Origin of the sequence: Atopomonas hussainii (assembly GCF_900109735.1) — a bacterium.
GTDB lineage: Bacteria > Pseudomonadota > Gammaproteobacteria > Pseudomonadales > Pseudomonadaceae > Atopomonas > Atopomonas hussainii.
The window spans coordinates 1-55,304 of sequence record NZ_FOAS01000011.1; the positions used below are offsets into that span (position 1 = coordinate 1).

52 protein-coding genes and 6 tRNA genes are annotated in these 55,304 nt (G+C 58.0%); 36 read left to right on the forward strand and 22 right to left on the reverse strand.

Features of this window, described 5'->3' with window-relative positions; all coding sequences use genetic code 11:
• Positions 1-227: transposase (locus BMX80_RS11560; RefSeq protein WP_139214106.1), on the forward strand; the 227-nt coding region annotated here is incomplete at its 5' end.
• A 148-nt stretch (positions 228-375) separates the two neighbouring features.
• On the opposite strand, the gene BMX80_RS11565 is transcribed toward BMX80_RS11560, so the two are convergent.
• The 3 genes from BMX80_RS11565 to purM are packed head-to-tail and all read right to left on the reverse strand — an operon-like array spanning position 376 to position 2,818.
• Positions 376-1,095: a DUF3108 domain-containing protein gene (locus BMX80_RS11565; protein ID WP_074868635.1), complete on the reverse strand. Its 720-nt coding sequence runs from the start codon at positions 1,093-1,095 to the stop codon at positions 376-378.
• Positions 1,095-1,757 carry a phosphoribosylglycinamide formyltransferase gene (purN, locus tag BMX80_RS11570; RefSeq protein ID WP_074868638.1) on the reverse strand — a complete coding sequence of 221 codons (663 nt, stop codon included), beginning with the start codon at positions 1,755-1,757 and terminating at the stop codon, positions 1,095-1,097. Before purN ends, BMX80_RS11565 begins: the two co-directional genes overlap by 1 nt.
• Entirely contained in the window at positions 1,757-2,818 is a 1,062-nt protein-coding gene (gene purM / locus BMX80_RS11575) for a phosphoribosylformylglycinamidine cyclo-ligase (RefSeq protein WP_074868639.1), read from the reverse strand. Before purM ends, purN begins: the two co-directional genes overlap by 1 nt.
• 213 nt (positions 2,819-3,031) lie before the next feature.
• On the opposite strand from purM, the gene BMX80_RS11580 reads away from it, so the two are divergent.
• From BMX80_RS11580 to hda, 4 genes are read left to right on the forward strand one after another with little or no spacing between them, the layout of a single operon-like run.
• On the forward strand, positions 3,032-4,081 hold the full coding sequence (locus BMX80_RS11580; RefSeq protein WP_074868642.1) for a DUF2066 domain-containing protein: 1,050 nt from the start codon (positions 3,032-3,034) through the stop codon (positions 4,079-4,081).
• Between the two features lie 2 nt (positions 4,082-4,083).
• The gene (locus BMX80_RS11585) at positions 4,084-4,647 is read left to right on the forward strand and encodes a CDP-alcohol phosphatidyltransferase family protein (protein ID WP_083394318.1); all 564 of its coding nucleotides are present in this window, start codon (positions 4,084-4,086) and stop codon (positions 4,645-4,647) included.
• Positions 4,644-5,732 carry an AI-2E family transporter gene (locus BMX80_RS11590; protein WP_074868645.1) on the forward strand — a complete coding sequence of 363 codons (1,089 nt, stop codon included), beginning with the start codon at positions 4,644-4,646 and terminating at the stop codon, positions 5,730-5,732. Before BMX80_RS11585 ends, BMX80_RS11590 begins: the two co-directional genes overlap by 4 nt.
• Positions 5,732-6,436: a DnaA regulatory inactivator Hda gene (hda, locus tag BMX80_RS11595; protein ID WP_074868650.1), complete on the forward strand. Its 705-nt coding sequence runs from the start codon at positions 5,732-5,734 to the stop codon at positions 6,434-6,436. Before BMX80_RS11590 ends, hda begins: the two co-directional genes overlap by 1 nt.
• Positions 6,437-6,534: 98 nt before the next feature.
• On the opposite strand, the gene BMX80_RS11600 is transcribed toward hda, so the two are convergent.
• The 3 genes from BMX80_RS11600 to arsC are packed head-to-tail and all read right to left on the reverse strand — an operon-like array spanning position 6,535 to position 7,841.
• On the reverse strand, positions 6,535-6,894 hold the full coding sequence (locus BMX80_RS11600) for a DUF2069 domain-containing protein (RefSeq protein WP_074868653.1): 360 nt from the start codon (positions 6,892-6,894) through the stop codon (positions 6,535-6,537).
• 3 nt (positions 6,895-6,897) lie between these two features.
• On the reverse strand, positions 6,898-7,491 hold the full coding sequence (gene wrbA, locus BMX80_RS11605; protein ID WP_268875137.1) for an NAD(P)H:quinone oxidoreductase: 594 nt from the start codon (positions 7,489-7,491) through the stop codon (positions 6,898-6,900).
• Entirely contained in the window at positions 7,488-7,841 is a 354-nt protein-coding gene (arsC, locus tag BMX80_RS11610; RefSeq protein WP_071871242.1) for an arsenate reductase (glutaredoxin), read from the reverse strand. Before arsC ends, wrbA begins: the two co-directional genes overlap by 4 nt.
• 91 nt (positions 7,842-7,932) lie before the next feature.
• Between arsC and BMX80_RS11615 the strand changes: the two genes are divergently transcribed.
• The gene (locus tag BMX80_RS11615) at positions 7,933-9,162 is read left to right on the forward strand and encodes a YihY family inner membrane protein (protein WP_074868656.1); all 1,230 of its coding nucleotides are present in this window, start codon (positions 7,933-7,935) and stop codon (positions 9,160-9,162) included.
• A 128-nt stretch (positions 9,163-9,290) separates the two neighbouring features.
• Positions 9,291-9,494, forward strand: a complete 204-nt coding sequence (locus tag BMX80_RS11620) for a hypothetical protein (RefSeq protein ID WP_071871244.1) — start codon at positions 9,291-9,293, stop codon at positions 9,492-9,494.
• Between the two features lie 26 nt (positions 9,495-9,520).
• Here BMX80_RS11620 and BMX80_RS11625 read toward each other — a convergent pair whose 3' ends face one another.
• Both BMX80_RS11625 and BMX80_RS11630 read right to left on the reverse strand, forming a co-directional pair.
• A complete protein-coding gene (locus tag BMX80_RS11625) occupies positions 9,521-9,940 on the reverse strand; it encodes a hypothetical protein (RefSeq protein ID WP_074868659.1) in 420 nt (139 codons plus the stop codon).
• Positions 9,941-10,062: 122 nt separating this feature from the next.
• Positions 10,063-11,439: a PilZ domain-containing protein gene (locus BMX80_RS11630; protein ID WP_071871246.1), complete on the reverse strand. Its 1,377-nt coding sequence runs from the start codon at positions 11,437-11,439 to the stop codon at positions 10,063-10,065.
• A gap of 42 nt (positions 11,440-11,481) precedes the next feature.
• On the opposite strand from BMX80_RS11630, the gene BMX80_RS11635 reads away from it, so the two are divergent.
• Entirely contained in the window at positions 11,482-11,937 is a 456-nt protein-coding gene (locus BMX80_RS11635) for a TlpA family protein disulfide reductase (RefSeq protein ID WP_074868663.1), read from the forward strand.
• Here BMX80_RS11635 and BMX80_RS11640 read toward each other — a convergent pair.
• Together BMX80_RS11640 and BMX80_RS11645 are read right to left on the reverse strand one after the other, a co-directional pair.
• A complete protein-coding gene (locus BMX80_RS11640; RefSeq protein ID WP_083394322.1) occupies positions 11,934-12,863 on the reverse strand; it encodes a hypothetical protein in 930 nt (309 codons plus the stop codon). The two genes, BMX80_RS11635 and BMX80_RS11640, sit on opposite strands and share 4 nt — an antisense overlap.
• A gap of 5 nt (positions 12,864-12,868) precedes the next feature.
• Positions 12,869-14,584, reverse strand: a complete 1,716-nt coding sequence (locus BMX80_RS11645) for a proline--tRNA ligase (protein ID WP_074868667.1) — start codon at positions 14,582-14,584, stop codon at positions 12,869-12,871.
• A 123-nt stretch (positions 14,585-14,707) separates the two neighbouring features.
• On the opposite strand from BMX80_RS11645, the gene BMX80_RS11650 reads away from it, so the two are divergent.
• The 7 genes from BMX80_RS11650 (at position 14,708) to BMX80_RS11680 (ending at position 21,055) form a co-directional block, all read left to right on the forward strand.
• Positions 14,708-15,103, forward strand: a complete 396-nt coding sequence (locus BMX80_RS11650) for a PaaI family thioesterase (RefSeq protein WP_407922794.1) — start codon at positions 14,708-14,710, stop codon at positions 15,101-15,103.
• A gap of 74 nt (positions 15,104-15,177) precedes the next feature.
• Complete coding sequence (locus BMX80_RS11655; protein WP_083394319.1) at positions 15,178-15,936, forward strand: transporter substrate-binding domain-containing protein; 759 nt, start codon at positions 15,178-15,180, stop codon at positions 15,934-15,936.
• Between the two features lie 64 nt (positions 15,937-16,000).
• Entirely contained in the window at positions 16,001-16,753 is a 753-nt protein-coding gene (locus BMX80_RS11660) for an MgtC/SapB family protein (protein WP_071871251.1), read from the forward strand.
• Positions 16,754-16,818: 65 nt separating this feature from the next.
• Entirely contained in the window at positions 16,819-17,514 is a 696-nt protein-coding gene (gene creB, locus BMX80_RS11665; protein ID WP_074868669.1) for a two-component system response regulator CreB, read from the forward strand.
• Positions 17,514-18,944 carry a two-component system sensor histidine kinase CreC gene (gene creC / locus BMX80_RS11670; protein WP_074868671.1) on the forward strand — a complete coding sequence of 477 codons (1,431 nt, stop codon included), beginning with the start codon at positions 17,514-17,516 and terminating at the stop codon, positions 18,942-18,944. The genes creB and creC overlap by 1 nt, the downstream gene beginning before the upstream one ends.
• A gap of 146 nt (positions 18,945-19,090) precedes the next feature.
• Entirely contained in the window at positions 19,091-20,458 is a 1,368-nt protein-coding gene (gene creD / locus BMX80_RS11675; RefSeq protein WP_074868673.1) for a cell envelope integrity protein CreD, read from the forward strand.
• 183 nt (positions 20,459-20,641) lie between these two features.
• Positions 20,642-21,055, forward strand: coding sequence for a hypothetical protein (locus BMX80_RS11680; RefSeq protein WP_175474910.1), 414 nt, complete (start codon positions 20,642-20,644; stop codon positions 21,053-21,055).
• Between the two features lie 813 nt (positions 21,056-21,868).
• Here BMX80_RS11680 and BMX80_RS11685 read toward each other — a convergent pair.
• Both BMX80_RS11685 and BMX80_RS11690 read right to left on the reverse strand, forming a co-directional pair.
• Positions 21,869-22,663, reverse strand: coding sequence for a type IV pili methyl-accepting chemotaxis transducer N-terminal domain-containing protein (locus BMX80_RS11685; RefSeq protein WP_074868679.1), 795 nt, complete (start codon positions 22,661-22,663; stop codon positions 21,869-21,871).
• Positions 22,664-22,768: 105 nt separating this feature from the next.
• On the reverse strand, positions 22,769-24,013 hold the full coding sequence (locus BMX80_RS11690) for an alginate export family protein (protein ID WP_074868681.1): 1,245 nt from the start codon (positions 24,011-24,013) through the stop codon (positions 22,769-22,771).
• Positions 24,014-24,315: 302 nt separating this feature from the next.
• On the opposite strand from BMX80_RS11690, the gene BMX80_RS11695 reads away from it, so the two are divergent.
• The gene (locus tag BMX80_RS11695; RefSeq protein WP_074868685.1) at positions 24,316-25,098 is read left to right on the forward strand and encodes a PhzF family phenazine biosynthesis protein; all 783 of its coding nucleotides are present in this window, start codon (positions 24,316-24,318) and stop codon (positions 25,096-25,098) included.
• Between the two features lie 84 nt (positions 25,099-25,182).
• On the opposite strand, the gene BMX80_RS11700 is transcribed toward BMX80_RS11695, so the two are convergent.
• Together BMX80_RS11700 and plsB are read right to left on the reverse strand one after the other, a co-directional pair.
• Entirely contained in the window at positions 25,183-25,869 is a 687-nt protein-coding gene (locus BMX80_RS11700) for a DUF4197 domain-containing protein (protein WP_074868692.1), read from the reverse strand.
• Between the two features lie 90 nt (positions 25,870-25,959).
• A complete protein-coding gene (gene plsB / locus BMX80_RS11705; RefSeq protein ID WP_074868695.1) occupies positions 25,960-28,446 on the reverse strand; it encodes a glycerol-3-phosphate 1-O-acyltransferase PlsB in 2,487 nt (828 codons plus the stop codon).
• Positions 28,447-28,690: 244 nt separating this feature from the next.
• Between plsB and BMX80_RS11710 the strand changes: the two genes are divergently transcribed.
• From BMX80_RS11710 to BMX80_RS11730, 5 genes are all read left to right on the forward strand, one after another.
• A complete protein-coding gene (locus tag BMX80_RS11710; protein WP_074868698.1) occupies positions 28,691-29,614 on the forward strand; it encodes an ABC transporter ATP-binding protein in 924 nt (307 codons plus the stop codon).
• On the forward strand, positions 29,611-30,345 hold the full coding sequence (locus BMX80_RS11715; protein WP_071871262.1) for an ABC transporter permease subunit: 735 nt from the start codon (positions 29,611-29,613) through the stop codon (positions 30,343-30,345). The genes BMX80_RS11710 and BMX80_RS11715 overlap by 4 nt, the downstream gene beginning before the upstream one ends.
• An 11-nt stretch (positions 30,346-30,356) precedes the next feature.
• A complete protein-coding gene (locus BMX80_RS11720; protein ID WP_074868701.1) occupies positions 30,357-32,189 on the forward strand; it encodes a GldG family protein in 1,833 nt (610 codons plus the stop codon).
• Between the two features lie 10 nt (positions 32,190-32,199).
• Positions 32,200-33,195: a DUF4340 domain-containing protein gene (locus BMX80_RS11725; RefSeq protein ID WP_074868704.1), complete on the forward strand. Its 996-nt coding sequence runs from the start codon at positions 32,200-32,202 to the stop codon at positions 33,193-33,195.
• Positions 33,196-33,360: 165 nt separating this feature from the next.
• On the forward strand, positions 33,361-34,374 hold the full coding sequence (locus tag BMX80_RS11730; RefSeq protein ID WP_074868707.1) for a zinc-binding alcohol dehydrogenase family protein: 1,014 nt from the start codon (positions 33,361-33,363) through the stop codon (positions 34,372-34,374).
• 192 nt (positions 34,375-34,566) lie between these two features.
• On the opposite strand, the gene metH is transcribed toward BMX80_RS11730, so the two are convergent.
• On the reverse strand, positions 34,567-38,277 hold the full coding sequence (gene metH, locus BMX80_RS11735) for a methionine synthase (protein WP_074868710.1): 3,711 nt from the start codon (positions 38,275-38,277) through the stop codon (positions 34,567-34,569).
• Between the two features lie 210 nt (positions 38,278-38,487).
• Here metH and BMX80_RS11740 point away from each other — a divergent pair, with 210 nt between their 5' ends.
• From BMX80_RS11740 to BMX80_RS11760, 5 genes are all read left to right on the forward strand, one after another.
• A complete protein-coding gene (locus tag BMX80_RS11740; RefSeq protein ID WP_074868713.1) occupies positions 38,488-39,498 on the forward strand; it encodes a response regulator in 1,011 nt (336 codons plus the stop codon).
• A gap of 2 nt (positions 39,499-39,500) precedes the next feature.
• Positions 39,501-40,463, forward strand: coding sequence for a sensor domain-containing diguanylate cyclase (locus BMX80_RS11745; RefSeq protein WP_074868716.1), 963 nt, complete (start codon positions 39,501-39,503; stop codon positions 40,461-40,463).
• 90 nt (positions 40,464-40,553) lie between these two features.
• Complete coding sequence (gene nfuA, locus BMX80_RS11750) at positions 40,554-41,135, forward strand: Fe-S biogenesis protein NfuA (protein WP_074868719.1); 582 nt, start codon at positions 40,554-40,556, stop codon at positions 41,133-41,135.
• Between the two features lie 126 nt (positions 41,136-41,261).
• Positions 41,262-41,337: transfer RNA gene (locus tag BMX80_RS11755), tRNA-Val, on the forward strand.
• Positions 41,338-41,350: 13 nt separating this feature from the next.
• A tRNA-Asp gene (locus BMX80_RS11760) sits at positions 41,351-41,427 on the forward strand.
• A gap of 284 nt (positions 41,428-41,711) precedes the next feature.
• On the opposite strand, the gene BMX80_RS11765 is transcribed toward BMX80_RS11760, so the two are convergent.
• Complete coding sequence (locus BMX80_RS11765; protein WP_074868721.1) at positions 41,712-42,371, reverse strand: glutathione S-transferase family protein; 660 nt, start codon at positions 42,369-42,371, stop codon at positions 41,712-41,714.
• A gap of 146 nt (positions 42,372-42,517) precedes the next feature.
• Positions 42,518-43,276: a hypothetical protein gene (locus tag BMX80_RS11770; protein WP_074868723.1), complete on the reverse strand. Its 759-nt coding sequence runs from the start codon at positions 43,274-43,276 to the stop codon at positions 42,518-42,520.
• 199 nt (positions 43,277-43,475) lie between these two features.
• Here BMX80_RS11770 and BMX80_RS11775 point away from each other — a divergent pair.
• The 4 genes from BMX80_RS11775 to BMX80_RS11790 all read left to right on the forward strand — a co-directional run bounded on the left by BMX80_RS11775 (position 43,476) and on the right by BMX80_RS11790 (position 43,847).
• Positions 43,476-43,551: transfer RNA gene (locus tag BMX80_RS11775), tRNA-Glu, on the forward strand.
• Between the two features lies 1 nt (position 43,552).
• Positions 43,553-43,628: transfer RNA gene (locus BMX80_RS11780), tRNA-Gly, on the forward strand.
• Positions 43,629-43,693: 65 nt separating this feature from the next.
• Positions 43,694-43,769 (forward strand) — tRNA-Glu (locus BMX80_RS11785).
• 2 nt (positions 43,770-43,771) lie between these two features.
• A tRNA-Gly gene (locus tag BMX80_RS11790) sits at positions 43,772-43,847 on the forward strand.
• 100 nt (positions 43,848-43,947) lie between these two features.
• Here BMX80_RS11790 and BMX80_RS11795 read toward each other — a convergent pair.
• A complete protein-coding gene (locus BMX80_RS11795; protein ID WP_074868728.1) occupies positions 43,948-44,361 on the reverse strand; it encodes a PA2817 family protein in 414 nt (137 codons plus the stop codon).
• 274 nt (positions 44,362-44,635) lie between these two features.
• On the opposite strand from BMX80_RS11795, the gene BMX80_RS11800 reads away from it, so the two are divergent.
• The 5 genes from BMX80_RS11800 to queF all read left to right on the forward strand — a co-directional run bounded on the left by BMX80_RS11800 (position 44,636) and on the right by queF (position 49,629).
• Positions 44,636-46,177: an alanine/glycine:cation symporter family protein gene (locus BMX80_RS11800; RefSeq protein WP_074868731.1), complete on the forward strand. Its 1,542-nt coding sequence runs from the start codon at positions 44,636-44,638 to the stop codon at positions 46,175-46,177.
• A 158-nt stretch (positions 46,178-46,335) separates the two neighbouring features.
• Complete coding sequence (locus tag BMX80_RS11805; RefSeq protein ID WP_074868733.1) at positions 46,336-47,010, forward strand: transglutaminase-like domain-containing protein; 675 nt, start codon at positions 46,336-46,338, stop codon at positions 47,008-47,010.
• Positions 47,011-47,082: 72 nt separating this feature from the next.
• Complete coding sequence (locus BMX80_RS11810) at positions 47,083-48,015, forward strand: ABC transporter ATP-binding protein (protein ID WP_074868735.1); 933 nt, start codon at positions 47,083-47,085, stop codon at positions 48,013-48,015.
• Positions 48,012-48,791: an ABC transporter permease gene (locus BMX80_RS11815; RefSeq protein ID WP_071871277.1), complete on the forward strand. Its 780-nt coding sequence runs from the start codon at positions 48,012-48,014 to the stop codon at positions 48,789-48,791. Before BMX80_RS11810 ends, BMX80_RS11815 begins: the two co-directional genes overlap by 4 nt.
• 10 nt (positions 48,792-48,801) lie before the next feature.
• Complete coding sequence (queF, locus tag BMX80_RS11820) at positions 48,802-49,629, forward strand: NADPH-dependent 7-cyano-7-deazaguanine reductase QueF (RefSeq protein WP_074868738.1); 828 nt, start codon at positions 48,802-48,804, stop codon at positions 49,627-49,629.
• A gap of 53 nt (positions 49,630-49,682) precedes the next feature.
• Here queF and BMX80_RS11825 read toward each other — a convergent pair whose 3' ends face one another.
• Entirely contained in the window at positions 49,683-49,949 is a 267-nt protein-coding gene (locus BMX80_RS11825; protein ID WP_074868741.1) for a DUF4404 family protein, read from the reverse strand.
• A gap of 66 nt (positions 49,950-50,015) precedes the next feature.
• Positions 50,016-50,663, reverse strand: coding sequence for an HAD family phosphatase (locus tag BMX80_RS11830; protein ID WP_235821641.1), 648 nt, complete (start codon positions 50,661-50,663; stop codon positions 50,016-50,018).
• 141 nt (positions 50,664-50,804) lie between these two features.
• On the opposite strand from BMX80_RS11830, the gene BMX80_RS11835 reads away from it, so the two are divergent.
• On the forward strand, positions 50,805-52,172 hold the full coding sequence (locus tag BMX80_RS11835; RefSeq protein WP_074868749.1) for a choice-of-anchor I domain-containing protein: 1,368 nt from the start codon (positions 50,805-50,807) through the stop codon (positions 52,170-52,172).
• Between the two features lie 48 nt (positions 52,173-52,220).
• On the opposite strand, the gene BMX80_RS11840 is transcribed toward BMX80_RS11835, so the two are convergent.
• Both BMX80_RS11840 and BMX80_RS11845 read right to left on the reverse strand, forming a co-directional pair.
• Positions 52,221-52,817: an NADPH-dependent FMN reductase gene (locus tag BMX80_RS11840; RefSeq protein ID WP_074868752.1), complete on the reverse strand. Its 597-nt coding sequence runs from the start codon at positions 52,815-52,817 to the stop codon at positions 52,221-52,223.
• Between the two features lie 99 nt (positions 52,818-52,916).
• On the reverse strand, positions 52,917-55,061 hold the full coding sequence (locus BMX80_RS11845) for a methyl-accepting chemotaxis protein (protein WP_074868756.1): 2,145 nt from the start codon (positions 55,059-55,061) through the stop codon (positions 52,917-52,919).
• Positions 55,062-55,304: the final 243 nt, after the last annotated feature.

A 55,304-nucleotide genomic window follows, 5' to 3' on the forward strand; every position in this document is an offset into this window, starting at 1 on the left:
CTCCAGAAGGCCAGTTGCAAGAGCAAATAGAACGCCTGAAAGCCAAAGTGCGCGCCAAAGTCGAGCATCCCTTTCACGTGGTTAAAAATCTGTTTCATTACCGCAAAACGCGCTATCGCGGTCTGACGAAAAACACGGCGCAGCTGTTCAGCCTGTTTGGCTTCGCGAATTTGCTGCTATCCAAGCGACATTTGATGCGTGCTCACGGGATAAATCCGTCTTGCTGACGGGAAATGGCCTCTACGGAGGCTGCGCTAACGCCAAAAGGCGCTAGTCATGCGGGGAATCGAGCTGGTTTTCTGATTTTGCGCTGCGAATCGGCACTGGTGCTGGTGTGAGGCTTAATAAATCAGCGTTTCCTTAACTGCCTTTTTATTAGCTGTCTTTAGCGCCTTGCACTGGCTTGCCGTCGACTTCGGCTTCTTTGAGCATGATCTGGTATTCCTTGCCGTCTTCTTCTTTCTGGTGCAAGCGCACCAGCAAGTAGCTCCAGTCTTTGGCGAACCACAGCACAGTAGTGCGGCCGGATTTGGTTGGGTCGCGCACACGCTCGACTTTAATCGCGTCGAGCAGGCCGGCCTTAGTGCGGACTTTCTCTTCACCCAGCACGCGGAAGTCGTAAACGTCGATCTCGTCGCCGTCCACCACTTGGTAGCTCATGCTCTTTTTGCCGTCGGCGACGTCGTTACGCAGGGCCAGCTGGTAGCTGGATTTGTCTTGCAGGCCGCTTTTTAAGGTCAGTTTGACCGCTTCGCCACGGTCGCTGCCGGTGACTTGCTTGTTGGCCCAGTCAAAGTCGTGGCTGATCTCTTTGCTCTTGCCGAGGCCGCCGCGCTTAAAGCGGTATTGGTCTGGCTGAATTTGCTGGCCGTTCAAGTGAAACACGCTGCGTTCGGTCAGTTCGGCCACCAGCATGGAGGCGCGGAATTGGTATTCCCATTGGCCGGACTCCAGCTTAACTAAGCTGCGTTCGGCTGAGCCGCTCACGGGTAGTTGTTTCCAGTCGGCGGTGTAGCTGGCGGTAAAGGGCAGTAGCTCACTGGCGCTGGCCAGCAGCGGCAGGGCGGTGAGTAAGCTAATCAATAGCAGGCGCATCAGTGCATCTCTCCGTTACGCAAGGTTTTGCCTGTGGCGGGCAGCGCTTGCCCGTCGAGCAGTGGGCCGCTGGCGGCGAGGCTTAAACGGCCTTCGGCAAACCAGCGAGCGACTTGAGGATACAGCAGGTGTTCTTGCTGGTGCACACGCTGCGCCAGTGTTTCGGCGCTGTCGCCCGGCAGAATGTCGATTGCTGCACGGGCGATAACCGGCCCGCCATCTAGCTCGGCGGTGACAAAGTGCACGCTGCAGCCGTGTTCGCTATCGCCTTCATCCAGCGCGCGCTGATGGGTGTTTAAACCCTTGTGGCGCGGCAACAGCGATGGATGAATGTTCAGCAAGCGGCCTTGATAGTGCTCGACAAAGGTCGGCGTGAGGATGCGCATGAACCCAGCGAGGATGACCAAATCAGGCTGGTAGGCATCCATGGCGCTGATCATGGCGCGGTCGAAGGCTTCGCGGTCGGCGTAGGCTTTGTGATCGAGCACTAAGGTGTCGATACCGGCGTTTTGCGCGCGGATTAAACCGTAGGCATCGGCTTTGTTCGACAACACAGCGGCGATGTGCAAAGGCGCATCGCTGCTGTGCAGTTGGTCGATCAAGGCTTGCAGATTGCTGCCGGAGCCGGAAATCAGCACCAGCGCACGACAGGGCTGCGCCATTAGTGTTGCTTCAGGTTGTTCAGCTTAACCGCGGCTTCGCCGGCTTGCGCTTGGGCAATCTGGCCGATCACCCATGGCTGTTCGCCGTTGGCGCGCAGGCTGGCCAGTGCGGTGTCTACTTGGTCTTGCGCGACGCAAATCACCATGCCCACGCCGCAGTTGAGTACGCGGTGCATTTCGTGCTCGTCGACGTTGCCTTGTTCTTGCAGCCAGTCGAACACTACTGGGCGCGTCCAGCTGGCCACGTCGATCACCGCTTGGCTGTTTTCTGGCAGCACGCGCGGGATGTTATCCAGCAGGCCGCCGCCGGTGATGTGGGCCATGGCTTTCACCGCGCCGGTGTCTTTGATCAGCTGCAGCAGCGGCTTCACATAGATGCGCGTCGGGGCCATCAGCAGGTCGGTCAGCGGCTTGCCGTCGAGGCTGATGGTTTCGATATCGCTGCCGCTAACTTCGATGATCTTGCGGATCAGCGAGTAGCCGTTGGAGTGCGGGCCCGAAGACGGCAGGGCGATCAGTGCGTCGCCGGTCTGCACTTTGCTGCCGTCGATGATTTCGCTTTTTTCCACCACGCCCACGCAGAAGCCGGCTAGGTCGTAATCTTCGCCTTCATACATGCCGGGCATTTCGGCAGTCTCACCGCCTACCAGCGAGCAGCCAGCCAGTTCGCAGCCAGCGCCAATGCCGGTCACGACGGTGGCAGCGACGTCGACGTTCAGCTTGCCGGTGGCGTAGTAGTCGAGGAAGAACAGCGGCTCGGCGCCACACACGACTAAGTCATTCACGCACATGGCGACCAAGTCTTGGCCAATGCTGTCGTGCTTGTTCAGGTTCAGCGCCAAACGCAGTTTGGTGCCCACGCCGTCGGTGCCAGAGACCAGCACCGGCTGCTTGTAACCGGCAGGGATTTCACACAGGGCGCCGAAGCCGCCCAAGCCGCCCATCACTTCGGGGCGGGCAGTGCGCTTGGCGACACCTTTAATGCGCTCAACCAGGGCTTCGCCAGCATCGATGTCTACACCGGCGTCTTTGTAACTGATGGAGGGCTGCTTGTTGCTCATGAGTCCTGGCCTTGGCGGAAAATAGGGGGGAGAAAAAGAAAGGCGCACATTCTAGCAGGGCTGCCGCAGCGAGGACACCTTTGCCCCTTGCCGCTGGTGCGGTTGGCGCGCACGCCGGTGAGGCAAATCATGCCCATGTGGCGCGTGTCACTTGCTGTTACTGCGGTGCGCTTTTAAGGTATGCCAGCTTTATTTCGCCCAAGGACCCCGTCTATGTCCCGCCTGTTATGTGCGCTGCTGTTTTCTTTAGCCACTGCGTTAGCCTCGGCTGCGCCGGTGGAGAACCTCTACGACGTCTCTGAGCCGGTCGCCGGCCAGCAGGCAGAAGAGCGCACGGCGGCGCTTGGGCGTGCCTTGGCTACCTTAGTGCAGCGCCTGACCGGTAGTCGCGCCGCGCTGGATAATGCCGACATCCAAGCTGCGCTAAAAGCGCCGGAAGGTTTTGCTAACCAATACGGTTATCGCCAGCAGGGCGATGCGGTGAGCCTCGATGTGGCGTTTAATCCGTTGCTGGTCGATAACCTGCTGCGCCAAGCCGGGGTGCCGGTGTGGGGCGCAAGTCGCCCGGCGGTGCTGACCTGGTGGCTAAACCAAAATGCCGACGATACCTTCGCTTTAGTGGGCGATGGTCTTGAACAAGCGGCGAGCCTGCGCGAGGGCGCCCAACATGCCGGTTTACCGCTGCGTTTGCCTTTGGCAGATCTGGATGAGCAGCTGTTGGCCACCGCCGATGTGGTGGCCGGCCAGCCGCAAACGTTGGAAGTAGCCTCCACGCGTTACAACGCCGATGCGCGCTTGGCGGTGGTTAGCAAGCCTAATGGCGCCGGCGTGCAAGCCACTTGGCAGGCGTGGATGGGCGATTGGCAAGTGCAGGGCACGGCTGCCGGGGCGGATAACAGCGCCTTGGCCAAAGAGATCTATCAGCAACTGGCCGCACAGTTGGCTGGTCGCTTTGTCGCCAGTAGCGCCAGTCAGGGCGAGTTCATCTTGGTGGTGCATGGTGTCACTGAGCTAGGCCGCTATGCGCAGCTGGACCGTCTGCTCGAGCCCTTTGCACCGCGTTTGCTTAATGCCAATGCCGATCGCCTGACCTATCGCCTGCAAGCTAATCGCGAGCAATTGGCCGCGCAGCTTGGCTTGGCCGGTATCGTGGCGGCCCCGGAAATGGCCCCGCAGGTGCAGCCGGGCGTGGATGCCAATGGTCAGCCGGTATTGCCGGCGGCCGATAGCCTTGGCATGGCACAACACTACCGCTGGCCGTAAGCATGATGCAGCACTGGTTACGCCAGATCCCCAATGCGCTGACCGTAATGCGGGTCGTGCTGGTGCTGCCGATTGCTTGGCTACTGCTGGCTGAACGCTTCGGCCAAGCGCTGAGTTTGTTTTTTATCGCCGGTATTTCCGATGGGCTGGATGGCTTTCTGGCCCGGCGCTTTGGCTGGACCAGTCGCTTTGGCGCAGTGCTCGATCCATTGGCCGACAAACTGTTACTGGTCACCAGTTACCTGTGCTTGAGCGTGACCCAAGTATTGCCGTGGTGGCTGACTGTGCTGGTGCTGCTGCGCGATGCGCTGATCGTTAGCGGCGCTGTGGTCTATCGCTATTTGGTCGGCGCGCTGTCGATGGCGCCCAGCGTGCTGGGTAAGTGCTCCACCGTGCTGCAAATCTTACTGGTGCTGGTGGTGCTGATTGAGCTCAGCGTGTGGTCGGCGTTTGCTGATTACCGCAGTGCGCTGATTGTCTGTGTGGCGCTGCTCGCTGTGCTCAGCGGCGGGCATTATGTGTGGCAATGGACGCGACTGTATCGTGCAACGAGGATGAAAGCATGAGCACATCGAATCGCTGGTTGTGGCTGGCAGGTGGCGTGTTATTGGCGTGGTTGATCTATCTGCTGCAGCCGATTTTGACGCCTTTTTTGCTTGGCGTACTGATCGCCTATCTCGGTGACCCATTGGCTGACTGGCTAGAAAGCAAAGGCTTAGGCCGCACGTGGGCCGTGACCTTAGTGTTCGCGGTGTTCACCTTGCTGATGCTGTTGGCCTTACTGGTACTGCTGCCTTTGCTCGGTCGCCAGTTAGTGAAGTTGGCTGAATATGTACCGCTGGGCTTGGATTGGCTGCAAAACCAAGGCTTGCCGTGGGTGCAGGCGCAATTTGGCTTGCCAGAAGGTTTCTGGCAGCTGGATCAGTTGAAGAAGGTCTTGGCCGGGCATTTAGGCGATGCATCAGGCATCGCCAAAAACTTGCTGCTAGTGGTGGGTAACTCGGGCATGGCGCTGGCTTTGGCGCTGACTAACTTGGTGTTGGTGCCGGTGGTGAGTTTTTACCTGCTGCGCGACTGGGACATCGTCATGGCACGCCTGCGCACCTTGCTGCCGCGCCGCAATGAAGGTGTGATTGTTGGCCTGCTTGGTGAATGCCATGAGGTGATTGGCGCCTTCTTGCGCGGCCAGCTGCTGGTGATGTTAGCGCTGGGCACTGTGTATGCGCTGGGCTTGATGCTGTTGGGCCTCGACTTGGGGTTGCTCATCGGCATGCTCGCCGGTCTTGCCAGCATAGTGCCGTACATGGGCTTTGCAGTGGGCATCGTCGCCGCCTTAATTGCGGCGGTTTTCCAATTTGGGGCTGACCCACTGATGTTGGCCGGGGTGGCGGCGGTGTTTGGCGTGGGGCAAATGCTCGAGGGCATGGTGCTGACCCCGCTGTTGGTCGGCGATCGCATTGGTTTGCACCCGGTGGCGGTGATCTTCGCCATCATGGCTGGCGGCCAGCTGTTTGGCTTTGTCGGTATTTTGTTGGCCTTGCCGGTGGCTGCGGTGATTATGGTTTTGCTGCGCCATGTGCATGATTTATATAAACTTTCCGACCTTTACGGAGAGTCGACGGTCGCCCCGCCTACACAGCAAGACACCTGATGAAACCAGTACAGCTTCCCTTGGGGGTGCGTCTGCGTGATGACGCCACCTTCGCCAACTTTTACCCCGGTATTAACGCCGCAGCACAAGGCTACGTTGAGCGCCTGTGCGAGCCGGAAGCCGGCTGGGTGGAAAGCTTGGTGTACCTCTGGGGGCCGCTGGGGGTAGGGCGCAGTCATCTGTTACAAGCGGCGTGTCATCGCCTAGAGCAACAAGGCGCGGCGGCTTTGTACTTGCCCTTAGAAGAAGTCGCCGAGCTTGGCCCGGCCTTGTTAGAGGGCTTGGAGCAATTTGAACTGGTCTGCTTGGACGATGTGCAGCGGGTAGCGACCGACCCGCAGTGGCAAGAAGCGCTGTTCCATTTATTCAATCGTCTACGCGATAGCGGGCGGCGTTTGCTGCTTAGCGCCGATGCCGCGCCGCGTGAATTGCCGCTGACCTTGGCGGATTTGCGTTCACGTTTATCGCAAGCCTTGGTGTTTCAGCTGCATGAGCTGTCGGATGAAGACAAGCTGCGCGCCTTGCAGCTACGCGCCTTTCGCCGTGGCCTGCAAATGTCGGAAGAAGCCGGGCGGTTTATTCTCACCCGTAGCGGGCGCAGTATGAATGAGCTATTCGATGTGCTGGAGCGCCTGGATCAGGCCTCGCTGCAGGCGCAGCGCAAGCTGACTATTCCCTTCTTAAAAGAAGTGCTCGACTGGTAGCGAAAGCGCCGCTTAAACCGCTGCACAGCACCATCACTGCGTTGCGCGGTGCTGGAGTCGTTCGCTGGTTTAATCAACGCTTTCGATACGGCTAGCTTTTACAGCCCTAACTCACGACGTGCGCGTTGCATATCGGCGCGGGCATACAGCATGGCGGCGATAAATACCGCCGTGGTGATCGCTGCCTCGGCAGTGCCAAGCCACATATGCCCCGGCTCAAAGGCCTTAGTCACGCCCTGAATAAAGTACAGGTTGAGCACGAAGCACAGGCCTTGAAAGGCTTTGCGCCGGCCCATGAGCAGCCACGGTAAAAAGATCAGCAGCGGCACTAAATGCACGCTCAGTACCGCCAGCTTGCTGTTTATAGTGAGCTCAAGCGACAGCACCCAAGCGCTTAAAAAGGCCAATAACACGGCATACAGCGCAAGGCTGGCCCAATACCAAGGACGCGGGTTCATCAATTACTTCTCCAATTGCATGGCCAAACGGCCAACGCGCTCGCCCAAGGCTTTGCACAGGCGTTTTTCATGTTCATCCAAGGCGCGCTTGCCATCTTGCCCGGCAAAGTGACTGGCGCCGTAGGGCGTGCCGCCACCGCGGGTTTCCAGCAGCGCGCTTTCGCTGTAGGGCAAGCCGCAGATCAGCATGCCGTGGTGCAGTAGCGGTAACAGCATCGACAACAGCGTGCTCTCTTGGCCGCCATGCAAGCTGGCGGTGGAGGTAAACACCGCCGCCGGTTTACCCACCAATGCGCCAGACAGCCACAGGCTGCTGCTGCCGTCGATAAAGTGCTTCAGTGCGCTGGCCATATTGCCGAAGCGCGTTGGACTGCCGAGCACTAAACCGCTGCAATGTTGCAGGTCGTCTTGGCTGCAGTAGATAGCGCCATCGGCGGGAACTTCCGCGGCGCTGGCCTCGGTGTCTGGCGAAACATTAGGCACTGTGCGTAAGCGCGCTTCGATGCCGCTGGCCTCGACGCCACGGGCAATCAGACGGGCCATTTCGGCGGTGCTACCGTGGCGGCTGTAGTACAGCACCAGCACATAGGGCGTCACGCTAATAACTCCAGCACGCGCTCTGGCGGGCGGCCGACCACGGCGCGCTCACCGACCACCAAAATCGGCCGCTCGATGAGTTTTGGGTGGCTGGCCATGGCGGCTATCAGCTGCGCTTCGCTGAGCGAGGTGTCGGCCAAATTTAGCGCTTTGTAGTCGTCTTCGCCTTTGCGTAGCAGTTCGCGGGCGCTGAGGCCTAGTTTGTTCAGCAGCTCGGCAATGGCCTCGGCGTTTAGCGGCTCGTCGAGATAGCGAACGATCTGCGGTTGTAGGCCGCGTTGCTCAAGAATTTCTAATGCGCCACGGGACTTAGAACAGCGCGGGTTATGCAAAAGAATAAGGTCGCTCATGGTAAGGTCGCAGTCGTCGTCAGCTCAGAGGGCGACTATTCTAGCCGCAAGCGTGCGCCAAGACGAACGCCTAAGCCGCAGGGGAGAGCGAATGCAGCGAGCCAAAGATGCCTGGGATTTTGTGATTTTCTTGCTGACCCGCTTTGTCGAAGACAAGGCGCTAAACAGCGCTGCCGCCCTAACCTATACCACCTTGTTTGCGGTGGTGCCGATCATGACCGTGACCTTCACTATGTTGGCGGCGGTCCCGGCGTTTCAGGGTGCGGGCGAGCAAATCCAGAACTTTGTCTTTCAGAACTTTGTGCCGTCGGCCGGCAGTGTGGTGCAGGAGCACCTCAAGGGCTTTGCCGCGCAGGCGCGCAACCTCACTTGGGTGGGGGTGGCGGTGCTGGCGTTTACCGCCTTTATGATGCTGGTGACGATTGAGAAGGCCTTCAATGCCATCTGGCGGGTGCAGCAGCCGCGTCGTGGGGTGTCGAGCTTCTTGCTTTATTGGGCAATCTTAAGCCTTGGCCCGCTGCTGTTGGGCGCCGGTTTTGCCCTGAGCACCTATGTCACCTCGCTGTCGATTATGTCCGATGCCGAAGCCTTGCCAGGTGTGGCCACCTTGCTGCGTTTTGTGCCGTTTGTGCTTAGCGTGGGCGCGTTTACCTTACTGTACAGCGCGGTGCCCAATGCGCGGGTCAAGTTGGGCCGGGCAGTGGCGGGGGCTTTGGTCACCGCGCTGTTGTTTGAGGCTGCCAAGGCTGCATTTGGCTTGTACGTAAAAATGTTCCCCAGCTTTCAGCTGATCTATGGCGCGTTCGCTGCCTTTCCGGTGTTTTTGCTGTGGATTTACCTGTCGTGGGTCATCGTGCTGTTTGGCGCTGAACTGGTCTGCCATTTGAGCTCCAGCGGCGCTTGGCGGCGTTTGTCGTTGCCGCCGCTGTTGATCATGATGGGGGTATTGCGGGTCTTTCATGATGCGCAGCAGGCCGGCAAAACCGTGCGTTTAAAGCATGTGCAAAAAGCCGGGTGGCCGCTGCCGGAAGCCGATTGGGCCGATATGCTGGCGCTGCTGCAAAGTTTGGATCTGGTTTGCCGTACCAGCGATGGTGATTGGGTGCTGTCCCGCGATCTGGATCGCTTGAGTTTGTATGAGCTGGTGATTGCCTGCCCTTGGCCGTTGCCCACTACCGAGCAATTGCCTGAGAAGCTAAGCCAAGAGGCCGTCTGGTATCCAGCACTGCGCAGCGCGCTGTGTACCTTGCAGCAAGAGCGTGAAGCCCGCTTGTCGCCCAGTGTGGCCAGCTGGCTGGAGGCCGAGACAGTGGCGTCTTGATGTGGCAAAGTTTGTCACTGCCTGCCGCAAGCGGTGAGTACTGACGGGCAGAGGCGGCGTGCGGGGCAGATGACAGGGGAAGTGTGATCTGGCACGCATTTGGCTTTATCGGGAAAAGGAGTTTCCGAATGAGTGACGACATGCATTCCAACAACACGGTGGTGGCGCTCAATCAGCAAGACCCGCAAGGGGCGTTGGAGCGACTGAATCGATTGACCGGCCTAAGCTTTCACAGCGTGCCTGAGTCGTTGGTCAATAGCGCCGCGCACGACGCTGAGCAAGCCAATAACGAAAAAGGCGAGGTGTCGCCACCTCGCCCTTTGTGCGGATAACTGCGCTGACGCGCTAGCAGCTGTGCTTAGCTGGCTGCCCACAGCTGTGGCTGAGCCTGCTTGGCGCTTTCGGCCATCTCGACCGGCTGCACAAATAACTCTTCTACGAGCACTTTCTTCAGCTCGATTCCACTGCGCACTTGCACGCGCACGTTGCTGATCGACTTGCGCATCGGCAAGCGTGCAATACCCGAGAGCATCACCTTGCCCAGTGCATTGAGCTTGCCGTGGTCTACTTGTACTTCGCGCACTTGGCTGCCGTCTTGGTAGCTGACCAGCAGGCTGATTTGCAGCTCGGCAAGGCCGGGCATTTGTAGCCAGCTGGCAACGTTCAGTTCAATCAGCTTGCCCTCGTAAGGCGTCACAATCATTTTTGCGCTGCTGATCATGCGCTCAGGCACGTTGCCTAAGGTGTAAGCGCTTTGGGCTTGGGCGTTTTGGTTCATGGCCGAGTCTCACGCACGGTTAACGGTGTAGTGAGGCCAATGTATGGAATGAACGTCAGGAAAACTGTGCGCCACGGCGCGAAAGTGGTCGCAGAGGGTACTTGGATTGCTAAAAATGTGACCTAAAGCGTCAGTGGGTGACGTGAAACCCAACGTGTGGTGTGGCTAGGGGTCGCCAAATGGATGTTTTGGTGGTTCTTGCCTTCCAGCTCAATCAGCACATCTTCTTGCAGGGTGAATTCACCCGCGCCGAGCCAGAGGCTGTGTTCCCAGTTTTGCCCCGGCTGCGGGGTGCTTAGCAGTAGGGCGTGATGGGCGCGGGTTTCTGGTGTGCGGCGGATTAACGCCGGGCGCACCGAGCCTTTGAGGTAGCGCAGGCCAACGTGCAGAGTGCTGTCGTCCTGATGCCGCCATTGCACTAGGGTAAGTACGCGCAGCGAGCCACTTTGCATCCACACCAATTGACCCACCGGTAAATGCAGGCCGTTGGCGGTTAAGCGAATGCGCGCACCGCCTGGGCTGGTGTCGCATAGAACGCCCTCAAGGCTGGGCATGGAGCCTTGGGTGATCTGGCTGTAAATGGCGGTCAAGCCCATGATCAGGCTGCATGGCGCCTCGCGCTCGTGGCGCTCGTGCTCGCGTTGCTCGCTGTTTTGCCAGTGTTTGACGGCATGCTCGAGCAAGCGGTTTTGCTCTTCGCTGCGTAGCGGCGAGCTTTGTCGCGCCGCAACCAAGGCCGCTGCTAAGTTCAGTTGGCGCAGTGTTTGGTCTTCTGGATCGATTTCTTGCAGCTGTCGGGTTGGCCCTTTGCCGCCCATATCAATCCAAGGGCCACTGCGATTCAGCGGGTTGAACTGCTCAAGACGCGCTTGTCCGGCAAAGGGCGCTAAGGCAGTAAACAGCTCATGCAGCTCGTGGCTAGATAAGTGAAATGGGCTAGACAGTGCCAACAGCAAGGCTTGTTGGTAGGCGCCGCGCAAACTGCTCGCCGGTGTCGGGGCGAAGGGTACCGACAGTGGCTCGTCCAAACAGCCGTGATGTTCGGCTAAAAGGTAGATCAGGTGGCAGTCACGCCAGAGGTTTTCGTGCGGCTCTTGGTAGCGCTGTAAGTGGCGCAGAATGGCTTGCACCAGATACTGCATGATCATGAACAGGCACCAAGCTAAGTGCGCTTGCGAAGGCTGGCGGCCTTGCAGAATTTGCAGCAGTAGGCGCTTGTAGCCACTGGCTAGGTGTTCGCTCCAATCCAGCAGGGTTTCATTGGGTGGCCGGTCGACGAGCTGATGGCCGCGCTTGGCAAAGCGGTCGGTAAGGTTTTGCAGCAAACGCTGGCGTTCGAGCAAATTCAGTGGTGTTTGGTTCAGTTCGTGGGTGACTCGTGCCAGACTGCGGTCATCCTGCTCGGGCATGGCTTGCAGGTATTCGACCCATTCGTTGAGTGGGCGAGGGTTGTGCGGCAGTAGCTCCGGCACATCCAAGTGCAGGCTTTGCAGATTCATGCCCGGCCCTTAAACGCAGACTGACAGGCAAGTGAGATCAACATGCAGAAGCTATTCCTCGTGGCCGGATTATTGTGGCTATTGAGTGGCTGTTCGGGGGAGCAGGCAGTACTGACTAATGGTGACAAGGTAACGGTTCAGTTCGCTGATAGCCAGTGGCTAGTGGTGAATTATTGGGCGATTTGGTGTGCGCCTTGCCGTGAGGAAATCCCCCAGTTCAACGCGCTGGCTAAACAGTCGTCAGCCCTGACGGTGCTGGGGGTTAACTATGATGGCGAGCAGGGCGAGCGCTTGCAGGCGCAGATGCAGCAGTTAAAAGTGGGTTTCGCGGTGCTCCTGCAAGATCCCGCGCAGCGCTGGGGCATTGCGCGGCCACAGGTGCTGCCAACCACGCTGTTGATCGACCCGCAGGGAACGCTGCAGGCCACCTTAGTGGGCCCGCAAACGCTGGAGTCGTTGCAGGCCGCGTTAGCGCAGGCTGGCTTTACAGGCGATTAATGCGCCTGTTGCAAGGCTTGGATGAATTCTTCTTGCAGTTCGGGATCGTTCGCCGTGAGGGCGAGCAGGCTTTGCTCTAAATTGGCGGCTTCGCTGTCTAGCCCCAGTGCCTGCAGACGGCGCACGCGTTGCACCCATTCACTGACGTCGTCGTCTTCTAGATCATCAAAGATCAGCGCCTGAGCTTCGCTTAGGGTTTGCCGTAGCGAGCGGTCAAGCTGCAGCTCGGCGTGCGCTTCGGTGTCATCCAGCGGGTCTAACACGCTTAAGCGCAGTTGCTTGACGTTGCGTAAATCCAGATCGGCAAAGGGCGGCTGGAGTAAGTTCAGCGCCAGTTTGCCGTTGCTGTCGGTGAGTAGCTCGAAGCCTTCATGGCCGGGCACATCGACTCGCAGCGGGCGCTCTGCCCAAGGCAAGTTGAGGGTTTCTTCGCGCTGGTTGAGCTCTTTTTGCGTTAGGCGCTGCAGGCTCTGTTGTGCGCGGCTGTTGGACTCAACGTTCATCGCCGGGTTAAGGCCGTCGAACCCGTACTTCAGCCAGCCACGGGTTACCGAGGTGGGCAGACTGTCGAGGGTAATGACGTTCACCACGTTGGCGCTGAGCCCGGCGACGATAGCCACGGCGCCCAAAGGCACTTCGTACAGCTCGCGCCACGGCTGGTAGGGGGTGTAGCGCAGCAGGTAGCGGGTTTCTTCGATCTCAGTGACATCGAAGGTTTTGCTCTCGTGCACGCGGATATTGCGCTGCGGCAGAGCCAGTGGCTCGGTTTGTCCGGCTTCTAAGGTGAGCGAGTGGCTGATCAATTTGCGCTCGAAGCGCGACTCGACATCTTTACGCTGCGGTAATTGATTGGCGCAACCGACCAGCGTCACCAACAGGGTGACGCTTAACGCGGTTTGCAACGGACGAAAACGAGCCAAAAGCATCATGGTTAGCGCGCAATACGCTCCTTGAGTAGCGCCAGTAGGTCGGCGCGGGCAATGTTTTGCGCCTCGCTGTCACGGCGGTTTTTGTATTCCAGCAGACCTTCATTGAGGCCGCGCTCGCTGACCACGATACGGTGCGGAATGCCGATCAGCTCCATGTCGGCGAATTTAACGCCGGGGCTGGTCTTGCGGTCGCGGTCATCCAGCAGTACTTCATAACCGGCAGCAGTCAGTTCTTGGTAGAGCGCGTCGGTGGCTTCGCGTACGGCGTCGTTTTCGTACTTCAGCGGTACCAGAGCGATCTGGAAGGGCGCCAAAGCGTCGGTCCAGAGGATGCCGCGCTCGTCGTAGTTCTGCTCGATCGCCGCCGCCACCACGCGGGTGACGCCGATGCCGTAGCAGCCCATGGTCAGGGTGATTGGCTTGCCGCTTTCGCCCAGCACTTGGCAGTTCATGGCTTCGCTGTATTTAGTGCCGAGCTGGAAGATGTGCCCCACTTCGATGCCGCGCTTAATTTCCAGCGTGCCCTGGCCGTCTGGGCTTGGGTCGCCTTCCACTACGTCGCGCAGGTCAGCTACTTCTGGAACTGGCAGGTCACGCTCCCAGTTAATGCCGAAGTAGTGCTTGTCGTCGATATTGGCGCCGGCGCCGAAGTCGCTCATTAGCGCTACGCTACGGTCGATGATGCACGGGATCGGCAAGTTGACTGGGCCTAGCGAGCCTGGGCCAGCGCCAATCGCGGCGCGAATTTCTGCTTCGCTGGCAAACACCAGCGGGCTGGCCACTTGCGCCAAGTTAGCGGCTTTGATTTCGTTCAGGCTGTGGTCGCCGCGCACGATCAGGGCGATCAGTTGGCCTTTTTCAGCACCGTGCACCACCAGGGTTTTCACGGTTTTTTCGATGGCCAAGCCAAACTGTTCAACCAGTTCGTCGATGGTTTTCGCGTTGGGGGTATCCACCAAGCGCAGTTCTTCGGTGGCTGCGCCGCGCACGCTTTCTTGCGGCAGGGCTTCGGCTTTTTCGATGTTGGCGGCGTAATCCGAGCTAGTAGAGAAGGCGATATCGTCTTCGCCGGAATCGGCCAGTACGTGGAATTCATGCGAGCCAGTGCCACCAATCGAGCCGGTATCGGCCTGCACTGGGCGGAAGTTCAGGCCCAGACGGGTGAAGATGTTGCAGTAGGCCTGATGCATGCGGTCGTAGGTTTGCTGCAGCGACGCTTGATCGGCATGGAAGGAGTAGGCGTCCTTCATGATGAATTCGCGGCCACGCATCACGCCAAAGCGCGGGCGGATTTCGTCGCGGAACTTGGTCTGAATTTGGTACATGTTGATCGGCAGCTGCTTGTAGCTGTTCAGCTCGTTGCGTGCCAGATCGGTGATGACTTCTTCGTGGGTGGGGCCGGCGCAGAAGTCACGTTGGTGACGGTCTTTTAAGCGCAGCAGCTCGGGGCCGTATTGCTCCCAGCGGCCAGACTCTTGCCACAGCTCAGCCGGTTGCACGCTGGGCATCAGCACTTCGATAGCGCCGGCGGCGTTCATTTCTTCGCGCACCACGTTTTCTACTTTGCGCAGTACCCGCAGGCCCATGGGCAGCCAAGTGTAGAGGCCTGAGGCCAGTTTGCGGATCATCCCGGCGCGCAGCATCAGCTGGTGGCTGATCACCACGGCGTCGGAGGGGGTTTCCTTAAGGGTAGAAAGCAGGTACTGACTGGTACGCATGTTTGGCCGTTCTGTCGGTTGTCAGAGGAAAAAACAACGCGGCATTGTACGAGCATGCGCTACAGCCGTACAGGTTGCGCGGTCTGGAATAAGGAGAAGAGTGTGCCTGAGTTAACCGCCAGCATGGTGGAAGCCTTGATTCGTCATGGCGTGCCGATGGCCGAAGACATCGACTTAAAGGTCGACAGTATCGACGGTCATCATGCCCGCGCCCGCGTGCCGTTCAGCCCGCGCATGGTGCGCCCCGGCGGCACGTTATCGGGGCCGATTATCATGTCGCTGGCCGATGCGGCTATGTATGCGGTGATCTTAGGTGCCTTAGGCAAGGTCGAGATGGCGGTCACGTCGCACTTAAATATCAACTTTTTAGCGCGGCCAAAGCCCGAAGATTTAGTCGCTGACGCACGGATTATTAAGCTCGGTCGTCGCCAAGCGGTGTGTGAGGTGACACTGTTCTCCGCTTCTGATGAGGAAAGCCCTGTGGCGCATGTGACGGGTGCCTACGCGCTGCCGCTGTAAGCGGGAATCGTCAGGTTGGCAAAGATGCGCTAGGCTCGAAGGCGTCTCGTACACGAGTTATCAAGGACGACAGTATGTTCAGGTGGTTTAAACAAAGCCTGATAGTGGCGCTCAGCATGCTGGCTTTACCGCTGGCAGCGGAAACTTTGCAAGTGGGCTTTGGCCCGCATCGCCCACCCTATGTCTTTGAAAACCAAGCCAAGGGGCTGGAGTACGAGCTTTTTGTCGCAGCAGCGCATTCAGCGGGCTTTATCGTACAAGGGTATTTTGGCCCCGTGGCGCGGCTTAAAGTGATGCTCGAAGAACGCAAGCTCGACGCGCTGTCGTCGATGTTTTTCGAGCATGAGTTGGTCAGCCATTTCAGTGAGCCCTACGTAACCTATCGCGATATGGCCGTGGCCTTAGACAAGCGCGGCTTGCAGATTCGCAGCATTGCGGATTTGTCGAAGTATTCGATCAGCACCTTTAAGCATGCGAGCCGTATATTGGGGCCCGAGTTCTCGGCGATGGCGGCGAGTAATAAGGCCTACCGTGAAGAACTGCGCCAAGTAAATCGCAATAAGCTGCTCTACAGCGGACGTGTCGATGTGGTGGTTGCGGACCCGATGATTCTGCAGTTCTTCAACACCGAAGTGGCCCACAGTGTGGATATCCACCAGCCACTGCGCTGGTACGACGTATTTAAACCCGTGCATTATCAAGGCGCGTTTGCGCGTGACGTACAGCGCGATCGCTTCAATATCGGCTTAGCCGCGATCCGCGCTGATGGCACCTATGCCCGTATCGAAGCCAAATACCGCAAAACCCTCCCTAAGCAGCACGTAGGGCGCTGATTCGCCAGCAGATTTCTGCACGCCAGCCATACTCTCTATAGGCCGTTGCCGTTAGGGAGTTGCTATGCATCCGTTGTCACCCGAAATGCTCCTCGATTATTGGTCGCTGGATATGCTGCAGACCAATGTGCTGATTTTTTTGCACGTACTGGGCGCGCTTTTTTTAGGTTGTGTGGTGGGCTATGAGCGCGCTTATCGTGGTCGTGCCGCCGGCATGCGTACTTACGGTTTGGTCTGCATGGCTTCGGCAGCGTTGACGGTGCTGTCGGGCTTGTCCACCACTTGGTACGGCGGCCACGGGGTTACCACGCCGATGGGGGTTGACCCCACGCGGGTGATTCAGGGCGTGGTGACCGGCATCGGCTTTCTCGGTGCCGGGGTGATCATGAAAACCGGCCTGAATATCAGCGGGCTAACCACGGCAGCCTCGATTTGGGCCTCATCGGCGATTGGCGTGCTAGTAGGGGTGGGGTTTTACAGTGCAGCCGTGCTGATGACCTTGCTGGCAGCGGCCAGCATGATGGGTCTGGCGCGTTTGGAAACCCGCTTGCCGCAGCGTCCAGCGATTGGCTTACAGGTGTTGTTTGAGCCGCAGTTTGTGCCGAAAGAGGGCGAGATTCGGGCGTTCTTAATGGCCCACGGCTTTGATATGGCCATGGGCTCGGTGGCGGTGAGCTGCAAAGAATCCGCGATTGAATGGCGCTTTGTTGCCGTGGCGCATTGTCGCCGCTGCGGCACACCCATGATCGATCTGGCGCAAAACCTGCGTGAGCACCCCGGCGTGCATAGCTTTCACATTTCCCACGCGCGTAACTGAGTAGGGCTTGACCGCAGCCAGCAACCTCGCCAGCCTGCTGCACTCAGCAATCAGGATAGGTGCAGATGGCTAAGGTGTTGGTGGTCGAAGACGAGGCGGCAATTGCCGATACCTTGTTGTTCAGCTTGCGCAGCGAAGGGCATGAGGTGCAGTGGCTGCAACTGGCGCAAGCGGCGTTGCAGGCCCAGCAAGAATCGCCGGCGGATGTATGGCTGTTGGATGTCGGCCTGCCGGATATCGACGGCTTTGAAGCGTGTCGTCGCTTACGGCAGTTCTCCCAAGTGCCGGTGCTGTTTTTAACCGCTCGTGACAGCGAGATCGACCGCGTGGTGGGCTTTGAAATTGGTGCCGATGATTACGTCACTAAGCCTTTTAGCCCGCGCGAAGTAGCCGCGCGGGTGCGCGCCATTCTAAAGCGCACGCAGGTGCAAGAGCCGCTGGCAGAGCCAACCTCGGCACAGTCTTGCGGCGTGTTTGTGGTTGACCAAGCGCGGGCGCAAATCCGTTACCGCGAGCAAACCTTAGTGCTCACCAGTCATGAATGGCATCTGCTGCATACCTTATTGGCGCAACCTGAGCGGGTGTTCAGTCGCGAGCAGTTGCTCGATGCCATCGGCACGCCCAGTCACGCCGGTTATGAGCGTAACATCGACAGCCATATCAAAACCCTGCGCGGCAAATTACGCGCCGTGTATGCCGAGGGCGAGCCGATCCAAACCCACCGTGGCTTGGGTTACAGCTATCAGCCGGAGCGCGCCTAATGCGTTTAGGCATCCGCATTTTTCTGGTGTATTTCCTCTTTGTCGGGCTGGGCGGTTACTTTTTGCTAAATACCGTGAATGAAGAAATCCGCCCTGGCGTGCGCCAGAGCAGCGAAGAAACCTTAGTCGATACCGCCAACCTACTCGCCGAGTTGCTGCGCGATGACCTGAAACACGGTCGCTTGGCGCAAAGCCAGTTTGCCGAGTTGCTCACCCGGTATGGCCAGCGTGAACCCAATGCGACCATCTGGGGGATTAGCAAAAGCTCGGTGAGCCACCGCATTTACGTCACCGATGCGCAAGGGCGGGTGATTTTGGATTCCAGCGGACAAGCGGTGGGCGAAGACTACTCGCGCTGGAACGATGTCTATCTCACCTTGCGCGGCGAATACGGTGCGCGTTCCACCCGTGAGCTGGCCGATGATGCAGATTCTTCGGTGATGTATGTCGCCGCACCCATCAAAGACGGCAACGAGATCATCGGTGTGGTGTCGGTGGCCAAACCCAATCGCACCTTGCAGCCGTATATCGCGCGCACCGAGGCGCGCTTAACCGCATTGGCGGTGGGCCTGATTGTGCTGGGGCTGTTGGTTGGCGCGCTGCTGTCGTGGTGGCTGACCCGCTCGCTGCGTTTGTTGGGTGCCTATGCCGGCGCGGTCAGTCAGGGCGCTAAAGCGCAAGTGCCGCAGTTTCGCGGTGGCGAGCTGGCGCGTTTGGCCGAGGCGCTAGAGCAGATGCGCCGCGAGCTGGACGGCAAGCAATACGTTGAGCGTTACGTGCACACCTTAACCCACGAGCTGAAAAGCCCGTTGGCTGCCGTGCGCGCCGCCGGTGAGCTACTGCGCGAGCCGTTGAGCGAAGCCGAGCGCGAGCGTTTTGCCGATAACGTGGTGAGCGAAAGCCAGCGCATGCAACAGCTGATTGAGCGTTTGCTCAATCTGGCCGTGGTCGAGCAGCGCCAGGCTTTACAGCAGGTCAGCGAGATTTCCTTAAAAGCCTTGTGTGACGAGGTGCTCGCCGCACAGCACGCGCGCTTAAGCGAAGCGCAGCTCCACGTGGTGCTAGATGTGTCGGGCACCCTGAGTGTGCGTGGCGAACGCTGGCTGCTGGCGCAAGCGCTGCATAACCTGCTGGACAACGCCATCGACTTTGCCCCGCCCGAGAGTGCTTTGCACTGGTGGGCCGAGCAGCGCGACGGTCAGTTGGCACTCTCGTTGTTCAACCCCGCAGAACCGATTCCTGAATACGCCTTGAATCGTCTTAGCGAACGCTTCTATTCGCTGCCAAGGCCAGCCAGCGGGCGCAAAAGCAGCGGCTTGGGGCTGAACTTTGTGCAGGAAGTGCTGCACTTGCACGGCGGAAAACTGCACATCGCTAATGTCAGCACGCCGAGTGTGGGTGTGTGCGTCACGGTGTGTTTGCCGCTATAGCCTGACTAGCTGGCAGCGCGCCTAGGTGGCAGCAAGGCTTAGTCGCAGACGCCGGCACTCTCCACACAATCTCCACATTAGCCCCATACAGTGCCCACACGGGCAGCGCAGGCTAGCGACTCCAACCAATCACAGGGAGTCGCCGCATGACCCGTACCTTAGGCTTTAAAGTGCTCACTATTGTGGGCTTGGTGTTCTTTCTACTGATACCGCTGACCATGATCGATGGCTTAGTCAGTAGCCGGCAGTATTTGCGCGAAGGCGTCGAGCGCGATATCGCCCGCTCCAGCAGTTATGCCCAGCAGATCACCGGGCCCATCTTGGTGGTGCCCTTTGTGGAAATTAAACGCACGTGGCGGCAAGACCCGCAAACCGGCGAGCGCTATGAAGATGTCAAAGAGTTCAGCAAGCGGCTGTACTTCTTGCCCGAGCAACTGCAGCTGGACGGCCAGCTAGGCACCGAAGTGCGTCAGCGTGGCATCTACAAAATTCGCCAATATCAAAGCCTCAGCCACATCAGCGGCCAGTTTGTGTTGCCCAAGCGCTTGGGGCTCAAAGGCGAGGATGAGAACTACCGCCTCGGTACGCCGTTTATCGCCGTGGGTATTAGCGATATTCGCGGCATTGGCAACAAGATGACCGCCAACGTGAACAACCACCAGCGGGCATTTGCCCCGGGTACGCAGATAGGGTTTCTGCAAAATGGTGTACACGCCAAGTTAGGCAAGTTCAATTTGGGCGCCGCACAAAGCCTGCGCTTTGCCTTCGACCTGCAACTGCAAGGCACCAGCACTTTTGCTGTGGTGCCGGTTGGCGCCGATACCCAAGTCAAGCTGACCTCCGACTGGCCGCACCCTAGTTTTGTTGGCGAATACTTGCCGCGTGAACGCGAAATAAGCAGTCAAGGTTTTACCGCTGCGTGGCAAACCAGCTTCTTTGCCACCGATATGCAGCAAGCGTTGAATGACTGCCGCTTCAAGCAGAAATGCAGCGGGCTGAACGATCGAGCCATGAAGGTCAATTTGATCGACCCCGTGGATCAATACTTAAAAACCGAGCGCGCGATTAAATACGCCTTACTGTTTATCGGCCTGACATTCGCGGTGTTCTTCTTGTTCGAAGTGCTCAAACGCTTGGCCATTCACCCCGTGCAATACACCTTGGTCGGGTTGGCGTTAGCGTTCTTCTACCTGCTGTTGTTATCGCTGGCCGAACACATGAGCTTCGCGCGCGCCTACGCCTTGGCCGCAGCGGCCTGTGTGAGCTTGCTGGCGGTTTACACCCACAGCGTGCTGCGCGACTTCTGGCGGGCACTGAGCTTTAGCGCCTTACTCACTGGCCTCTACGGCATGCTCTACGTGCTACTCAGCGCCGAAGACTTCGCCCTGTTGATGGGCTCAGTACTGGTGTTTGGCCTGCTCGCCGCCTTCATGCTGCTCACCCGCAAACTCGACTGGTATGCCATTGGCCGCAACAACAACGCGGAGGTGGCTCATGAGTCAGCAGCGCAGTGAACGCCACGACTGGCACTGGCGGGCAGAGCGCTGCCAATTGAGGGATTGGTTGGCTAGTCAGCGGGTGTTTTGGATAGGGTGAGTGATGGTTTTGATTATTGGAGTCTAAGAGTTAGCAGCGAAGGGCTGGGATAGCCCTTCGCTGTATTTACTAAGTGGTGGGCGTGGTGTGGCGCTTTGGGTGTGGGTCGAAGTGGTAATGTTCCTTTAAATAATAGTTTGGGTTTTCTTGTGCGAATATTTAATTTGAAGTTGATGATTTTTATGGGGGCTTCATTGTTTTTTGGTTTTAAATTATTTCTGCTGATTGATGGTGCGTTTGATCGTGACGAGTGGGTGCGACCTGTTACTAATCAAGAAAGTGCTGGCTGTTATCGTGGTGCGATGGTTGAGGACCTGATTGCAAGGCATCTTTTCGTTGGTATGAGAAGGTCTGATGTGGTTGCCCTGCTGGGCCAGCCGGACTATAGGTCTGGAACTGGCGAATTGCAGTATGTACTGGGAATGTGTAGTGGGGTTGGTTTCGATTATGACTATCTAAATATTTATTTTGATGGTGCGGGTGGTTTTGTGAGTGCGAAGGTTTTTCAACATTGATGCTGGGTATGGGGTGGTGTGATCGGAAACTATAGGGCCGGGGGTATTTGGGCTTGCTATTGAAGTGAGATTTAAAGATCTGATTTCGCCTCCCGGCGACTTACTATTCTTTGCGAAAGAATAGTATGCACAAGAAACAGGCCCCCGCCATTGGCCCGGCTGCGCCGGGTTCCCTCGCTCCAGGTTTCTTCGGCTTTGGCATCCTGCGTCGCCCTAACTCCTGCATCCATGCAGTCGTCCAGAGGCCCAGCCCTATGGGCCATCCATGGCCCATAGGGCTTTGCGCGGCATCCATGCCGCTTAACCTCTTCCAGAAACCTTCCACTCGGCCTGCTGAAGGGGGCATTGGTGCAAGTCGATGGCTTGGCGGTTTGCAGGTTGAGCTACAAAAAATACTTAGCGAAGCCATCACTGATGGTGCGATTTGCACCAACCGCCCCTTTTATCCGGCTGAGTGCAGGCTGGCTGTAGTGGGGTAAGCCGCAGGGATGCGGCGCAAGCGGCGATGGGCCATGGAGGGCCCTTCGCCGTGGCCCCATGAAAGCCTGCCGGAGCGAAGGTATCCAGCGCAGCTGGACCGGATAGTGGGGCAAGCGCTTTTGGTTACTTTTGGCGCGACTGCCAAAAGTGACTCGCCCGGGAAGGGCGAAACAAATGGGTTCAGCAAGCTCAGTAATCAGCTTAACCCTGCCAATGGGTTGCTCACCGGTTGGTTGACCAAATGCATTTCACTCGATGCGATCGGTAATCAGCTTGGCTCAATATGTCAGAGATTCTTGCGGCATTTCGGGGTGGTTATCTCGCTGGTACCGGCTAGCCATTTCCAGCCATCACCCCTTCATACAGCCCGGTAATCTCATGCATTTTTTTCAGCAGTTGCTCGCTGGTGGTGAAGATCACCACCGGCACGTAACGCTGTTCGTCGGTGAGGCGGAAGCCGGCTTGTGAGAAGCGCCATTGCATGGCCACTTTGTTGAGTTTTAGCTTGATGTCGGCGGTGTTTTCTTCGGCGTTTTGCAGGTATTGCAGGGCTTGGTCGAACTCGTTAACCGCCTGTTGGAATTGCGGCGCGAGGCTGTCGTCGTTAATCCGCCAGCTCAGTGCTAAGTACAGTTTGGCAATGCGCTGGCTGAGCATGCGCTGGCGGCCTGAGCGGTTGACCAGCACGGCGCTGTGGCTGCCGGCGTGGGCTTCGATCAGCTTGACCACGTTTTCGCAGGCGCCGAGCAGTAAATCGCTTTGGCTGAGCAGGGCTTGGGCGGTGGTTTTATCGGGTTGGCGCAGGGCGTGTTCGCGGTAGTCCTGCCAAATCAGGCGCACCCGGCCCAGTGCTTCGCGCACTTCTTGCGTGGGGGCGTAGGCGTCCAATTGTTCTAGGTTGCTGTCAAACAGTGCCAAGGCATCGTCGAGCTGCTGTTGCGCAACATCCGGGCGTACATCTTGGCCAAGCATGAGGTAGGCCTTGGCGATGCGTTGGCTCAGCATGCGCTGCAAGCCCGACATGTTGACGGCTTCGGCATTATTCAGCACGGCCTGTGCCGGGAGTGACGCAACGGCCAGTAAGCAGGATAAGAGCAGGGCAAATACAGGATTGCGTGAGGTGTTCATGGGCAGCTCCTTGCCAAGGCGCGTGAAAGCAGATGAAAGACGCCGGAGCAGCACAGCGCAGCCCCGGCAAAGGCCCCGATTGCTCGGGGCGTACCTACAGTGAAATCACAGGCTGTATTGCAGTTGCAGCCAGAGCTTCTGGGTGTCGACACCGAAGTCATCAGCATCGTATTGCGCGTACTTAACCAGAGCGCTCAGGTTCTTAACGCCGGGGATGGCACGGCCGTAAGCCACGTCGAACTCTTCACCGTACTGGCTAGAGCCTGTTTCGGCGCGGAAGTCGTGGTACCAAGCCTGCAGGCTGCCACCGAGCAGCGGAATGCTGCCGCCAAAGTAGGCGTCTTTCACACCGGCTTGCGGGGTGGTTAAGAAGACATCCGCCCAGCCTTGGAACATGTGCTTGGTGGCCAACGGAGTTTGGAAGGCGCCTTTGCTGGTGTCTTTGTCGCCTTCGAGCACTTCGTAACCGCCTTTGAGCATCAGGCCGCCGAGGTCTTTGAAGGTGTAACCGGCTTCCAGCAGGTAGTAGTCGGCATCGAGTTTTTTCGGGTTGCCGGCGTACTCGCTCTGGCTGGCGTACTCGGCGGCGTAGGTGACGCCGGCCACGGTGCCGTTCAAGCGCAGGCCATTGGTCGCGCTGGATTGGGTTTTGTTGGCCAGGTCGTCCAAGCCCAGCATATAGCGGTAGGCGGTGACGGTTAGCTCGGGGGCCACTATGTATTGGGCGTTCATCAAGTGGCTGTGGCCGTCGATGTTGGCCGGGTTGCCGGCTGCGGTGTAGCGGTTATCGTCGGGGCTGAAGATGGTGTTGACCTGATCGATGTAGCCGTAGGTTAAGGTCATGCCATCGAACGGTTTGAACTGCGTCAGCGCGCCGTCATAGGTTTGCTCGTTTTGCCGCCACGCAACACCACCGACAAAACGCTGATTGTCGAGGTTGATGCGCTGACGACCAACCACCACGTTGCCCATGCTGTAGTCATAACGCAGCAGGGCTTGGTTGACTTCGCCGCCATCCGGGTCAGCCACAACGGAGTATTGGCTCTGGCCGTTGCGGGTATCGTTATAGGCGTCATCGCCGATGCGCAGCACGTGATCGCCTTCTACCAAGGCGGATAGGCCGTACCACTTGCCGGTTTGCAGAGTGATGCGCGAGCGCAGGGTTTGTGCGTTGGCGTTGTTCAGGGCGTTGTCTTGGTCAACGTGCTCGTAGCGGTAGCGAGCGTCGAGGTTGACCTTGCCGTCTTTCCACAGCTGGCTGAATTCTTCAGCGTGTACGTTGCTGCTGACGATTGCCAAACTGAGGGCAGAGAGGGTGAAAACAGCGGGCACAAAGGTGCGTTGTTGCATGGCGTGTCTCCTTGCGGATGGTATGAAAAACCGTTGCCGCGCCGGTGTGGCTAAAGCCACCGCGAGGCTTAAAAGGGTTTGGCAGACACGCCGTTGTGCTGACCGTGCTTAGCCTTAAGCAGGCAGCGTGCCAATCTTTGTAATGGCTTTGAAACAAGCGTTTTATTGGCCTTTTTCAGCCGCGCAATGGGCCTTGCGCACACAATTTGCCCACCTTTTGCGCGCAAGCTGTGTCTTTGCGCATGGCTTTGGTGCAGATAGGGTGGTGAGCAGCGAATGGGTCAATCATTAGGGAGAACACGATGGCTACAACGTTTTATCAAGTAGATGCTTTTACCGCGCAGGCTTTTGCCGGCAACCCCGCCATGGTGTATCGCCTAGAGCAGTGGCCAAGCGATGCGCGTATGCAAGCGATTGCCGCTGAACATAACCTTTCAGAAACCGTATTCGTTGGCCCCGATGCCGAGCTAGGCCTGCGGATTCGCTGGTTTACTCCGGCGGTCGAGGTGGACTTATGTGGCCATGCCACCTTAGCCGCCGCCCAAGTGCTGAGCGAAGTGTACGGCCTGCCGCTGCCACTGCGTTTTGCCAGCTTATCCGGTGAGTTGCGTGTGGCTGAGGATGCGCAAGGGCGCCTGCAATTGGACTTTCCGCAGCAAGCCTGTGCGCCGTTTGCGGTAACGCCTGAGCTGCAAGCCGCGCTGGGACAAACCGTGGTGGAGGCCGTGGCCGGCTTAAACCTGCTGGTGCGTTTAGAGAGTGCTGCTGCGGTGTTGGCCTGCACGCCGGATATGCGCGCCATTCGTGGTTGGCCACAGCAGGGCGTGATTGTGACCGCTGAAGGCGACGATTGTGATTTCGTCTCGCGTTATTTCGCCCCGCAAGTGGGTGTCGATGAAGACCCGGTCACCGGCTCAGCGCACTGTGCGCTGATGCCCTTTTGGCAAGCACGCTTAAACAAAAGCCAGATGTTTGCCTGCCAAGTGTCGGCACGTGGTGGCGAGCTGTGGTGCGAGCTTAAAGGCGAGCGCGTGCTGATTGCCGGGCAGGCGGTGATCGTCGCCCGTGGTGAGCTGCTGGTTTAAGCGCTGACTTATTGATAAGCAAGTGCTAAAAAGCCCCATGCACGGTAATGCATGGGGCTTTGTTTAGCGTCGGCGGGTATGGGCTTACAGCAGACCAAACACCTTCTTGGCCAAACTGCCCGCTGCTTCGGCGGGGTTCTGGCGAATCTTCTGTTCTTCTTGGCCGATCAGGGTGAACAGGCCGTCCAGCGCTTGCTCGGTGACGTAGCTTTCTAAGTTGGCGCTTTTGGCGTCAATCACACCAAAGCTCGCGGCTTGGCCAGCGAAGGCGTTGTACTGCTGAGCAAGGCCAACCTTGTCGGTCATCTGCTTCACAATGGGCAAGAAGCGCGCTTGCAGCTGTTCGCGGCTGGAGCGGTTTAGGTATTCGGTGCCGGCGGTGTCGCCGCCGGTGAGAATGCCTTTGGCATCGCTCACGCTCATGTTCTTCACCGCATCCACCAGTAACTTACGGGCCTCGGGCACGGCGGCTTCGGCGGCGCGGTTCATGGCGGTTTCCAGTGCGGTCACTTCGCTGCCCATGCCAAAGGTTTTCATCATCTTGGCGGCTTTGCCTAAGTCGCCGGGCAACTCAATGCGCACTTCGGGGTTGCCGAGTAAACCATCGGTGCGGCCTAGGCTATCTACCGCCATCTCGGCGCCTTGGGTGAGGGCCGAGCGCAGTGCGCCGGTGGCGTCGCCTTGGCTTAAATCGCTAAGGCTTAAGGCCATAGCAGAGAGGCTTAGGCTTAAACCGGCAAAGAGGGTGAGGGCAGGGCGAGCGAAGCGCATGGTGTTCTCCTTTACAAAGTGTCGGGGCTTGGGAAGCCGTGCTTAAACCGTGCTTCCCTTGGTTACCCCGCGTTCATCCAGTCAGTGTAGTTAAGCCGCCTGATTTGGTTTAGGCAGGCTTTGCTTGTTGGCCACTTGGCGAATCGACAGGCGCAGCTCCGCTGGCAATACACGCTTGGCGGCGCTTTCGACGGTGAGGCTTAGCTCGTCGTGATAGGCCAGCCGGCCGTATTCGCCAATGCGCACCACGCCTTGCTCCAGCAGGGTGGCAATGAAGTGGCGGAACAGGGTTTTGTCGAAGAACTCCGGTGCATTTAAGCCATGCAGAATCGACAAACGCTGGGCCATCACGGCGCAGAGGTTTTCCAGCTCGGCAGCATCCAACGCGTGTTGGCCATGATTAACCAGCAAAGCAATCGCCATATAGAAGCGCTGCAAGGTTTGGCTAATGGCGCGCGAGAGGAGGTTGAGCAGCACGAATTCGCGGCTGCTGGCCTCGGGGGCGCTCAGTTGGCCGTCGTGCTCGTTCAGCAAGCCTTGCTCGACCAAGGTGTTGAGCCACTGATCGATCACCGGGGCCAGTTCATCGCTGCGCCAACGAATAAACAGCTCGGCTTGCAGGAAGGGGTACAGCGCTTGGGTTAAGCGCTGTACTTCTTGGCGGCTAATGCTTTGGCTGCTCTGGAAGTAGCTGGCGAGCAGGCTGGGCAGCGCTAGGGCATGCAGAATGTTGTTGCGGTAGTAGGTCATCTGCACGGCGTTGCTTTCATCAAGCAGGAAGATATCGCCGAGGGCGTCTTTCTGTCGCTCGATCAAATCCAACGCTTCGACGTGTTCGATCATCGCCGCGCCATCGCCTTGCGGCAGGCTGGCGTGCGCGGAATACGGCTGACGGCGCAGCAGTTGCAAATACAGGTCGAGCAACTGCGCCAGCGAGGTGCCATCCAAGGCCTGACGCGGCGTGGACAACAGCGCCATCGCCACCAAGTTAACCGGCGTGATGGCTGCTGCAGCGTTGATGCGCTGGGCAATGCAGTCGCCCAAGGCGCCGGTAGCGCTGTTCAGCCAATCGGGGCGGTAGTTGGCACCGTGGTCTTCGTTTTGCCAGCCGGGGCGCTGCTGGTTGAGGAACTCGGTTAAGTGAATCGGCTCGCCGAAGTTCACCGATACGCGACCAAAGCGCTGTTTCAGGGCACCGAGCACACGGAAGATATCGAACACCGACTCTTTCTTTTTGCTCGCGCCGCGCAGCTCGCCCAAGTAAGTGCGGCCTTCCAGTACGCGTTCGTAGCCGATATACACCGGCACAAAGACAATCGGCTTGCGCGACGAGCGCAGGTAGCTGCGCAGGGTGATCGCCAGCATGCCGGGGCGTGGCTGCAAGGTGCGGCCGGTACGCGAGCGGCCGCCCTCAACGAAGAACTCCACCGGGAAGCCACGCGCATACAGGGTGTGCAGGTATTCGTTAAAGATCGCCGTGTACAGGCGGTTGTCTTTAAAGCTGCGGCGCATAAAGAAGGCGCCGCCACGGCGCAACAGGCTGCCAACCACCGGCATGTTGAGGTTAATGCCGGCGGCAATGTGCGGCGGGGTTAGGCCGTGAGTAAACAGCAGGTACGACAGCAGCAGGTAGTCGATATGGCTGCGGTGGCAGGGCACGTAGATGATCTCGCTGCCCTGGGCGACGCGCTGCACTTCGTCGAGGTTATGCACGTCGATGCCGTCGTAGATCTTGTTCCAGAACCACTTCAGCACCACTTCTAGAAAGCGAATGGCGATGTAGGAGTAATCCGACGCCACTTCGTTGGCGTAAGACAGCGCGCGTTTCTCGGCCTTTTTCGGGCTGATCTTGCTGCGCTCGACTTCTTCGGCAATCGCTTGCTTAACCAGTGGTGATACCAGCAGGCCTTTGACCAAGTTGCGGCGGTGCGAGAGGTCAGGCCCGATCACCGAGGTTTTAATGTTGTGGAAGTGCACGCGCAGCAGGCGATGCGCCATGCGCACGGTGCGCTCTTGGTCTTTCTCGTGCTGTAGCAAGTCGCTGACGCGAATCGGCGTGGAAAACTGCACGCGGGTTTTGCGGCCCAGAATAAAAATCGCCAGCAATTTACGCAGGCGACCGGTAACGGCCCAGCTGTCGGCGAAAATCAGCTTCCACGCGCTGGATTCGCTGCGCGGCGATTGGCCCCAGAACACGGTGACCGGGACAATTTGCGCATCGGCGACTTGGCCTTGGCTAACCGCTTCAATGGTGCGCTCAAGGCGCGGCGGCATCTGCCGTTTGTGGGTGCGACCAAACCAACCGGGCGCTTGATCGAGGGTGAAATAACTGTGCGGCTCGCTGCTATCGCCCAAGGCCAGCGGCAGAATAGGCCGCGGTAGCTCGGCTTTGCTGCATTCCAAATCCATTACCGCCAAATCGGCGACGGCCGTTTGTTGCAGCACGTAGATGATCGGTAGCGTCGGGTCGAGCTTCAGATCGAAGGCGCTTTGATGGATGGTTTCTGAGCGAACCCACAGAAACAGCAAGCGGCGCAGGGCACCAAAGCCCAAGCGGCGGAAGGGATTACGGGTCATAACGACGTCTTAACCTGGCACCACAGATGCGGCGAAAGGCCGTTAGTGTGCCCCAACTTGGGCTGTCGGTAAAATCCGCTTACATAGCGGCTTGTGAGGCTAACTGCCTGAAAATACTGGGCTTGGCGCAACTTTTTTGTGCTTTGTTGGTCTTGAACAGCCAGCGGCCAGTTCATAGAGTATCGGCTCGCAGAATCCGACGGGCATCGGCCCAGTCGGGCACTCCATTGGGAAGTGGAAGGTCATGATAGAAATCCAACAATTGACGAAACGTTTTGCCGCGCACACGGCTGTCGATGGCTTGTCCTTTACGGTCGCGCCGGGTGAAGTGCTCGGTTTTCTCGGCCCTAACGGCGCCGGTAAATCCACCACCATGAAGATGTTGACCGGCTTTTTAGCGCCCACCAGCGGTACGGCGCGCGTGTTTGGCCACGATATTCAGCGTGACACCCTCGCCGCGCAGCGCCTGATTGGCTACTTGCCCGAAGGCGCGCCCTGTTATGGCGATATGACCGTGGCCGGCTTTTTAGGCTTTATCGCCGAAGTGCGCGGTTTAAAAGGCGCGCTCAAGCGCCAAGCGGTGCAGACCGCCTCTGAGAAAGTGCAGCTTGAGAGCGTGCTTAATCAGCGTATCGAAACCCTGTCTAAGGGTTTTAAGCGCCGCGTGGGGCTGGCCCAAGCCATTTTGCACGACCCTAAGGTGCTGATCCTCGACGAGCCCACCGATGGCCTCGACCCCAATCAAAAGCACCAAGTGCGCAAGCTGATTCAAAGCTTGGCGAAAGACAAAATCGTGATTGTCTCGACGCATATCTTGGAAGAAGTCGCCGCCGTTTGTACCCGCGCACTGATCATCGCCCACGGCAAAGTGGTCGCCGATGGCACGCCCTACGAGCTGGAACGCCAGTCGAAATACCATCAGGCGGTCAGCTTAGTGCTGGAGCAGCCGGTGGATGTGCAGCCGCTCACCGCCTTGGCCGGTGTGGCTGGCGTTGAGCAAAGCGAAGACGGCTTGCAGCTGACTGTGCTGCCAGAGGGCGATGCGGTGATCTTCCCCGCAGTGAATGCCTTGCTGGCCGCACAGAACTGGCCGGTGCGTGAAGTGAATGTGGAACGCGGGCGCCTCGATGAGGTATTCCGCCGTCTGACCGTGGGGGATGCGGCATGATGGGCTTGTCAGTAGTGTTCAAGCGCGAGCTGGCGAGCTACTTCGCCACGCCCTTGGCCTATGTGTTTTTGGTGATCTTTCTGGTCATGGCCGGGGTGTTCACCTTTTATCTGGGTGGTTTTTTCGAGCGCGGCCAAGCGGATCTGCAGCCGTTCTTTAACTTCCACCCGTGGCTGTATTTGTTCTTGATTCCCGCCATTGGCATGCGCCTGTGGTCGGAAGAGCGCAAGAGCGGCACCATCGAACTGCTGATGACCCTGCCCATCAGCCGCACCGCCAGCGTGCTGGGCAAGTTTTTAGCCGCGTGGGTGTTTGCCGGTTTGGCGCTGCTGCTGACCTTCCCCATGGTGATCACCGTTAACTATCTGGGTAACCCGGATAATGGCGCGATCATCACCGGCTACTTGGGCAGCTGGCTGTTGGCTGGCGGTTATCTGGCGATTGCCTCGTGCATGTCGGCGCTAACCCGCAACCAAGTGATCGCCTTTATCTTGGCGGTGGCGACCTGTTTTGTGTTTGTGGTCAGCGGCTTTCCGCTGGTGCTGGATGCCTTTAATGGCTGGGCACCGCAAAGCGTGCTGGATGCGGTGTCGTCCTTGTCGTTCTTGATTCGTTTCCAAGCCATCAGTCAGGGCGTGGTGGATCTGCGTGATCTGCTGTATTTCCTCTCGCTGATCGCTGCCTGGCTCGCTGCCACGGCAGTGGTGGTTGATCTGAAGAAAGCCGACTAAGGAGCCTGCCGATGAAACGTGTGATTTATTCCGGCACTGGCTTGCTGCTGATTGCGCTGGCTTTTGTCGTCTTTAACAGTTTTTCTAGCCTCACCTTAACCGGCGCACGGCTGGATTTAACCGAGCAAAAACTGTTCACCATCTCTGACGGCACCCGCGAGATTCTCGCTGGGCTGGATGAGCCGGTGAACCTGTACTTTTTCTATTCCAACAAGGCCGCCAAAGACTTAGTGGCGCTGCGTAACTACGCCAGCCGCGTGGAAGAACTGCTGCGTGCTTACGAGCGTGCCGCCGATGGCAAGATCAAGCTTAACGTGGTCGACCCAGAGCCCTTCTCGGAAGCCGAAGACAAAGCCGCCAGCTTTGGCCTGCAAGGCGTACCGCTGAATGCCACGGGCGATACCTTGTACTTTGGCTTGGCCGGCACCAACGCGTTGGATGATGTGCAGACCATTCCGTTCTTCCCGCTCGATCAGGAAGAGTTTCTCGAGTACCAGTTAAGCCAGCTGATTCAAGGCTTGGCTAAACCACAGAAGCCAGCGGTGGGTTTGCTCTCCAGCCTGCCGATTAATGGCGGCTACGACATGATGCAGCGCCAGCCCACCCAACCGTGGATGGTGCTGGAAGAAATGCGTCAGCTGTTCGAGATCAAGAGTCTTAAAGCTGGCCTAGATAAGATCCCCGACGACATCGGCGTGCTGCTGCTGGTGCACCCTAAGCAACTGCCGGAAGCGACCTTGTACGCCATCGACCAGTTTGTGCTGCGCGGCGGAAAGCTGTTGGTGTTTGTCGACCCCTTTGCTGAAGGCGAGCAAACCAACGACTTCACCGATGCCATGAGCAACAACAAGGCCTCTGACCTTGCGCCGCTGTTTAAAGCGTGGGGCGTGCAGTACGACCCCATGCAAGTGCTTGGCGATGCGCGCTACGCGATGAGCGTGACCGTCGCCCAGGGCCAGCAGCCGGTGCGCCATGTGGGCTGGGTGAATCTTGATAGCGACAGCCTCGACCATGACGACGTGGTCAGTGCAGGCCTGGATAACTTGGCCTTTGCCACCAGCGGCATGCTGGCGGCTAGCGAAGGGGCGGGCACCACGTTCACCCCGTTAGTGCAAAGCTCTGATATGGCCATGCCGTTTGCCAGCAACCGTTTCGCCATGCTGCGCAACCCCGAAGAGCTGTACCGCGAAATGGAGCCCACCGGCGAGCGTTACACCTTGGCAGCGCGCGTCACTGGCCCGGCTAAATCCGCTTATCCAGAGGGTATCGAAGGGCAGCAGGACGGCCTCAAAGAAGCCAGCAACATCAACCTGATTGTGGTGGCCGATACCGACGTACTGGCTGATCGCATGTGGGTGCAAGTGCAGGACTTCTTCGGCCAGCGCATTCCGCAGCCGTTTGCCTCTAACGCCAACTTTGTGATCAACGCGCTGGATAACCTGTCCGGCAGCGAAGCGCTGATCAGCGTGCGCTCGCGGGGCCGCTTCAGTCGTCCGTTCACTGTGGTCGAAGCGCTGCAGCGTCAGGCCGAAGTGCGTTTGCAAGACAAAGAGCAAGTGCTGCAACAACGCCTGACCGAGACCGAGCAAAAGCTCGCCTCGCTGCAGCAAAGCGACGATCCGAGCAAGGTGTTTGAACTGACCCCCGAACAGCAAGCCACCGTGCAGCAGTTCCTCAACGAGAAGATTCGCCTGCGCAAAGAACTGCGCGAAGTGCGTTATCAGCTCAATGCCGAGATCGAACAGCTGGCTGGCCAGCTAAAGTTCATCAACATTGGCCTGGTGCCGCTGCTGCTGACGCTGCTGGGCCTAGGCTTGATGCTGCTGCGCCGCCGTCGCGGCTAAGGAGAAGCGCATGGGACATCGAAATCTATGGGCATTACTCGCGGCCACGCTGCTGATGCTGGTGGTCATCGCGCTACAGCGCGATGACGAAGGCGCCGGCTTAAGCAGTGAAGTGCTGTTTAGCGACCTGAAACTGCGTGGCCCCAGCCTGACGCGCATTACCGTGAGCCGTGGCGAAGCGCCGAAAATTGAACTGCGTTTGAGTCACGGCCAGTGGATGCTCACCAGTGAGCACGGCTACCCGGCGGATACCCTGCCGGTTACCGAGCTGCTGCGTAACTTAGGCGAGGCGAAAAAGCTTGAAGCGAAAACCGCCAGCCCTGAGTTTCATGCCCGCTTAGGGCTGGCCGAGCCAGACAGCGCCGAAGGGGCGGCTACCTTGCTCACGCTCAAGTTCACCAAGGGCAAAACCCTCAAGCTGTTGGTCGGCAATGCCGGGCAAAGTGGTGGTCAGCTAGTGCGTATGCCCGGCGATAATCAGGTTTGGTTGATCGATAAACCGCTGTTGCTGCCGTCCACCGACATGGATTGGTTGAACAACGAAATCCTCAACCTGCCGCTGGATCGCATCCAATCGCTGACTGTGAAGCGTGCCGATGGCCAGACCATTACCGTGCAGCGCGATAGCGCCGAGCAAATCAACTTTGCCGTGGCCGAGCTGAAAGACGCGACCTTGGATAACCGCCTAGTTAACGGTATGCCCAACGCCTTTAGCGTGTTGAGCTTTAACGAGGTAGTGCCGCGCGAGCAGCTCACCCTGCCGGGTAAGCCGAAGCTTAGCTTTACGCTGAAAACCTTCGCCGGTGACAGCCTAACTGGCGAGCTGTTTGAGCAAGCCGAACAGCCTTGGCTGCGCTTAGGCGAGCTTAAAACCGCCAAAGAGGGCAGTGTGTTGAAACTCACCGCGCCGGAGGGCTGGTTGTTCCGCCTGCAGCCTTACCAGTACCAAGCGCTGAACCAGCCGCTGAGTGCGCTCAAAGCCAAAGCCGCTGAGCCGGCGCAGTAAGCGGGTTGGGTTGTGGTAAAGCCGCACGGCACTGCCCTGCGGCTTTTTTTATCCGCTATTTTCAATAAAACATTGAAAGTGCCTGCGCGGTTTGCCGGTTTTTCTCGCTGATTAGCGCGTGCAGACTAGGCTCCACTGCAATCAACACTTGCCAAGGGATTCCCCATGAAAGCTGTCGGCTATTACCAATCGCTACCTATCGATAACCCCCAAGCCCTGCAAGATATTCAACTGCCGGAACCCATTCCCGGCGCACATGACTTGCTGGTGGAAGTACGGGCGATTTCGGTGAACCCCGTAGACACGAAAATTCGCCAGCGTGTTGCCCCGCAGAACGGCGAAGCCAAAGTGCTCGGCTGGGACGTCGCCGGCGTGGTGCGCGCGGTGGGCGAGAAGGTCAGCCTGTTCCAGCCCGGTGACGCGGTGTACTACGCCGGCGCCTTAGATCGCCCCGGCAGCAACAGCGAGCTGCACGTAGTGGACGAGCGCATCGTCGGCCGCAAGCCCGCGAGCTTAAGCTTTGCCGAAACCGCCGCTTTGCCGCTGACCGCCATCACCGCGTGGGAGTTGCTGTTTGATCGGCTCAAAGTAGCGCAAGGCAAAACCGCCGATGGCAGCCTGCTGATTATCGGCGCCGCCGGTGGCGTGGGTTCGATCCTCACTCAACTGGCTCGTCAGCTGACTGGCTTACAAGTCATCGGCACCGCCTCGCGCGCAGAAACCCGCGATTGGGTACGCGAACTGGGCGCCCATGTGGTCATCGACCACAGTCAGCTGCTTACCGAACAGCTCAAAGCGCAAGGCATCGACGCCGTGCAGCGCGTTGCCAGTCTCACGCATACCGATCAGCATCTGCCGCAACTGGTCGAAGCCCTCGCGCCACAAGGCCAGCTGGCGCTGATCGACGACCCAGAAAACCTCGACATCCGCGCCCTCAAACAAAAGAGCCTGTCGCTGCACTGGGAGTTTATGTACACCCGCTCACTGTTTGGTACCGCCGACATGATCGAACAACACAAGCTGCTCAACCGCGTGACAGACCTGATCGACGCCGGCCAACTGCGCACCACCCTCGGCGAGCACTTCGGCACTATTAACGCCGCCAATCTGCGTAAAGCTCATGCCCTGCTGGAAAGCGGCAAAGCGCGCGGCAAGATCGTTTTGGAGGGATTTAGCTGAGAGACGAGCGTGGCAGCGTGCGCTTAAGAGGGCTCTGTTGTTGAAGTGCTGCGGTTAGGCTGGGTTTGAGTTCTGCGAAGTTGCTGGCATGAATAGCGCTGCACTGATGCGGTCTTACGGGTTGCTTGAAGGTCATCTTTGACTCAGCAGCACTAGCAGCCGCCATGTTGATGGCGGCTGCTAAGGGTTTAATTAGTTGTCATAGCCCAAATTCGGCGATAACCAGCGCTCGCTGATGCTGATGTCCTGTTCTTTGCGTTTGCTGTACACCTCGATTTGGTCGCGGTCGACCTTTCCGACGGCGAAGTACTGCGCTTCGGGGTGGGCGAAGTACCAGCCGGATACCGCGGCAGCGGGGAACATGGCGAAGTGTTCGGTGAGGAATACGCCGCTCTGGCCGGCTTTGCCGATGTCGGCGCTGGGGTCGAGCAGTTTGAACAGGGTGGCTTTTTCGGTGTGGTCCGGGCAGGCGGGGTAACCGGGCGCCGGGCGAATACCGCGATACTGTTCTTTGATCAGCGCTTCGTTATCCAGCACTTCGTCTTGGGCGTAGCCCCAGTAGTCTTTACGCACGCGTTCGTGCAGCCACTCGGCGCAGGCTTCGGCCAGGCGGTCGGCGAGGGCTTTGACCATGATGCTGTTGTAGTCGTCGCCTTTGGCCTCGTAGGCTTTGGCGACTTCTTCGGCGCCAATGCCCGCGGTGGTGATAAAGCCGCCGACGTAGTCGGTGATGCCGGTTTCTTTCGGCGCCACGAAGTCGGCCAAACACAGGTTCGGTTTGCTGTCGGGCTTGATGGTTTGCTGGCGCAGGTGGTGCAGGGTGGCCAGCGCTTTGCCGTTGTCGCCGTAGACCTCGATATCGTCGAACTTGACCTGGTTGGCCGGCCAGAAGCCGAGCACGGCGCGGGCTTTGATGAGTTTCTCGTCGACCAGCTTAGTGAGCATGGCCTGCGCGTCATTAAACAGGCTGGTGGCTGCTTCGCCGACCACTTCATCCTGCAGGATGCGCGGGTACTTGCCGGCCAAATCCCAGCTGATAAAGAACGGTGTCCAGTCGATGTAGGGCACCAGTTCGTTAAGGTCGATGTCTTCCAGCACTTTCACGCCGGTAAAGCTTGGCTTGGGTGGCTGGTAGCCTTGCCAGTCGAAGTCCAGCTTGTTGGCGATGGCATCGCTGTAGGGCAGGCGCTCGGTGCGCGCGCTACGGTTGGCGGTGCGTTCACGCACGACGGTGTATTCGTCGCGGATCTTCTGCACGTAATCGGGCTTGAGTTCTTTCGATAGCAAGCTGGTGGCCACACCCACCGCGCGCGAGGCGTCGGTGACGTAGATCACCGCATCGTTTTTGTACTGCGGCTCGATTTTTACCGCGGTGTGCGCCTTGGAGGTGGTCGCGCCACCGATCATCAGCGGCAGGGCAAAGCCTTGGCGCTGCATCTCTTTGGCGACGTGCACCATCTCATCAAGTGACGGCGTAATCAGCCCGGAGAGGCCGATGATGTCGCACTTTTCTTCTTTGGCGACCTGGAGGATTTTCTCCGCCGGCACCATCACGCCCAAGTCGACGATGTCGTAGCCGTTACAGCCCAGCACCACGCCGACGATGTTCTTGCCGATGTCGTGCACGTCACCTTTCACCGTGGCCATGAGAATCTTGCCCTTGGCTTCGGGGGTGTCGCCTTTTTCCGCTTCGATAAAGGGAATCAAGTGCGCGACGGCTTGTTTCATTACCCGCGCCGACTTCACCACCTGGGGGAGGAACATCTTGCCCGCGCCGAACAAGTCGCCGACCACGTTCATGCCGCTCATCAGTGGGCCTTCGATGACTTCAATCGGGCGCGCGCATTGCTGGCGGCACAGCTCGGTGTCTTCGACGATATGGCTGGTGATGCCTTTCACCAGCGCGTATTCCAAACGTTTTTCCACCGGGAAGCTGCGCCATTCTTCGGTTTCGGCTTCTTTAACGCTGCCGTCGCCTCTAAAGCTGTCGGCAATCGCTAGCAGGGCTTCGGTGCCGCCGGCGTGTTTGTTCAGTACTACATCTTCAACTTTGTCACGCAGCGCCTTGGGGATCTCGTCGTAAATCTCCAGCTGACCGGCATTGACGATGCCCATGGTCAGGCCATTTTGGATGGCGTAGTAGAGGAATACCGAGTGAATCGCCTCGCGCACCGGGTTGTTACCGCGGAACGAGAACGACACGTTGGATACGCCGCCGGAGGTGAGCGCGTAGGGCAGGTTGTCGCGGATAAACGCACAGGCGTTGATGAAGTCCACGGCGTAGTTGTTGTGTTCTTCAATGCCGGTGGCCACGGCGAAGATGTTCGGGTCGAAGATGATGTCTTCCGGCGGGAAGCCCACTTCGTTGACCAGAATGTCGTAGCTGCGCTTACAGATTTCGTTCTTGCGCGCTTCGGTGTCGGCCTGGCCTTGTTCGTCGAAGGCCATCACCACCACGGCGGCGCCGTAGCGTTTGCACAGGTGGGCGTGGTGCTTGAACTGCTCGACGCCTTCTTTCATCGAGATCGAGTTGACGATGCCCTTGCCCTGAATGCACTTGAGGCCTGCTTCGATCACTTCCCACTTGGAGGAGTCGATCATGATCGGCACGCGCGAAATGTCCGGCTCGGAGGCGATCAGGTTCAAGAAGGTGACCATCGCTGCCTGCGAGTCCAACATGCCTTCGTCCATGTTGATGTCGATCACCTGCGCACCGGCTTCCACCTGTTGCAGGGCGACTTCTAGCGCCTCGGCGTAGTTTTCTTCACGAATCAGCCGAGCGAACTTGGCCGAACCGGTGATGTTGGTGCGCTCGCCGACGTTTACGAACAGCGAGTTGCGGTCGATGGTGAAGGGCTCAAGGCCAGCCAAACGGCAGGCGCGGGGAATATCCGGCAGGGCGCGCGGCGGGTATTTGCTCACCGCTTCGGCAATCGCTTGGATATGCCCCGGCGTAGTGCCGCAGCAGCCGCCGACAATGTTTAAGAAGCCTGCGGCGGCGAATTCTTCGACCACCGCAGCCATCTCGGCGGGCGTTTCGTCGTATTCGCCAAAGGCGTTAGGCAGGCCGGCGTTGGGGTGGGCAGACACATGGGTGTCGGCCTTGTTGCTCAACTCTTCCAGATACGGGCGCAGATCAGAGGCGCCGAGGGCACAGTTGAGGCCCACGGAGATCGGCTTGGCGTGACGAATCGAGTTCCAGAACGCTTCGGTGGTCTGCCCCGACAGGGTGCGGCCCGAGGCGTCGGTGATGGTGCCGGAGATCATGATCGGCAGCTCGATGCCCAGCTGCTCAAATACTTCCTGCACGGCAAAGATCGCCGCCTTGGCGTTTAGGGTGTCAAAGATGGTTTCGATCAGGATCAGGTCAGAGCCGCCTTCGATCAGGCCGCGCGTGGCCTCAACGTAGTTTTCTACCAGTTCATCGAAGGTGACATTACGAAAGCCAGGGTTGTTGACGTCCGGACTGATCGAGCAAGTTCGGCTGGTTGGGCCGAGTACGCCGGCAACAAAGCGCGGGCGATCTGGGGTTTCAGCGGTTTTCGCATCGGCCACTTGGCGGGCCAAGCGCGCACCTTCCACGTTAAGTTCGTAAACCAGCTCTTCCATGCCGTAGTCGGCTTGCGACACGCGGGTGGCGTTGAAGGTGTTGGTTTCTAGAATGTCGGCTCCGGCATCCAGATAGGCCTTTTCAATAGCGCCAATCACGTCCGGGCGGGTGAGGATCAGCAGGTCGTTGTTGCCTTTGACGTCCTGCGGCCAATCAGCAAAGCGCGCGCCACGGTAATCGGCTTCTTCCAGCTTGTAGCTCTGGATCATAGTGCCCATGCCGCCATCCAAAATCAGGATGCGTTCTTGCAGTGCTTTAGTGAGAGCCTGTTGGCGGGCGGCGCGATCAGTCATGGCAAATCCTAGACAACTACTACTTAAAGGTGCGCGATGATAGCAAAGTCGCGGCCAAAGAGACGTAAAACCCCCGTCCGGGCGCTTTACAGGTGCTGTTTTAGTGCCTTTTATTAATAAAAGCGCAATTTGTTGGTGTTGCCGGCGTGGTTGAACTTTCCCGATCAGCGGCCGATAACGCTATGACCCCCAAGGCAAGCGAGAGCACCTGTGGCTGCGATTCCATTATTGGTATGTGATGACTCGGGCATGGCCCGTAAACAGCTGATCCGGGCACTGCCGGCGGATTGGCCGGTCTCTATCACCCAGGCAGCCAACGGCAAAGAAGGCCTTAAGGCCATCATGGATGGTCTTGGGCAGGTGGTATTGCTTGACCTAACAATGCCGGAGATGGACGGCTATCAGGTTCTGCAGATGCTCAAGGCCAACGCCATTGAGGCTAAGGTCATCGTGGTGTCGGGCGACGTTCAAGAAGAGGCAGTGCGCCGTGTTACCGAGCTAGGCGCGCTGGCCTTTCTGAAAAAACCGGCGGCGCCCGAGCTGGTGTTGGAGACTTTGCAGCAGTTGGGCATCTACGACCCCCGGCCCGCCGGTAGCCCACTGCATGCCGAAATTGATCGGCCAGAATTTAAAGTCGGCTTTCGCGATGCGTTTCGCGAGGTCAACAACGTGGCCATGGGGCAGGCTGCGGCGCTGTTGGCCAAGGCCTTAGGCGTGTTTGTGCAGCTGCCTATCCCTAACGTGAATATTTTTGAGGTGGGCGAGCTGTCCATGGCCTTGGCCGATATCGATCAGGGGCAGCGTTTGTCGGCGGTGTGCCAGGGCTATATCGGCGACGGTATCGCCGGTGAAGCGCTGCTGATCTTCCATGACTCGGAAGTGATTGATATCGCCAAGCTCTTGGGTATCGAGCACTTAGACAACGAGCTGCAAGAGCAAGAGCTGTTGATGGACTTGGCGAGCATTTTGATTGGTGCTTGCCTGTCGGGCATTGCGCGGCAGCTGGATGTGCGCTTCTCGCAGGGCCATCCACAAATGCTCGGCCAGCACTGTGCGATTGGTGATTTGATGCACGTAAACAAAAGCCGCTGGAAGAAGACCTTGGCGGTAGAAATCAGTTACGGCATCGAAGGCATGCGTATTCATTTCGATCTGCTGCTGTTGTTCACCGAAGATTCGGTTAAGCGCCTGACCGATAAAATTGGCCACATGATGGACTGAGCATGACCGTTACCGATGAACTGAAGTCGTTTCACTGGTTGCTGGAAATCATCCACAGCGTCGATGTGGGCGTGATGGTGCTTGATCGTGAGTATCAGGTCGAAGTGTGGAACGGCTTTATGGAGAACCACTCCGGCTTAGCGCCTGATCAGACGCAAGGGCAGTCGGTGTTTGCCTTGTTCCCAGAAATCGAAGAAGCCTGGTTTCGCCGCAAGGTAGAAAGCGTGGCCTTGTTGGGCACCCCGGCGTTTAGCATTTGGGAACAACGGCCGTTTTTGATGAACTTTAAAAGCTATCAGCCCATCACCGGCATGGCTGATTTCATGTACCAGAACATCACCTTGTTGCCGCTGAAATCCACCACTGGCGTGGTTGAGCACATTGGTGTGGTGATTTACGATGTGACCGATGTGGCGGTGAACAAAAGCCAGCTGCAAGACGCCAACATGAAGCTGGAGCGCTTGTCGCGTACCGACCGTCTTACCCAGCTGTTCAATCGTGGCTATTGGGAAGAGTGCCTTCACGCCGAATACCACCGCTTTAACCGCTACCACCAGCCGGTGTCGTTGCTGATTTTTGATATCGACCACTTCAAGAAGATCAACGACACCTACGGTCACCCAGCCGGCGATGAAGTGATTCGGCAGGTGGCGGAAGCCATGCGCAGCTTAGTGCGCAACACCGATATTCCCGGGCGCTATGGTGGTGAGGAGTTTGTCTGTCTGCTGCCCGACACGCCCGGTGATGGGGCGATGATTCTCGCGGAGCGCATTCGCACCCACATCGAGCGTTTGTTGGTGATGCATGAAGGGCGCGAGATTCGCTTTACCGTGAGCTTAGGCGTTGCCGAGCTGGTTGACGGTATCGCCTCGGCGGGTACATGGCTAGAGCAGGCCGATCAAATGCTCTATCAATCCAAGCACGGTGGACGCAACCAAAGCAGCTTGTTGCCTAAGAGCGAATAAGCGGCTGTGAAATAGTTGAGTAAAATACTTGGGCTTTCGTCGCAAGGCCTGATCCCTTACACTGCGCGCATAGCCTTGTGAGGAGTTGTCATGAGCAATATCACCATCACCGAAGCCGCCCAAGCCTACCTAGCTGATCTGCTCAGTAAGCAGAATGTCGAAGGCATCGGTATTCGCGTTTTTATCACCCAGCCCGGCACTCAATACGCAGAAACCTGTATTGCGTATTGCAAGCCCGGCGAACAAAAGGCCGAAGACACGGCGTTTGCCTTAAAAGATTTCACCGCGTGGATCGATGCGGTCAGTGAGCCGTTTCTAGATGATGCCGTGGTGGACTACGCCACCGACCGCATGGGTGGTCAGCTGACCATCAAAGCGCCAAACGCTAAGGTGCCGCAGGTGGGTGAAGACAGCCCGCTGAACGAGCGCATCAACTACTACCTGCAAACCGAAGTAAACCCGGGTTTGGCTAGCCATGGTGGGCAGGTTTCGTTGGTGGATATCGACGAGGGCATTGCTGTATTGCAGTTTGGTGGCGGTTGCCAAGGCTGCGGCATGGTCGACGTCACCCTGAAAGACGGCGTTGAGAAAACCTTGATGGAACGCATCCCGGAGCTGAAAGGCGTGCGCGATGTGACTGACCATAGCAATAAAGAAAACGCGTTTTACTAAGTGCTCTTCTGCCAACAACGCTCCGTCTCGTCGGGGCGTTGTTGTTTTTCTAGGAAAATGAAAAAAGTTCAAAGAAATGATTGACTTGCGCGAGGTGGATGCGTAAATTGCGCGCTCTCGACACAGGGGTGGTTAGCTCAGCTGGGAGAGCAGCTGCCTTACAAGCAGCGGGTCGGCGGTTCGATCCCGTCACCACCCACCAAGTCGAGAAATGCGCAGCGGTAGTTCAGTCGGTTAGAATACCGGCCTGTCACGCCGGGGGTCGCGGGTTCGAGTCCCGTCCGCTGCGCCACTCTTAAAGCCCTTGCACTTCGGTGCAGGGGCTTTTTAATTTCCCATGACCCTTGTCATGTGTTTGTCACTGTTCTAGGTTTATCCTGTGCTCGCAAATGAAGAGAAGAAGCATAGGAAACAAGAAGATGGACGATTATTTGGAAGAGCTGCTCGAAGGTCATGCTGATGACTGGGACGACAGCGAAGGCGTGGAAGACGCCACTGAGATGTAACCCAGCTTAACGAGCTGGATGATAAAAAAAGCCGCGACTGGATCGCGGCTTTTGCATTTCTGGCGTTTGCTTAGCGTGTGCCGCGCATTTTTTCGAGAATTTTCGTTTCGCCTTGCAGAATGCTCTGCACAAAGGGCAGGGCTTTGATGCGCTCAGCGAGGGCGTGCAGCTTAGGCCAGCGGCTTTGTTCAATTTGCTCGCCGCCGTGGCCCATGTTGATGATTTGGCAGGTGAAGGCGATATCCGCCATGCTCAGTGCGTTGCCGACAAAGTAGGCCTGCTCGCCTAGGGTGCTCTCAAGGTAGTCAAAGTGCTTAGGCAGTAGGTTGTCGAGCGTGTCGCGGATGGCTTCTTCGTTCGGCTTGCCGCCGGTCATGGGTTTTAACACGCGGTTGCGAAACACCACGAAAGTGGTCAGTGGTGCCAGCTCGTAGTCGGCATATTTCTCTAACCAGCGAATCTTGGCGCTGTCGGCGGCGTTGTTGCCGTACAGGGTGCCGCCTGGGTAGTGCTCCTCAAGGTATTGGCAGATCACGCTGGAGTCGGCCAGAGCGAGGTCGCCGTCTTTCAGGGCGGGGATGCGGCCCAGTGGGCTCAAATCGTAATACCACTCAGGCTGGCCAAAGGGCATGACGACTTCCAGCTGGTAGTCCATCTCACGCTGGCCTAAGTACAGGCGCACTTTGCGCACGAAGGGCGAGAGTGGGGCGCCAAATACGGTCAAGCTCATAACGACTCCAAGGCAATGGGCGGAGCTTGGGTTATAGCACGACTGTGCGGAAATTAAGCTGGCAGATGCGCCAAGTTGGCTTGTGGCTTGGCGCGTTTGTTAGGCGGGCAGGTAAGCGCGGGATGGCGGCGCTGAGTGGTGGGGGATTAGAAGGTCTTCTTCTTCCACTCTTCCTCTTGGCTTTGTTCCTGAACGGCATCGCCAAGCGCGCTGGTGTCTTCGGCGCTGGCTTTGTCTTGATCAAGCACCATGTCGTTGGCCTTGGCTAAGCGCGCTTCAAATTCAGCAAGAGCCGGTTGATGTTGGTCGATATCGGGTTGTTTCTTTAGAAACGTCACGCCGCGCTCAAAGGCGAGGCGCGCTTGGCGGGGTTGGTCTTTCTTTAAGAACATTTCGCCTTGGGTAGAAAACAGTTGGATATGCAGCTTGACCAGCATGTTGCGCACTTCTTTTGCCCAGGCTTTGGCGTCTTTTTGCGCTAGCAGGCCTTCATGGGTGGCGCGCTGTAATTGGTGCATGAGCACCTCAAGCAGTTGCTTAATCTTTTTCGCCTTGGCTTCGTTGTCGACCCGTACTTTGGCGTTGGTGATGGCGATTTCGTCGGGCTTTTCGAGGATTTTTTTCAGTTCGGCGACGCGGCTGTTCTGACTGCCTTTGTCTATGTCGTTAAGTTTTTCGGCAAAGTGCAGTTCAAGTCGGGTGAGCAGGACTTTCAGTTCCTTGCTCATAAATTGCCCGGGGAAGTGCTCGGAGAGTTCTGTTAAGCGGCGGATGCGCTCGCTGCATTCGGCTTTTAAACGCATCTTTTGCAGCTTGGCTTGCTCCATGGAGTGATTAATAAAGGCAATCACGCCCAGCACAATCACGCCGGCAAGTATCAGCAGAACAATAATCAGTGGGGACACTGGCAACTCCGAATCGATAACAATGTCTTAAGGCAGTGTAGTGGTTTGTCGGCAAGAGGCCCAGCGAGTTGAGAAAAACACGCCAAGGCATTGATTTGCAAAAAAAACTGCAAAAGGGGGTTGACGCTATTGGAGGTGCTCCATAGAATGCGCGCCACTTCCGCTGCACAGCGAGAAGCCTGGAAAGCTCCAGGGCCACGTCCCCTTCGTCTAGTGGCCTAGGACACCGCCCTTTCACGGCGGTAACAGGGGTTCGAGTCCCCTAGGGGACGCCATGCGGGAATAGCTCAGTTGGTAGAGCACGACCTTGCCAAGGTCGGGGTCGCGAGTTCGAGTCTCGTTTCCCGCTCCAAATTTTCTCAGGTTTTTTGAAAATCTGAATTGTCCTAGTGGCGTCTGCTGGTTTATCCAGTTTGCGTCCCCTTCGTCTAGTGGCCTAGGACACCGCCCTTTCACGGCGGTAACAGGGGTTCGAGTCCCCTAGGGGACGCCATTGCGGGAATAGCTCAGTTGGTAGAGCACGACCTTGCCAAGGTCGGGGTCGCGAGTTCGAGTCTCGTTTCCCGCTCCAAATATGAAAAACGCCACCTTCGGGTGGCGTTTTTTTATGTCTTGATTTCCTCTCTTGGCCTAGCGCCGTGGGCTTAGCGCTAGGCCAATCAATGTCGGCCTTAGTGACGCTGGCCGTCGTCTTGGCTTAATTGCAGCTGGCGGGCTTTGCCCCAATCAAAGGTTTCACCGGCTTGTTCGGCGGCATGGCGCTGCTCGTCGAGTGCTTGGAAGGCTTCGATCTCTTCATCGGGCATAAAGTGCAGGCAGTCACCACCAAAGAACCACAGTAAGTCCCGTGGGATGAGATGCGCGACTTGCGGGTAGCGGTTGAATACCTTGCACAGCACGTCTTGGCCGCTGAACCAGTCATCAAATTGGCCTTGCTCTAAGGCACTGCACAGGCCGTTGAGCTCTTCCAGCAGTTCGCTATGGCTCTCGGCTGACCAATGATCGAGGTCGGTCAGGGCGCTCAGCAGGGTGTGCAACTGTTTAAGCAGGCCGAGGTGAAATTGGGTGTGGGCGTCGAGGGTCATGAGTACTCGTTGGCTAGTCGACAAAGGTCGCAGTATAGAGACTTGCGCGGCTAAGCCCCAAGCCAGAGAGGTGGCTTTTCTGCTGTATGGTTATTGCGCTGGTGACTTTTCTCGTTAGGTGTCGCAAAACTGTTTCTTTTTGTTGAAAGTGCGTCCGAATTTAGAAATTAATCCTGTGTTAATGCCGCTACCATCCGGGCTCCCGAAACTCCAACAATGCGCTCTTTGCCACAAGCGAGGCGCAACAACCACAACAAGCAAGGGGATCCCTTCCATGCAAGACCTGGTCAATACCTTAAATGGCCTGGTCTGGAGTCCAGCACTGATTTACCTGTGTTTGGGCGCCGGCCTGTTCTACTCCATCGTTACCCGTTTCGTGCAGGTTCGTCATTTTGGCGAAATGTGCCGTCTGCTGTTCTCCGGCAAAAAGTCGGAAAAGGGTATTTCGTCTTTCCAAGCCTTGGCGGTATCGCTGTCGGGCCGCGTAGGTACCGGTAACATTGCCGGTGTGGCTGCGGCTATCGGTTTTGGTGGCCCGGGTGCGGTGTTCTGGATGTGGATGGTGGCCTTCTTGGGCGCCGCTACTGCCTATGCCGAGTCCACCTTGGCGCAGATCTACAAAGAAGAAGACGAAGGCCAATATCGCGGCGGCCCGGCTTACTACATCGAGAAAGCCATGGGGCAGAAGTGGTACGCCTGGATCTTCGCCATCGCGACTGTGCTGGCGTGTGGTTTGTTGCTGCCGGGCGTGCAGTCCAACAGTATCGGTAATGCGGTGGAAACCGCGTTCGGCGCCGGCACTATGATCGAAACCGGTTTCGGTTTGATCAGCTCTGCCAAGCTTTTGACCGGCACCGTACTGGTAGTGATTCTGGGCTTCATCATCTTCGGCGGCGTGAAGCGTATTTCGCGTTTTGCTGAGATCGTGGTGCCGTTCATGGCGCTGGGCTACATCATCGTGGCCTGTGTGATCGTGGCGATGAACATCGAGCAAGTGCCGGGCATTATTGCGCTGATCGTTGGCGATGCCTTCTCGCCGATGGCGGGTGTCGGTGCGGCGATTGGTTGGGGCGTTAAGCGTGGCGTTTACTCCAACGAAGCCGGTCAGGGTACTGGCCCGCACGCGGCCGCGGCTGCCGAGGTTGATCACCCGGCTCAGCAGGGCTTAGTGCAGTCGTTCTCGATTTACATCGATACCCTGTTCGTCTGCTCCGCAACCGCTTTCATGATTTTGATCACCGGCATGTACAACGTGCATGGTGCGGGTGAAGGCGTGTTCCTGATCCAAAACATGGGTGCGGATGTGGCGGCTAACAGCCCGGCATTCACCCAGGCAGCGATCGAAAGCATGATGCCGGGCGTAGGTAAGCCGTTTGTGGCCTTGGCGCTGTTCTTCTTCTCGTTCACCACCATTTTGGCGTACTACTACATTGCCGAAACCAACGTGGCGTATATCCGTCGCACCATCAAGGTGCCGGGTGCCATGTTCGTCCTCAAGGTCGGCATCATGGCGGCCACCCTGTACGGTGCTGTGAAAACTGCTGACCTGGCTTGGGGCTTAGGTGACTTGGGTGTGGGCTTGATGGCGTGGTTGAACATCATCGGTATTCTGATCATCTTCTTTGCGGTGCGCCCGGCCATGGCCTCGCTGAAAGACTATGAAGATCAGCAGAAGGCGGGTGTTAGTGAGTACGTCTTCGATCCCGAGAAGCTGGGCATCAAGAATGCTGACTACTGGGTGAAGCGCTTGAAGCGTCGCCAAGCGACTGCGCAGAACGAGATGGATGTACCCGGTGCTGTGCCGAGCGCCGACTAACGCTGTCGTTGTTTGTAAGTGCTAAATAGCCGCCCTACGGGGCGGTTATTTTTTGTGCTGAAAATGCCGACTGCTGGCATAAATAGCGCCTTGCTTGTCGAGTCTGTCGTTTGTGCTGTGTGCCGCATGGTTGAAGACTGAATGGCGGAGGACTGACCATGCACGCATTCTTAAACCCCAGCACGTATATCGACAGCGATCACCCGGCGGTGATGGCCTTTGCTGAGCAGCATCGCGGTAGCGATGCCTCGCCAGTGGCGCAGGCGGTGGCGCTGTATTACGCGGTGCGCGATGAGATTCGCTACAACCCGTATGTGTTTAGTTTTGACGATGCCACGTTTAAGGCTAGCCATGCGGTAGTGCAGGGTGAGAGTTACTGCGTGCCGAAGGCCGCGCTGCTGGCGGCCTGTGCGCGGCACTGCGGGATTCCCGCACGGATTGGCTTGGCCGATGTGCGTAACCACTTGTCCACGCCGCGTTTAATTGAAGCGCTCGGTAGCGATGTGTTTGCCATGCACGGCTTCACCGAGCTGTACCTGAATGAGCGCTGGGTGAAGGCCACGCCCACCTTTAACCAAGCCTTGTGCCGCTTGATGAAAGTGGCCCCGCTGGATTTTAACGGCCACGACGACAGCGTGTTCCATGCCTTTAATGGCGCAGGCCACAAGCACATGGAGTACTTACGCCAGCACGGCAGCTTTGCCGATGTGCCGGTGGCGATGGCTAAGGCGTATCTGCTGGATTTCTACCCCAAGTTTCAGAGCATTGCCGCTCAAGGCTCGCTGGGTGATTGCCTGCAAGGCGATATGCATGCCGAGGCGGCAGCCTTATAAAACAGCGCCTTGTAAACCTGCCGGTTTGCCCCCATAACAGAGGGCTTACGAATAAGCACTCTAGGCAGTTTTATGACCACGGCACTGCGCATTAGCGGGCTGCAAAAAACCTACGCGAACGGTTTTACCGCGCTGAAGGGCATCGATCTTGCGGTGCAAGAAGGCGATTTCTTTGCCTTGCTGGGCCCCAATGGCGCCGGCAAGTCGACCACCATCGGCATTCTTTCCTCGCTGGTGACCAAGAGCGCCGGCAAAGTTGAGGTGTTCGGTCACGACCTCGATGCCGATCTAATCGGCGTGAAGCGCTGCTTGGGCGTGGTGCCGCAAGAGTTCAACTTTAACCAGTTTGAAAAAGCCTTCGATATTCTCGTCACCCAAGCCGGCTACTACGGCATTCCCGCCAAAGAAGCCGCGCAGCGTGCGGAAAAATACCTGAAGCAACTGGGCCTCTGGGATAAGCGCGACGTACCAACGCGGATGCTTTCCGGCGGCATGAAACGCCGCCTGATGATTGCCCGCGCGCTGATCCACGAGCCGCGCCTGTTGATTCTCGATGAGCCGACTGCCGGCGTGGATATCGAACTGCGCCGTTCGATGTGGACATTTTTGACCGAGCTAAACCAGCAAGGCGTGACGATTATTCTCACCACCCACTATCTGGAAGAAGCTGAGCAGCTGTGCCGCAATATCGCGATTATCGATCACGGCCAGATTGCCGAGCACACCAGCATGCGCGAGTTGCTGAAGAAGCTGCATGTGGAAACCTTCGTGCTGGATATCGCCCAAGAGTTGACTAGCTTGCCCACGCTCAATGGCTATCAGGCCAGCTTGTTGGATGCGCACAGCGTGGAAGTGCAAGTCGAGAAAGAGCAGGGCATGACCGCTTTGTTTACTCAGCTGGCCGAACAGGGCATTGAAGTGCTGAGCCTGCGCAATAAAACCAACCGCCTTGAAGAGCTGTTTGTCTCGCTGGTGGAAAAAAACCTCCAGGAGAACCGCGCATGAGCCTAGAACTTCGCGCCGCTGCGGTGGCCCTGCAAACCATTGTGGTGAAAGAAGTGCGCCGCTTTATGCGCATTTGGCCGCAAACCTTGCTGCCCCCGGCGATCACCATGGCGCTGTATTTCGTCATCTTCGGCAACCTGATCGGCAGCCGCATTGGCGAGATGGGCGGCTTCGACTACATGCAGTACATAGTGCCGGGGCTGATCATGATGTCGGTGATCACCAACTCGTACAGCAACGTGGTATCGAGCTTCTTTAGCACTAAGTTTCAGCGCTCGATTGAAGAGCTGATGGTGGCGCCGGTATCGGCCCACGTGATCTTGGTCGGCTTTGTGGTGGGCGGCGTGCTACGCGGTTTGGCGGTGGGCTTTATCGTTACCTTGCTGTCGTTGTTCTTCACTAAGCTCAGCGTGCATCACTTAGGCCTAACTGCCTTGGTGGTGCTGCTCACCGCTACCGTGTTTGCCTTGGGCGGCTTTATCAATGCCGTGTATGCGCGCAGTTTTGACGATATTTCGATTATCCCCACCTTTGTCCTTACGCCGCTGACTTACTTGGGCGGGGTGTTTTATTCCATCGACCTGCTGCCAGAGTTTTGGCAAAACGTGTCGTTGATAAACCCGATTCTGCATATGGTTAACGCCTTCCGCTTTGGCATCCTCGGGGTGTCGGATATTTCCATCGGCATCGCCTTGGGCATGATGCTGCTGGCGGTGGTGTTGCTGTATGGCTTTGCATGGCGTTTGCTGGTGACTGGCACCGGCATGCGTCAGTAACGAGATTGCTATGACTAACGATGTTTTGCATTCCCCGCTGGGCAAATCCAGCGAATACCGCGACACCTACAGCCCTGAGTTGCTGTATCCGATTCCCCGCGCACCGAAGTGGGCCGAGCTGGGCTTAAGCGCCGACGCCCTGCCGTTTGCCGGTGTCGATGTCTGGACCTGTTACGAGCTGTCGTGGCTGGCGCCCGGCGGCAAGCCGGTGGTGGCGATTGCTGAGTTCAGCATTCCCGCTGCCTCGCCGAATATCATCGAGTCGAAGTCATTCAAGCTGTACCTCAACTCGCTGAATCAAACCCGCTATGCCTCGCCAAACGAGGTGCAAGACGTTCTGCAGCGCGACTTATCCGCCGCTGCCGGTGCGCAGGTTTCGGTGGTTGTTTACCGTCTCGATCAGGCGCCTGCCATACAGTCGCTTAAGGGCGTGTGCTTGGATGAGCTGGACGTGGCGATTGATAGCTATCAGCTCGACGCGCGCCTGCTCAAGCTCGCTGCACCGAGTCAGAGCGTGGTGGAGCGCTTATATAGCCATCTGCTCAAATCTAACTGCCCGGTAACGGGCCAGCCGGACTGGGGCACGGTGGTGATTGATTACCGTGGCCCGCAGTTGGATCACGCCAGTGTGTTGGCTTACTTAGTGTCGTTCCGTCAGCACGCGGATTTTCACGAGCAGTGTGTGGAGCGCATCTTCTGCGACTTGCGCGCTTTGCTCGGTGATGGCGCCGAGCTGACGGTGTATGCGCGTTATGTGCGCCGTGGCGGTTTGGATATCAACCCCTATCGCTCGACCTCGCAAGCGGCCCCGCAGTGGGGACGTTTGCCGCGCCAGTAACACGCTGCGCCAAGCCGCCGCTGGTTTTGGGCGTGGCTTGGCGCTGGTGGTGTTTAGATACCCATGTTGGCCAGTGCTTGCAGCACATTGCGCAAGGTGCTGGTCAGCGCCGGAAATTCGGCTTCGAAACGCTCCACGGCCAAGTTCACCCCGTCGACTAGGTTGTCGTCGGGCATGTGAGGCTCGTCGGTATCGGCAAAGCGCTCGATATCTTTGGCCAGTTCGAGCAGCGCGTGACGGTCGTCATCGCTGAGTCGATCTGGTTCGGCCAGCTGCTGACGCAGGGTTTCGAGTTGTTGCTGCAAAGTTTTGCGCGGCATAGTGAGCCCCCGATTGCTTGTTCACTTTCAGGGTAATGCATAAGTGCTTGCTGTGCCTGACCTGTATCAAGGCCGCTCGCCGCGCGCTAAACGGTGGGCAATATCATCTAAGCAATCGGGCAGCTCACTGACGCTGTCGATCACCGAATGCACGCCCAGTTTGAACAACCCCAAGGTTGCTTGAGCGCGCAAGGCGTCTTGCTGTGGCGCGGGCAGGGCATGCCACTCTGATTCGCTAAGGCCAATATGCTGGCTGCTCACGGCTAGGCCTATGCACCATAAGCCAGCGTTCATGCCGGCTTGCAGGGTGGCCGGGTCGCTGGATACCAGCACACTACCGTGCAGTGCAGGGGCTTCTAAGTGGCTGAGCGCGTGCCAGAGGCGATCAGGTGCGGGCCAAGGGCGCAGGTGTTGGGCATTCCATTGCAAGGCGTCCACGTTGCTGGCGCTGATCTCGCTTAATGGGCGCTGCAACACGGCGCAGGCCGGTGCCGGTAAGTCATCCACCCACAGGTAACGCAGCTGGCGTTGGTGCAGGTGTTGCAAACACTGCCGCGCTCCGGCGGCCAAGCGTTTGGCATGCTGCTCGGCCTCGTGAATTAAGCCCGGCAAATCGGCATGCCGCTGCCAGTGCGTGCGGCAGTGACTGCCAAAGTCGACCAAGCTACCGCATAGGCTAAAGAGCACTGAGTGCAGGGCATAGGGTGTCTGCATGGCCATCTCGCTCAAGCATTTTTACCCACCTTAGTGGGTGAGTGTGACGCTTAGATGAAGCACAGGTTGCTGTCATGGCTTTGTTACATTGCCTACGCAGACTCCGCCCAGCTCAACTGAACTGGCTAGGGAGTAAATGGCATGTGGGGTAAATCCATCGTTGGCTGCGGCTTAGTGGTTATGGCATTACCGCTGTCGGCGGCGCAGCTAACACTGCAACAGGTGTGGAACTCGGGTTTTGCCAAAGGCACAGAAATTGTCAGCGTGCAGGCGGCCACCCAGCGGGTTGCGGTATCTAATAGCGAAGAAGGCTTAGTGGATGTCTTGCAGCTCAGCCCGCAAGGCCTGCAACCCATCGCGCGTTTTGCTGACGTGCTGAGCGATGGCGAAGAGATGACCGCCGTGGCGTTTCATCCACTGCATGATTACTTGGCGCTGGCGGTACGCAGCGGCGATGCACTCAAGCCGGGGCGCGTATTGGTGCTCGATGGTAAAGCCGGCCAGCCTTTGGCCAGTCTGCCGATAGGCGTTTGGCCGGATAGCTTGGCGTTTAGCCCCGACGGCCAGCATTTGCTGGTCGCCAACGAGGGCGAGGGCTATGTGCCCGTGGGCGCCGGCTATGTCACTGCGCGTGGCTCGCTCAGCTTGTTGCGCACGGTGGGCGAGCCTGCGGCCTGGCAGCATCAGGAGATTGCGTTGCCGGCGCTGCATGGCCACCCAGGCATGGTCGAGCCGCTGCACGGCCGTAAGCTGGAGCGCGAAATCAACGGCCAAGAGCTCACGCTGCCTTTCGATAACAGCCCAGAGCATCTGGAGCCTGAATACGTCACCTTCAGCCCCGATAGCCGCTTTGCCTACGTCAGCCTGCAGGAAAACAACGCCGTGCTGAAGGTGGATGTGGCGCAAGCCAGCATCGCGCAAATTTGGGGCTTGGGCATGACGCAGCACCCGGCCGATGTGAAAGAGGATGGCCAATACCGCCCCGACTATGCCCTGACGGCGTTGCGCGAACCCGATGGGATTAGCGTTACCCCCGACGGCGCCTACCTGCTGACGGCCGATGAAGGCGACACCGAGCCCAAAGTGAAAAAACTTAAAGCCGGGCAACCGGCTGCCGGTGGCCGCACCTTGAGTATTTTTGCTGCCAGTAATGGCCAGCTGATTGCCGATACGGCCAGTCAGTTGGATGACATGGCCGCCGCAGCCGGTGTTTACCCCGATGCGCGCAGCCCGGCTAAAGGTGCTGAGCCTGAAAATGTGTTGAGCTTTATCGCTGGCGACACGCTGTGGGCCGTGGTGGCGCTAGAGCGTGCCGATGCCTTGGCGTTGGTCGATTTAAGCGACATTAAGGCGCCGAAAGTGGTGCAAGTGCTTGGTTTAGGCGAGGGTGCCGGTAGCGGCAACTTGGCCCCCGAGGGCTTGGCGTACTTGCCGTTGGATGGCCGGCATTATGTGCTCGCAGGCCTGGAAAAAAGCGGCCAAGTGGCGCTGGTAGAGCTCAAGCTGTAACGCGCTAGCAGGCCAAGCCGCAGGGTTAATGCCCTGCGGCTTGGTGATTTACATGCCGTTGGTAAAGCGCTTGTCGTGCATGTCTACCGCTGCGCGGACGGACTCCAACGCATCGCTGTACAGGCCCAGCACGCCTAAGGTGTAGTCGATGCGCTCGCGAATGCGCTGATCGTCGTCACTGCTGGCTTCGGGCAGGTTGAGTACCTGTTCCACCTGACGAATGATCAAATGCTCAGGCAGATAGCACAGGCGGCAGTTTTTGTAGCTGCTGGCACGCAGCTCGCTGATCGGGTAGCTGCCACCCACGCCGGAAGAAACCCCGACCAACAAGCCCGGCTTATGGGCTAATTGCGCTTTGCTGGCGTAGATAAAGAAGTTTTTGATCGCCGGGCAGGCCATGCCATTCCATTCTGGGCTAATCACCACCACCGCATCGGCATCGCCCAGTTGCTCGGCATACAGTGCCCACGGGCCTTGGTCTTCGGCGGGCCACAGGGGCAAGGGCGCGAGGCCTAAGTCGATCACACTGCTGTCTTGCTCGGTGGTTAAGCCCAAGATGCAGGCGCGTTGACGCAAAAAGCGCGCGACCTTGCTGGATTGACTGTTGGCACGGCTGGAGCCGGCGATAAAGGCAATATTGGCCATGAGATTCCTTCATGCTCGGGGAAAAGCGCAGGCTAGCCCTGTGCTGCCGTGGGGGCAAGGCAGTACGGGGCCAGTTTGAGGGGCTTTTGCGGCCACCGCTTAGGTGCGGAACTGCTCCATCAGTTGCTGCTGGTGGTTGGCCAAGTCATTCAGTGCCTGACTGATGCGCGCCGATTCGTCGGCTTGCCCAGACAGCGATTCGGTGACATCGCGAATGCTCGATACGTTGCGCGTCACCTCTTCGGCCACGGCGCTTTGTTCTTCTGCCGCGCTGGCAATCTGTAGGTTCATGTCGTTGATGACGCCGACGGCCTGACGGATTTTTTCCAGCGCCTCGACGGCTTTTTCGACCTGACTGACACTGCCTTGCGCGTGTTGATGGCTGGACTGCATGGCGCCCACTACTTCGACGGTGCCTTTTTGCAGGTCTTCGATCACTTGGCGAATTTCTTCTACCGAGTCTTGCGTGCGCTTGGCCAAGTTGCGCACTTCGTCAGCCACCACGGCAAAGCCACGGCCTTGCTCGCCGGCGCGGGCGGCCTCGATGGCGGCGTTTAACGCCAGCAGGTTGGTTTGCTCGGCAATCGCACGGATCACCTCCAGCACCGAGCCAATTTGCTCGCTGTTGGCAGCCAGTTTTTCAACTCGCGCCATGGCGGTGCTCATGTCGCCGGCTAAGGTGTCGATGCTCTGGGTGGTGCTGTTGATCACCCGCATGCCTTGCTCGCTGGCGCCGTCGGCATTGCGCGCCGCCTCGGCGGCTTGTGCAGCGCTGGCCGCTACCTCTTGGGCAGTGTGGGCCATTTCTTGGCTGGCGGTGGCGACTTGGTCAATTTCACGGAACTGCTGCTGCATGCCATCGCTGGTTTGCCCGGCGATATTGGCGGCGCTGTCGGCGGTGCTGCGCGCATCGACCACTGACTGCTTAACGTCGGCAATCACGGGCTGCAGTTTGTCCAAGAAACGGTTAAACCAGCCCGACAGCTCGCCCAGTTCGTCGGCATTGTTGTAACGCAGGCGTTGGGTGAGGTCGCCATCGCCGGTGGCGATTTCTTTCAGGCGGGCCGAAACCTGCTTAAGCGGCACCACGACGTTGCGTGCGTTGAGCCATGCCAGCAATAAGCCGAGCAAGGTCATCAGCATGCCGCCGCCAATCGCCAAGGTTGTCGAGGTGGCGTTTTGGCTGTCCATTTGTTCGGCCAGCTCGATAGCAGGGGCGAGTAAGGATTTCTCCGGCACTTGCAGCAGCAAGCCCCAAGGCTTGGCATTGGGGATAGGCACAATGGGGCTGTAAAAACTTAAGAAGTCATTATCAGCAAAGGCGCTGGGCGTGGTGCCGCCTATATAGCTGGCGAGTTTTTGATGCAGCTCTGGCAAGGCACTGGCTAACGGTTTGCCGAGCATGTCAGGGTGATTACTGCTGCCTGCAATCAGTCCGCTGGGGCTGAAAATGCTGATTTCACCGTTGCCATCAAACAGGGTTGCGCCGCCTTGGGTGGCGGTGGCTTGGAAGTTTTTCAGTGAAATATCTAAGCCGACCACGCCGACAATGCGCTCGCCGGCATGCAGCGGGAAGGCGATGCTGGTCATCAGCGTGTCTTTGCCGTCGACTTGATCGACATACGGCTCGAGCACGCAGGTTTGTTTAGTGTTGATCGGGCAGGTGTACCACGCGTTATAGGGAGCGCCGCTGGGGCCGGGGGTGGTGTCGGCGAGGTTTTCTTCGCTCATCACTTCCAGCGCCGGTTGGCGGTTGTCGTCCCAGCTCCAATACACCGAAAAACGCCCTTTGCCGTTACTGCCGAGGGCTTCTTGGTTGGCGAACATGTAGTCCTTGTTGTCGAGGCCGTCGGGCTCGAAGGCGACATAGACGCCAATCAGTTCGGGGAAATCTTCCAACGCGCCGCGAATCTGCGCAGTCATATCTTCACGCAGGCCGGAAGCCGCGAGCATGCGTTTTTGCTGTTGCGAGCGGAGAAACTCAACCTGGGCGGCCAAGCCACGGCCATAGTTGTAGGCGTCACGAAAATCGCTTTGCAGGGCCAGTGCCCACTCATTGCCGCGGGCTTCGATGCGTTTCTTGGCCCAGTCATCCAGTAGCGCTTGTGACGAGGCTTTAATCCCATCGCGCATTTCGTCGGCGCGGTAGATGGATAAACCGACGAGCACCATGACCACCGTCAGCAGGCTAATGGCGCTCAGTAATAAGATGCGTGACTGAATGGATAACCGGTTCAACAGCATGGCGGTGTCCTTGAACAAGCGTATTAATAGTCTGCCTCTGTTATCGACCATAGCTTATGGAGCTTGAGCCGGCATAGCGCCTGCTTGCAAAAGCCTGCGGTTTGCGCGTGCAGGCCGTAAATCTAGGGGGGAGAGGTGAACTGTTCAGGCGTCTCTTGCTGGTTGCTGCGCGGGTGTTGTTGCCGCTTATAGGGCTTTGTCGAGCAGAGGAGATAGGCGAGGTTCTGAGTGCATTGCACCTGT

Coding starts and splice junctions, on each gene's coding strand:
- nfuA (WP_074868719.1), top strand. CDS start 40,554: ATGAGCAATATCACCATCACCGAAGCCGCCCAAGCCTACCTAGCTGAT.
- queF (WP_074868738.1), top strand. CDS start 48,802: ATGACTAACGATGTTTTGCATTCCCCGCTGGGCAAATCCAGCGAATAC.
- BMX80_RS11700 (WP_074868692.1), bottom strand. CDS start 25,869: ATGCGCTTCGCTCGCCCTGCCCTCACCCTCTTTGCCGGTTTAAGCCTA.
- BMX80_RS11650 (WP_407922794.1), top strand. CDS start 14,708: ATGGTGGAAGCCTTGATTCGTCATGGCGTGCCGATGGCCGAAGACATC.
- BMX80_RS11810 (WP_074868735.1), top strand. CDS start 47,083: ATGACCACGGCACTGCGCATTAGCGGGCTGCAAAAAACCTACGCGAAC.
- BMX80_RS11580 (WP_074868642.1), top strand. CDS start 3,032: ATGTCCCGCCTGTTATGTGCGCTGCTGTTTTCTTTAGCCACTGCGTTA.
- BMX80_RS11600 (WP_074868653.1), bottom strand. CDS start 6,894: ATGAACCCGCGTCCTTGGTATTGGGCCAGCCTTGCGCTGTATGCCGTG.
- BMX80_RS11710 (WP_074868698.1), top strand. CDS start 28,691: ATGATAGAAATCCAACAATTGACGAAACGTTTTGCCGCGCACACGGCT.
- BMX80_RS11795 (WP_074868728.1), bottom strand. CDS start 44,361: ATGACCCTCGACGCCCACACCCAATTTCACCTCGGCCTGCTTAAACAG.
- BMX80_RS11685 (WP_074868679.1), bottom strand. CDS start 22,663: ATGAACACCTCACGCAATCCTGTATTTGCCCTGCTCTTATCCTGCTTA.
- BMX80_RS11745 (WP_074868716.1), top strand. CDS start 39,501: ATGACCGTTACCGATGAACTGAAGTCGTTTCACTGGTTGCTGGAAATC.
- BMX80_RS11565 (WP_074868635.1), bottom strand. CDS start 1,095: ATGCGCCTGCTATTGATTAGCTTACTCACCGCCCTGCCGCTGCTGGCC.
- BMX80_RS11690 (WP_074868681.1), bottom strand. CDS start 24,013: ATGCAACAACGCACCTTTGTGCCCGCTGTTTTCACCCTCTCTGCCCTC.
- BMX80_RS11835 (WP_074868749.1), top strand. CDS start 50,805: ATGTGGGGTAAATCCATCGTTGGCTGCGGCTTAGTGGTTATGGCATTA.
- BMX80_RS11840 (WP_074868752.1), bottom strand. CDS start 52,817: ATGGCCAATATTGCCTTTATCGCCGGCTCCAGCCGTGCCAACAGTCAA.
- purN (WP_074868638.1), bottom strand. CDS start 1,757: ATGGCGCAGCCCTGTCGTGCGCTGGTGCTGATTTCCGGCTCCGGCAGC.
- BMX80_RS11590 (WP_074868645.1), top strand. CDS start 4,644: ATGAGCACATCGAATCGCTGGTTGTGGCTGGCAGGTGGCGTGTTATTG.
- BMX80_RS11695 (WP_074868685.1), top strand. CDS start 24,316: ATGGCTACAACGTTTTATCAAGTAGATGCTTTTACCGCGCAGGCTTTT.
- plsB (WP_074868695.1), bottom strand. CDS start 28,446: ATGACCCGTAATCCCTTCCGCCGCTTGGGCTTTGGTGCCCTGCGCCGC.
- BMX80_RS11730 (WP_074868707.1), top strand. CDS start 33,361: ATGAAAGCTGTCGGCTATTACCAATCGCTACCTATCGATAACCCCCAA.
- BMX80_RS11765 (WP_074868721.1), bottom strand. CDS start 42,371: ATGAGCTTGACCGTATTTGGCGCCCCACTCTCGCCCTTCGTGCGCAAA.
- arsC (WP_071871242.1), bottom strand. CDS start 7,841: ATGAGCGACCTTATTCTTTTGCATAACCCGCGCTGTTCTAAGTCCCGT.
- BMX80_RS11630 (WP_071871246.1), bottom strand. CDS start 11,439: ATGAATCTGCAAAGCCTGCACTTGGATGTGCCGGAGCTACTGCCGCAC.
- BMX80_RS11715 (WP_071871262.1), top strand. CDS start 29,611: ATGATGGGCTTGTCAGTAGTGTTCAAGCGCGAGCTGGCGAGCTACTTC.
- BMX80_RS11805 (WP_074868733.1), top strand. CDS start 46,336: ATGCACGCATTCTTAAACCCCAGCACGTATATCGACAGCGATCACCCG.
- BMX80_RS11615 (WP_074868656.1), top strand. CDS start 7,933: ATGCAGCGAGCCAAAGATGCCTGGGATTTTGTGATTTTCTTGCTGACC.
- BMX80_RS11640 (WP_083394322.1), bottom strand. CDS start 12,863: ATGCTTTTGGCTCGTTTTCGTCCGTTGCAAACCGCGTTAAGCGTCACC.
- metH (WP_074868710.1), bottom strand. CDS start 38,277: ATGACTGATCGCGCCGCCCGCCAACAGGCTCTCACTAAAGCACTGCAA.
- BMX80_RS11725 (WP_074868704.1), top strand. CDS start 32,200: ATGGGACATCGAAATCTATGGGCATTACTCGCGGCCACGCTGCTGATG.
- BMX80_RS11845 (WP_074868756.1), bottom strand. CDS start 55,061: ATGCTGTTGAACCGGTTATCCATTCAGTCACGCATCTTATTACTGAGC.
- BMX80_RS11800 (WP_074868731.1), top strand. CDS start 44,636: ATGCAAGACCTGGTCAATACCTTAAATGGCCTGGTCTGGAGTCCAGCA.
- BMX80_RS11655 (WP_083394319.1), top strand. CDS start 15,178: ATGTTCAGGTGGTTTAAACAAAGCCTGATAGTGGCGCTCAGCATGCTG.
- purM (WP_074868639.1), bottom strand. CDS start 2,818: ATGAGCAACAAGCAGCCCTCCATCAGTTACAAAGACGCCGGTGTAGAC.
- BMX80_RS11720 (WP_074868701.1), top strand. CDS start 30,357: ATGAAACGTGTGATTTATTCCGGCACTGGCTTGCTGCTGATTGCGCTG.
- BMX80_RS11585 (WP_083394318.1), top strand. CDS start 4,084: ATGATGCAGCACTGGTTACGCCAGATCCCCAATGCGCTGACCGTAATG.
- creC (WP_074868671.1), top strand. CDS start 17,514: ATGCGTTTAGGCATCCGCATTTTTCTGGTGTATTTCCTCTTTGTCGGG.
- BMX80_RS11625 (WP_074868659.1), bottom strand. CDS start 9,940: ATGAACCAAAACGCCCAAGCCCAAAGCGCTTACACCTTAGGCAACGTG.
- creD (WP_074868673.1), top strand. CDS start 19,091: ATGACCCGTACCTTAGGCTTTAAAGTGCTCACTATTGTGGGCTTGGTG.
- BMX80_RS11660 (WP_071871251.1), top strand. CDS start 16,001: ATGCATCCGTTGTCACCCGAAATGCTCCTCGATTATTGGTCGCTGGAT.
- BMX80_RS11635 (WP_074868663.1), top strand. CDS start 11,482: ATGCAGAAGCTATTCCTCGTGGCCGGATTATTGTGGCTATTGAGTGGC.
- BMX80_RS11620 (WP_071871244.1), top strand. CDS start 9,291: ATGAGTGACGACATGCATTCCAACAACACGGTGGTGGCGCTCAATCAG.
- hda (WP_074868650.1), top strand. CDS start 5,732: ATGAAACCAGTACAGCTTCCCTTGGGGGTGCGTCTGCGTGATGACGCC.
- BMX80_RS11825 (WP_074868741.1), bottom strand. CDS start 49,949: ATGCCGCGCAAAACTTTGCAGCAACAACTCGAAACCCTGCGTCAGCAG.
- BMX80_RS11815 (WP_071871277.1), top strand. CDS start 48,012: ATGAGCCTAGAACTTCGCGCCGCTGCGGTGGCCCTGCAAACCATTGTG.
- creB (WP_074868669.1), top strand. CDS start 16,819: ATGGCTAAGGTGTTGGTGGTCGAAGACGAGGCGGCAATTGCCGATACC.
- BMX80_RS11645 (WP_074868667.1), bottom strand. CDS start 14,584: ATGCGTACCAGTCAGTACCTGCTTTCTACCCTTAAGGAAACCCCCTCC.
- BMX80_RS11830 (WP_235821641.1), bottom strand. CDS start 50,663: ATGCAGACACCCTATGCCCTGCACTCAGTGCTCTTTAGCCTATGCGGT.